This is a genomic window from Proteiniborus ethanoligenes, assembly GCF_900107485.1.
GTDB lineage: Bacteria > Bacillota > Clostridia > Tissierellales > Proteiniboraceae > Proteiniborus > Proteiniborus ethanoligenes.
Genome location: NZ_FNQE01000009.1, coordinates 1 through 57,671 on the forward strand (window position 1 = coordinate 1; position 57,671 = coordinate 57,671).

General features: G+C 31.1%; 56 protein-coding genes and 1 pseudogene (1 of these 57 running past the window's edge). 56 read left to right on the top strand and 1 reads right to left on the bottom strand.

Annotated features, from left to right (window positions below; translation table 11 throughout):
* A partial coding sequence (locus BLV37_RS04840) for a transposase (protein WP_091726831.1) occupies positions 1–284 on the bottom strand: 284 nt, incomplete at its 3' end.
* Positions 285–356: 72 nt separating this feature from the next.
* Between BLV37_RS04840 and BLV37_RS04845 the strand changes: the two are divergent.
* The 56 genes and pseudogenes from BLV37_RS04845 to BLV37_RS05120 form a co-directional block, all read left to right on the top strand.
* Positions 357–779, top strand: a pseudogene (locus tag BLV37_RS04845) (EscU/YscU/HrcU family type III secretion system export apparatus switch protein); the annotation flags it as partial.
* A 13-nt stretch (positions 780–792) separates the two neighbouring features.
* On the top strand, positions 793–2,829 hold the full coding sequence (gene flhA / locus BLV37_RS04850; protein ID WP_091728052.1) for a flagellar biosynthesis protein FlhA: 2,037 nt from the start codon (positions 793–795) through the stop codon (positions 2,827–2,829).
* On the top strand, positions 2,826–3,962 hold the full coding sequence (gene flhF, locus BLV37_RS04855) for a flagellar biosynthesis GTPase FlhF (RefSeq protein WP_091728054.1): 1,137 nt from the start codon (positions 2,826–2,828) through the stop codon (positions 3,960–3,962). Before flhA ends, flhF begins: the two co-directional genes overlap by 4 nt.
* Positions 3,955–4,860, top strand: coding sequence for a MinD/ParA family protein (locus tag BLV37_RS04860; RefSeq protein WP_091728056.1), 906 nt, complete (start codon positions 3,955–3,957; stop codon positions 4,858–4,860). The genes flhF and BLV37_RS04860 overlap by 8 nt, the downstream gene beginning before the upstream one ends.
* A 51-nt stretch (positions 4,861–4,911) precedes the next feature.
* Positions 4,912–5,574, top strand: a complete 663-nt coding sequence (locus BLV37_RS04865; RefSeq protein ID WP_091728058.1) for a flagellar brake protein — start codon at positions 4,912–4,914, stop codon at positions 5,572–5,574.
* Positions 5,575–6,624 carry a protein-glutamate methylesterase/protein-glutamine glutaminase gene (locus tag BLV37_RS04870; RefSeq protein ID WP_091728060.1) on the top strand — a complete coding sequence of 350 codons (1,050 nt, stop codon included), beginning with the start codon at positions 5,575–5,577 and terminating at the stop codon, positions 6,622–6,624.
* 3 nt (positions 6,625–6,627) lie between these two features.
* Complete coding sequence (locus BLV37_RS04875) at positions 6,628–8,649, top strand: chemotaxis protein CheA (RefSeq protein ID WP_091728062.1); 2,022 nt, start codon at positions 6,628–6,630, stop codon at positions 8,647–8,649.
* A 16-nt stretch (positions 8,650–8,665) separates the two neighbouring features.
* Positions 8,666–9,121, top strand: a complete 456-nt coding sequence (locus tag BLV37_RS04880) for a chemotaxis protein CheW (protein WP_091728064.1) — start codon at positions 8,666–8,668, stop codon at positions 9,119–9,121.
* A 12-nt stretch (positions 9,122–9,133) separates the two neighbouring features.
* Positions 9,134–9,742 carry a chemotaxis protein CheC gene (locus BLV37_RS04885; RefSeq protein ID WP_091728067.1) on the top strand — a complete coding sequence of 203 codons (609 nt, stop codon included), beginning with the start codon at positions 9,134–9,136 and terminating at the stop codon, positions 9,740–9,742.
* Entirely contained in the window at positions 9,742–10,227 is a 486-nt protein-coding gene (locus BLV37_RS04890) for a chemotaxis protein CheD (RefSeq protein WP_091728070.1), read from the top strand. Before BLV37_RS04885 ends, BLV37_RS04890 begins: the two co-directional genes overlap by 1 nt.
* A gap of 43 nt (positions 10,228–10,270) precedes the next feature.
* Positions 10,271–11,008 (top strand): FliA/WhiG family RNA polymerase sigma factor, encoded by a 738-nt coding sequence (locus BLV37_RS04895; RefSeq protein WP_091728293.1) that lies wholly within the window; start codon positions 10,271–10,273, stop codon positions 11,006–11,008.
* Between the two features lie 17 nt (positions 11,009–11,025).
* On the top strand, positions 11,026–12,831 hold the full coding sequence (locus BLV37_RS04900) for a FapA family protein (protein WP_091728073.1): 1,806 nt from the start codon (positions 11,026–11,028) through the stop codon (positions 12,829–12,831).
* Between the two features lie 17 nt (positions 12,832–12,848).
* Complete coding sequence (locus BLV37_RS04905; RefSeq protein WP_091728075.1) at positions 12,849–13,169, top strand: hypothetical protein; 321 nt, start codon at positions 12,849–12,851, stop codon at positions 13,167–13,169.
* 13 nt (positions 13,170–13,182) lie between these two features.
* Positions 13,183–13,647 (top strand): DUF6115 domain-containing protein, encoded by a 465-nt coding sequence (locus BLV37_RS04910; protein WP_091728078.1) that lies wholly within the window; start codon positions 13,183–13,185, stop codon positions 13,645–13,647.
* Positions 13,648–13,949: 302 nt separating this feature from the next.
* Positions 13,950–14,648, top strand: coding sequence for a 30S ribosomal protein S2 (rpsB, locus tag BLV37_RS04915; RefSeq protein ID WP_091728081.1), 699 nt, complete (start codon positions 13,950–13,952; stop codon positions 14,646–14,648).
* Positions 14,649–14,724: 76 nt separating this feature from the next.
* The gene (tsf, locus tag BLV37_RS04920) at positions 14,725–15,372 is read left to right on the top strand and encodes a translation elongation factor Ts (protein WP_091728083.1); all 648 of its coding nucleotides are present in this window, start codon (positions 14,725–14,727) and stop codon (positions 15,370–15,372) included.
* A 122-nt stretch (positions 15,373–15,494) separates the two neighbouring features.
* On the top strand, positions 15,495–16,211 hold the full coding sequence (gene pyrH, locus BLV37_RS04925; RefSeq protein ID WP_091728086.1) for a UMP kinase: 717 nt from the start codon (positions 15,495–15,497) through the stop codon (positions 16,209–16,211).
* Positions 16,212–16,213: 2 nt separating this feature from the next.
* Positions 16,214–16,771 (top strand): ribosome recycling factor, encoded by a 558-nt coding sequence (frr, locus tag BLV37_RS04930; protein ID WP_091728088.1) that lies wholly within the window; start codon positions 16,214–16,216, stop codon positions 16,769–16,771.
* 6 nt (positions 16,772–16,777) lie between these two features.
* Positions 16,778–16,972 (top strand): hypothetical protein, encoded by a 195-nt coding sequence (locus BLV37_RS04935; RefSeq protein ID WP_091728091.1) that lies wholly within the window; start codon positions 16,778–16,780, stop codon positions 16,970–16,972.
* 59 nt (positions 16,973–17,031) lie between these two features.
* Complete coding sequence (locus BLV37_RS04940; RefSeq protein ID WP_091728093.1) at positions 17,032–17,781, top strand: undecaprenyl pyrophosphate synthase; 750 nt, start codon at positions 17,032–17,034, stop codon at positions 17,779–17,781.
* A gap of 7 nt (positions 17,782–17,788) precedes the next feature.
* Positions 17,789–18,565 (top strand): phosphatidate cytidylyltransferase, encoded by a 777-nt coding sequence (locus BLV37_RS04945; RefSeq protein WP_091728095.1) that lies wholly within the window; start codon positions 17,789–17,791, stop codon positions 18,563–18,565.
* A gap of 60 nt (positions 18,566–18,625) precedes the next feature.
* Positions 18,626–19,774 carry a 1-deoxy-D-xylulose-5-phosphate reductoisomerase gene (locus BLV37_RS04950; protein ID WP_091728097.1) on the top strand — a complete coding sequence of 383 codons (1,149 nt, stop codon included), beginning with the start codon at positions 18,626–18,628 and terminating at the stop codon, positions 19,772–19,774.
* A 15-nt stretch (positions 19,775–19,789) separates the two neighbouring features.
* A complete protein-coding gene (gene rseP / locus BLV37_RS04955) occupies positions 19,790–20,803 on the top strand; it encodes an RIP metalloprotease RseP (protein ID WP_091728100.1) in 1,014 nt (337 codons plus the stop codon).
* Complete coding sequence (ispG, locus tag BLV37_RS04960; protein WP_280140110.1) at positions 20,787–21,854, top strand: flavodoxin-dependent (E)-4-hydroxy-3-methylbut-2-enyl-diphosphate synthase; 1,068 nt, start codon at positions 20,787–20,789, stop codon at positions 21,852–21,854. The genes rseP and ispG overlap by 17 nt, the downstream gene beginning before the upstream one ends.
* Before the next feature lie 19 nt (positions 21,855–21,873).
* On the top strand, positions 21,874–22,512 hold the full coding sequence (locus tag BLV37_RS04965; RefSeq protein WP_091728105.1) for a glycosyltransferase family 2 protein: 639 nt from the start codon (positions 21,874–21,876) through the stop codon (positions 22,510–22,512).
* Between the two features lie 4 nt (positions 22,513–22,516).
* Positions 22,517–23,182 (top strand): MgtC/SapB family protein, encoded by a 666-nt coding sequence (locus BLV37_RS04970; protein ID WP_091728108.1) that lies wholly within the window; start codon positions 22,517–22,519, stop codon positions 23,180–23,182.
* A 21-nt stretch (positions 23,183–23,203) separates the two neighbouring features.
* The gene (locus BLV37_RS04975) at positions 23,204–27,514 is read left to right on the top strand and encodes a PolC-type DNA polymerase III (protein ID WP_091728109.1); all 4,311 of its coding nucleotides are present in this window, start codon (positions 23,204–23,206) and stop codon (positions 27,512–27,514) included.
* Between the two features lie 153 nt (positions 27,515–27,667).
* The gene (rimP, locus tag BLV37_RS04980; RefSeq protein ID WP_091728112.1) at positions 27,668–28,132 is read left to right on the top strand and encodes a ribosome maturation factor RimP; all 465 of its coding nucleotides are present in this window, start codon (positions 27,668–27,670) and stop codon (positions 28,130–28,132) included.
* Positions 28,133–28,150: 18 nt separating this feature from the next.
* Positions 28,151–29,188 carry a transcription termination factor NusA gene (nusA, locus tag BLV37_RS04985; protein ID WP_091728115.1) on the top strand — a complete coding sequence of 346 codons (1,038 nt, stop codon included), beginning with the start codon at positions 28,151–28,153 and terminating at the stop codon, positions 29,186–29,188.
* Positions 29,189–29,211: 23 nt separating this feature from the next.
* Entirely contained in the window at positions 29,212–29,472 is a 261-nt protein-coding gene (gene rnpM / locus BLV37_RS04990; RefSeq protein ID WP_091728133.1) for an RNase P modulator RnpM, read from the top strand.
* Positions 29,473–29,787 (top strand): L7Ae/L30e/S12e/Gadd45 family ribosomal protein, encoded by a 315-nt coding sequence (locus BLV37_RS04995; protein WP_091728136.1) that lies wholly within the window; start codon positions 29,473–29,475, stop codon positions 29,785–29,787.
* 16 nt (positions 29,788–29,803) lie between these two features.
* Positions 29,804–31,897 (top strand): translation initiation factor IF-2, encoded by a 2,094-nt coding sequence (gene infB / locus BLV37_RS05000; RefSeq protein WP_176967878.1) that lies wholly within the window; start codon positions 29,804–29,806, stop codon positions 31,895–31,897.
* A 35-nt stretch (positions 31,898–31,932) separates the two neighbouring features.
* On the top strand, positions 31,933–32,307 hold the full coding sequence (gene rbfA, locus BLV37_RS05005) for a 30S ribosome-binding factor RbfA (RefSeq protein ID WP_091728139.1): 375 nt from the start codon (positions 31,933–31,935) through the stop codon (positions 32,305–32,307).
* Positions 32,300–33,274 (top strand): DHH family phosphoesterase, encoded by a 975-nt coding sequence (locus tag BLV37_RS05010; RefSeq protein ID WP_091728142.1) that lies wholly within the window; start codon positions 32,300–32,302, stop codon positions 33,272–33,274. Before rbfA ends, BLV37_RS05010 begins: the two co-directional genes overlap by 8 nt.
* A 7-nt stretch (positions 33,275–33,281) precedes the next feature.
* Positions 33,282–34,187, top strand: a complete 906-nt coding sequence (truB, locus tag BLV37_RS05015; RefSeq protein ID WP_091728145.1) for a tRNA pseudouridine(55) synthase TruB — start codon at positions 33,282–33,284, stop codon at positions 34,185–34,187.
* Positions 34,188–34,199: 12 nt separating this feature from the next.
* Positions 34,200–35,114 (top strand): bifunctional riboflavin kinase/FAD synthetase, encoded by a 915-nt coding sequence (locus BLV37_RS05020; RefSeq protein WP_091728149.1) that lies wholly within the window; start codon positions 34,200–34,202, stop codon positions 35,112–35,114.
* 122 nt (positions 35,115–35,236) lie between these two features.
* Entirely contained in the window at positions 35,237–35,506 is a 270-nt protein-coding gene (gene rpsO / locus BLV37_RS05025) for a 30S ribosomal protein S15 (protein WP_091728152.1), read from the top strand.
* Between the two features lie 110 nt (positions 35,507–35,616).
* A complete protein-coding gene (gene pnp, locus BLV37_RS05030; RefSeq protein WP_091728155.1) occupies positions 35,617–37,722 on the top strand; it encodes a polyribonucleotide nucleotidyltransferase in 2,106 nt (701 codons plus the stop codon).
* A 115-nt stretch (positions 37,723–37,837) separates the two neighbouring features.
* Positions 37,838–38,551 (top strand): polysaccharide deacetylase family protein, encoded by a 714-nt coding sequence (locus BLV37_RS05035; RefSeq protein WP_091728157.1) that lies wholly within the window; start codon positions 37,838–37,840, stop codon positions 38,549–38,551.
* Positions 38,552–38,627: 76 nt separating this feature from the next.
* The gene (locus BLV37_RS05040) at positions 38,628–39,899 is read left to right on the top strand and encodes a M16 family metallopeptidase (protein ID WP_091728160.1); all 1,272 of its coding nucleotides are present in this window, start codon (positions 38,628–38,630) and stop codon (positions 39,897–39,899) included.
* A gap of 112 nt (positions 39,900–40,011) precedes the next feature.
* Positions 40,012–40,287: a YlmC/YmxH family sporulation protein gene (locus BLV37_RS05045; protein ID WP_091728163.1), complete on the top strand. Its 276-nt coding sequence runs from the start codon at positions 40,012–40,014 to the stop codon at positions 40,285–40,287.
* Positions 40,288–40,369: 82 nt separating this feature from the next.
* Complete coding sequence (gene dapG, locus BLV37_RS05050) at positions 40,370–41,566, top strand: aspartate kinase (protein WP_091728165.1); 1,197 nt, start codon at positions 40,370–40,372, stop codon at positions 41,564–41,566.
* A 160-nt stretch (positions 41,567–41,726) separates the two neighbouring features.
* Positions 41,727–42,449: a ClpP family protease gene (locus BLV37_RS05055; RefSeq protein ID WP_425287119.1), complete on the top strand. Its 723-nt coding sequence runs from the start codon at positions 41,727–41,729 to the stop codon at positions 42,447–42,449.
* 98 nt (positions 42,450–42,547) lie between these two features.
* A complete protein-coding gene (locus BLV37_RS05060; RefSeq protein WP_091728170.1) occupies positions 42,548–43,372 on the top strand; it encodes an undecaprenyl-diphosphate phosphatase in 825 nt (274 codons plus the stop codon).
* Positions 43,373–43,442: 70 nt separating this feature from the next.
* A complete protein-coding gene (locus tag BLV37_RS05065) occupies positions 43,443–45,734 on the top strand; it encodes an FtsK/SpoIIIE family DNA translocase (RefSeq protein ID WP_091728173.1) in 2,292 nt (763 codons plus the stop codon).
* Between the two features lie 38 nt (positions 45,735–45,772).
* On the top strand, positions 45,773–46,819 hold the full coding sequence (mnmH, locus tag BLV37_RS05070) for a tRNA 2-selenouridine(34) synthase MnmH (protein ID WP_091728175.1): 1,047 nt from the start codon (positions 45,773–45,775) through the stop codon (positions 46,817–46,819).
* 53 nt (positions 46,820–46,872) lie between these two features.
* Positions 46,873–47,418: a CDP-diacylglycerol--glycerol-3-phosphate 3-phosphatidyltransferase gene (gene pgsA, locus BLV37_RS05075; protein WP_091728178.1), complete on the top strand. Its 546-nt coding sequence runs from the start codon at positions 46,873–46,875 to the stop codon at positions 47,416–47,418.
* Between the two features lie 35 nt (positions 47,419–47,453).
* Positions 47,454–48,686: a competence/damage-inducible protein A gene (locus BLV37_RS05080; RefSeq protein WP_091728191.1), complete on the top strand. Its 1,233-nt coding sequence runs from the start codon at positions 47,454–47,456 to the stop codon at positions 48,684–48,686.
* Between the two features lie 96 nt (positions 48,687–48,782).
* On the top strand, positions 48,783–49,817 hold the full coding sequence (gene recA / locus BLV37_RS05085) for a recombinase RecA (RefSeq protein ID WP_091728194.1): 1,035 nt from the start codon (positions 48,783–48,785) through the stop codon (positions 49,815–49,817).
* A gap of 276 nt (positions 49,818–50,093) precedes the next feature.
* Positions 50,094–51,626: a ribonuclease Y gene (gene rny / locus BLV37_RS05090; RefSeq protein ID WP_244270472.1), complete on the top strand. Its 1,533-nt coding sequence runs from the start codon at positions 50,094–50,096 to the stop codon at positions 51,624–51,626.
* A 143-nt stretch (positions 51,627–51,769) separates the two neighbouring features.
* Complete coding sequence (gene spoVS, locus BLV37_RS05095; RefSeq protein WP_050354976.1) at positions 51,770–52,030, top strand: stage V sporulation protein SpoVS; 261 nt, start codon at positions 51,770–51,772, stop codon at positions 52,028–52,030.
* A 113-nt stretch (positions 52,031–52,143) separates the two neighbouring features.
* On the top strand, positions 52,144–52,989 hold the full coding sequence (locus tag BLV37_RS05100; protein WP_091728197.1) for a PHP domain-containing protein: 846 nt from the start codon (positions 52,144–52,146) through the stop codon (positions 52,987–52,989).
* Complete coding sequence (locus tag BLV37_RS05105) at positions 52,982–53,359, top strand: PadR family transcriptional regulator (RefSeq protein ID WP_091728200.1); 378 nt, start codon at positions 52,982–52,984, stop codon at positions 53,357–53,359. The genes BLV37_RS05100 and BLV37_RS05105 overlap by 8 nt, the downstream gene beginning before the upstream one ends.
* 103 nt (positions 53,360–53,462) lie before the next feature.
* A complete protein-coding gene (locus BLV37_RS05110) occupies positions 53,463–54,647 on the top strand; it encodes a pyridoxal phosphate-dependent aminotransferase (protein ID WP_091728303.1) in 1,185 nt (394 codons plus the stop codon).
* Between the two features lie 269 nt (positions 54,648–54,916).
* Positions 54,917–56,452, top strand: coding sequence for a sodium/proline symporter (locus BLV37_RS05115; protein ID WP_091728305.1), 1,536 nt, complete (start codon positions 54,917–54,919; stop codon positions 56,450–56,452).
* A gap of 211 nt (positions 56,453–56,663) precedes the next feature.
* Positions 56,664–57,671, top strand: partial view of a sigma 54-interacting transcriptional regulator gene (locus BLV37_RS05120; RefSeq protein WP_091728202.1) — the 5' portion only. The gene runs 765 nt beyond the window's last position; 1,008 of the gene's 1,773 nt are visible here — the first part of the coding sequence; it begins with the start codon at positions 56,664–56,666; its stop codon lies beyond the right edge, outside the window.

Below are 57,671 nucleotides of genomic sequence, written 5' to 3' on the forward strand. Positions count from 1 at the left end.
GTTTTTTTTAGTAGGTCTTTAAGGATTGCTATTTCAAGATCCTTTTCGCCTAATAGCTTCTTTAGTTGCTCATTCTCCTTATCTAAGGAGGAATTAGTGCTATAATCTATATTAAGAGGATTATTCGTTTTGTTAGCTTCCTTTGATTCTCTAACCCATCTTGTAACCGTGCCTGGGACAATATCATGCTTTCTTGCTACTAAAGTTGCATTACCAACTTCCTCTACTTCTTTAACAATTTGACGTTTAAATTCTTCTGGATATCTTGTATTTTTGCTTCTCATTCTGGCAACCTCCTGTTGATTATATTTTACTATAATCGTGTGTGATTGTCCAAAACGGTTAGGGGGCTAAATAGGTGGGAATATGAGAAAAATTTAAAAATGTCTAAACAAGAAGTTAAAGAGGAGTATAAGCAAACAGAAGGTAATCCTCAGATTAAATCTAAAATAAGAGAAAAGCAAAGACAGATGGCTATGAGAAGAATGATGCAAGATGTGCCTAGGGCGGATGTCATTATTACAAACCCAACTCACTTTGCTATAGCCTTAAAATATGATAAAGAAATGTATGATGCACCATATGTACTTGCAAAAGGTGCAGACTTAGTAGCAGCAAAAATAAAGGAATTAGCTAAGGAGCATGAGATAGCAACAGTTGAAAATAAACCTCTTGCTCAAGCTTTATATAATACTGTAGAAATAGGTCAGACAATACCAGAGGAACTTTATCAAGCAGTAGCTGAAGTACTTGCGTATGTATACAGCCTAAAGTACTAGGAGGAGAACATTTATGAAACGCGGAGATGTTTCTGTAGCAATTGCAGTAATTGCAATAATATTGATAATAATAATTCCAATTCCTATGTGGAGTTTGGACATTCTATTAAGCTTTAATATATCTTTAGCTTTACTGATACTATTAATTTCCATGTATACAAAAGATGCACTCCAGTTTTCCATTTTCCCAACGTTATTATTGATAACAACTTTATATAGATTATCATTAAATATATCTACTACAAGATATATATTAAGCGAGGGCCAAGCGGGGGATGTTATAGAGGCTTTTGGAAACTTTGTAATACAAGGAAATGTTTTTGTTGGACTCATTATATTTCTTATTATAGTAGTTATTAATTTTTTAGTTATTACTAAAGGTGCAGAAAGAGTTGCTGAAGTTGCTGCTAGGTTTACATTAGATGCTATGCCTGGAAAACAGATGGCAATAGATGCGGATTTAAATTCAGGTCTTATTACAGAGCAAGATGCTAAAATTAGAAGAAAAGAAATTCAACAGCAAGCAGACTTTTATGGTGCTATGGACGGAGCCAGTAAGTTTGTTAAAGGAGATGCAATAGCTGGTATTGTTGTTACTTTAATAAATATTACTGGTGGACTGATTATAGGGGTTTTAGTTAATAAAATGCCTATGGGTGAAGCATTAGTTAGGTATACTCTATTAACAGTTGGTGATGGATTGGTAAGCCAAATTCCAGCATTATTAATATCTACTGCTACTGGTATAGTAGTAACAAGGGCTGCTTCAGAATCAAATCTAGGACAAGATGTATTGGCACAGTTATTTGGCAATAATCCAAAGCTAATGTATATAATTGGAGGAGTGTTATTATTTTTAGGAATAGTGACTCCTTTACCATGGCCTCCTTATGTAATTTTAGGTGTAACATTTATCTTTGTTGGATATTCTATGAACTCTAGCAAAAAGAAAAAAGAAACTGAAGAGATTGAAGTCTCTCAAACAGCTGAAATAGAGGAAATTAGAAAGCCTGAAAATGTAATGACCTTATTAAAAGTTGAAGATATAGAGCTTGAGTTTGGATATGGAATTATTCCATTAGCAGATATTAATCAAGGTGGAGATTTATTAGATAGAATTGTAATGATTAGAAGACAAATAGCTATAGAATTAGGAATGGTTGTTCCTATGGTTAGATTAAGGGATAATATTCAACTTAATCCTAATGAATATGTTATAAAAATAAAAGGTGTAGAAATCGCAAAAGGCGAGGTTTTATTTGATCATTTTCTAGCTATGGACCCTGGCACTGCTCAGGGTGATATTATTGGTATTGACACTATAGAGCCTGCTTTTGGGCTACCAGCAAAATGGGTAACAGACCATGAAAGAGAAAAAGCTGAAATTTTAGGATACACAGTAGTAGATCCACCCTCAATAATAGCAACACATTTAACTGAAATTATAAAGAGAAATGCAAGCGAGCTTTTAAGTAGACAAGATGTAAAAGCATTAGTTGATAACGTTAAAGAAGAACATCCTGCTTTAGTAGAGGAATTAGTGCCTAAGCTTCTTTCAATTGGAGAGATTCAAAAAGTGCTTATAAACCTATTAAGAGAGCAGGTATCTATTAGAGATATGGTAACTATCCTAGAAGCCTTAGCAGATTATGCAGCTATTACTAGAGATGCTGATATGCTAACAGAATATGTCCGTCAAAGGCTATCTAGATATATTACAAAAAAATATGTAGAAAGAAATAAACTTAAAGCAATAACTCTTGATAGTGAATTAGAACAACTAATTATGGAATCAATTAATCAAACTGAAACTGGTTCATATTTATCAATTTCACCAAATAAAGCCCAGAGTATTTTAAATAATATAATTGTAAATATTGAAAAAATGACTTCTATAGGATTACAACCAATTATTTTAACAGCTCCTATTGTACGAATTTATCTAAAAAAATTAACTGAACAAATAACAAAAGACTTAATAGTATTGTCTTATAATGAAATTGATTCCTCTGTGGAAGTTCAATCTATGGGGATGGTGACTATAGTATGAAAATAAAAAGATTTATAGGTAACACAACACAGGAGGCAATGTACAAGCTAAAAAAGGAACTAGGTCCAGAAGCAATAATACTACATACAAGAACAATTAAGCAGCCTGGCTTCCTTGGAATATTTAAAAAAAATTTAGTAGAAGTTGTAGCTGCGGTTGAGGAAAACAACAAAACATATACTCGCAATGCAGAAAGATTGGAAAACAGTTTCAATAATAGCATTAATAACAGTCGTATAGAAAACTCTATAAATATGAAAAATGATTTAGAGATAGAAATAAATAAAATAAAAAGTATGATGGAGTCTTTAGTAAATACTCTAGATATTGGGAAGTCACAACTACCAGATAAGCTATCTAAATATTTGAGACTACTTACTTCTAATGGGGTAAAAGAAGAAATTGCATTTGAAATATTAAATAAAATAAACGATCAAATTAATGTAAGTAATAAGGATAACAAAACAATATATGAAATAATAGCATATAACATAAAAGAATACTTAGGCGAACCTGCTCCAATTAATCATGATGGAAAGCAAAAGATTATTTTCTTCGTTGGACCAACAGGCGTTGGGAAGACAACTACATTAGCAAAAATAGCAGCATATTTTTCTTTGGAAAAAAACTATTCTATAGGCATGATAACATCGGATACATATAGAATAGCAGCAGTAGAGCAACTAAAAATTTATGCAGAAATTATGAAAATTCCTCTTAAAGTTGTATATGAAATAAAGGACTTTTATAAATCCTTGTCGAATTTCAGAGAAGAAGACTTAATACTTGTAGATACAGCCGGTCGAAACCATAAAAATACAGAACAAATGAATGAAATAAAGGAATTAATTGAATCCGTAAACAACAAAGAAGTGCATCTTGTTATAAATGCGGCTACAGATATGAAGACAATTAATGATATATTCGAAAAATACAGCTTTATTGATGATTATAAAGTTATTTTTACCAAGATTGATGAGGCTGATAATTTAGGAAATGTACTTAACGCAAAATATTATTTTAATAATAAAATATCTTATTTGACAAACGGACAAAATGTTCCAGATGACATAGAAGTACCTGATATGGAAAAACTAAGCAGAAAACTGATTGGGGAATTGAAAGATGTATGATCAAGCAGAAAGATTAAGACAAATATTAAAAACTAATGAGAATAGTAATAGGCAAACATCCACTAGAAAAATAACTGATAATACGAGAGTAATAGCTGTTTCAAGTGGTAAAGGAGGAGTAGGTAAAACAAATTTTACTATTAATCTTGCTATTTCACTTAGCAAGCTAGGATATACTGTGGCAGTAATTGATGCAGATATAGGACTTGCTAATATAGACGTATTATTAGGATTATTGCCTAAGGAGAATATAAGCAGTGTTTTAAATAAAAACAAGAATATACTTGAAATCATGACAGATGGACCAGACGGGGTTAAAATAATTGCTGGCGGCTCTGGATTATATGACATATTAAGCCTAAATGCAGAAAACCTTAATTATCTTATTAGCCAACTTAGCCAGCTAGAACAATTATTTGATTTTGTTTTAATAGATACTGGTGCAGGAATTTCAGAAGTTGTTATGAGCTTTGTATCTGCAGCAGATGAAGCAATATTAATAACTACTCCTGAGCCAACTTCATTAACTGACGTATATGCCTTAATAAAGGCTTTAAGAATTAGAGGTTCCAGTTGCAAGCTAAGACTAGTAGTTAATAGAGTAGAAAATCAAAGGGAGGCTATTGACGTATTTGAAAAACTATTCATAGCATCAAAAAAATTTTTAAATACAAGCATAGAAAATTTAGGGTATATAATGAATAGTAAGCTTGTAGTTGAGGCAGTAAAAAATCAAAATCCATTTATTAATCTCTATCCTAATTCCTCTATATCCAAAAATATTAATAGCATTGCAGTAAAGATTATAGGCAGTACAAATAATAATGAAAACAAAAATAGCTTTACAAATTTTTTAAATAAATTTAAAGACTTTTTTTCAAAAAACGATAGTGAATAATTTCAGTTTTACTTATCTTATTACTTCACTAGAAAGGAGGAACAATCCTCAGTGGTAATAGATTCATTACATATTAATGTAGGAGACAAAATACAGATATCTAGAATTGAAAATTCAAAGATAAACCATAGTAGCCAGGTGCTAGATATTTTAAATGAAAAAGAGTATGTAATAGCTGGTCCCATACGCAGAAGCACTATTGTTCATATAAGCATTAATTCCATAATAGAAATAACTTATTATAAAGAAAATAAAGGTAAATTTGTTTTTAAAGCCATTGTAACTGAAAAAATAGAAAAAGGAATATATAAATTAGTTATTAAGAGAATTGGAGATATTAAGAGAATTCAAGATCGCAATTATTTTAGACTAGAATTATCATTAAAGGTAGTTAAAAGATTTGAAACAAAAGAAAACGGTGTAAATACTATTTTAGTTGAAACATGCAAAACGAAGGATATTAGTGGTGGAGGAGTAAGACTATTTTCTAACTATAAACACGAACTTCATGATAAATTATTTCTTACCATTTACATAGATAATAAAGAATTAGACTTTCTTGGAGAAGTTGTAAGAGTTATTGATTCAAGTGGTAATGAATATAAATATGAAATTGGAGTTAAATTTGCAGACGTGATTAGCACAGAAAGAGAAATAATAATTAAATATATATTTGAACAACAGCGAGAACTTAGAAAAAAGGGATTGATTTAAATGACAATTAAAGTAATGGTAGTGGATGACTCAGCTTTTATGAGAAAAATAGTTTCAGATATATTAAAAGAGGATGAAGAAATTGAAATTATAGAAACTGCAAGAAATGGACAAGATGCCCTAGAAAAGCTAAAAAAAATTAATCCAGATGTTATTACATTAGATATTGAGATGCCAATTATGGATGGCATTACAACTTTAAAGGAAATAATAAACAAATACAATATTCCTGTAGTAATGCTTAGCAGTTTAACTGTTGAAGGCGCAGATGCAACCTTAAAAGCTTTAGAAATTGGGGCAGTAGATTTTATTCCCAAACCAACTAATATATTTGGTTTAAATAAAAAAGAAGAAAAAAACAAACTTATAGAAAAAGTTAAAGTTGCATCAAAAATTAGGAAAATTACTAAACCTTCTCTCAAAATTTTAGAACCTACTGTAGCAAATAGAGTCTTGCCTAGCAAAAGGGTAAGCGGAGAAGGGAGCATAATTGCTATAGGGACATCAACAGGCGGACCAAGAGCACTTCAATCTGTAATTCCACAATTGCCAGCTGATATAAATGCTAGCATTTTAGTTGTTCAGCATATGCCCGAAGGATTTACTAGATCCCTAGCAGCTAGATTAAACTCTATGTCTAATATCAATGTAAAAGAAGCAGAGAATAATGATGTTTTAAAGAAGGGGTATTGTTATATAGCTCCAGGTAACTATCATATGATAGTTCATGAGCATAATGGCGATATTATTATAAAATTAAATAAAAGCCTGCCTGTTTCTGGACATAGACCATCAGTAGATGTAATGATGGAATCTGTTGCAAGTATTAGCTCAATGAAGAAAATAGCTGTTATAATGACTGGAATGGGTTCAGACGGAGCGAATGGAATTAAGAAGATTTCTGAAAGCGGTGGTTACACTATAGCACAAGATGAAGAAAGTTGTGTGGTATATGGTATGCCAAAAGCAGCTGTTAATAGTGGCACTATTAACAAGATATTACCATTAAATGAAATCAGTAATGAACTAATAAATGTATTGGGGGTGTAGAATATGGATATGAATCAATATCTGGATATGTTTATCGAGGAATCAAAAGAGCATTTACAATTTATGAATGAGCATCTACTGAACTTGGAAAAAAATCCTGATGATAAAAATCTTATTAATGAGATTTTTAGAATAGCTCATACCTTAAAAGGAATGTCAGGAACAATGGGCTTTAGTAAAATTGCAAGCTTAACACATGAAATGGAGAATATTCTTGATTCAGTTAGAAGTGATAAAATCCATGTGTGCACAGAGCTAGTTGATTTATTATTTACATGCTTTGATATGCTTGACGAGTATATAACAAACATTATTAATTTTGGAGAAGAAGGAGATTTAGATAGTACAAATTTAATTCAGGAGCTAAACAACAAATTGAAAGGTGGAGCAGCTGCATTTTCAAACAGCATACGAAAAGAAGAAAAGGATCGTAATAATATTGATTTAGATGAATATGTAGTCAATACTATAAGAACTGCTAATACTAAAGGATTACATGCATACAACCTAATAATCAAATTAAGTAAAACCTGCTTACTTAAATCTGCCAGAGCTTTTATAATTTTTAACAACTTAGAATCCTTTTCAGAAATAATTCACTCAATCCCTCCAGCAGAAGATATTGAAGATGAAAAATTTGATTTGGAATTTTCACTAACTGTAGTTACTGAAAAGACTAAAGAATATTTGGAAAATGAAATGCTTATGATTTCTGAAATTGAAGAGGTGTATATAAGTGAGATAATTCTTGAAAGCACTGAAAGTGAGGGAGAAACTGCTGCTGCAATTGACTTAAGCATAGAAAACGAAGTAAAAGAAGAAAACCGTATAAGTACTACAAATAATGAGACAAATGTTCAAGATAGGAAAAAAACTACGAATATTATTGGGAAAACCGTCAGAGTTGATATTGACAGATTAGATAACCTAATGAACCTAGTAAGTGAGCTTATCATTATTAAAACTAGACTAGAAGATGGTGGAACTGTTGAAAAGGATAACATGAATGAAGCCATTGAATATTTAGAAAGAATTACAACAAGCCTTCATGATGCTGTAATGAAAGTACGAATGGTACCCATAGAAAGAGTTTTTAACAGATTCCCAAGAATGGTACGAGATCTAGCTAAAGAGCTTGGAAAAGAAGTAGATTTGGAAATGACTGGAGAGGAAACTGAGGTAGATAGAACCATAATTGATGAAATAGGTGATCCTCTTATTCATCTTATTAGAAACTCCCTTGATCATGGAATCGAAAGTCCAGATATAAGAAAAGGTATAGGTAAAAGTGAGGTAGGAAAGTTAAAACTTAGGGCTTATCCAGATGGAAACAATGTAGTTATTGAAATAGAAGATGATGGAGCTGGAATAAATATTGAAAAGGTCAAGAATAAAGCTGTAGAAAAAGGTTTAATAACTTTAGCTGAAGCTAAAGAATTAGCAGATGATGTGGCTGTCGATTTGCTATTTAAAGCTGGATTTAGTACAGCTGATTCGGTGTCAGACGTTTCGGGAAGGGGCGTAGGCTTAGATGTAGTTAAAAGTAAAATAGAATCTATTAATGGCATAGTTGAGGTAGAAACAAGTCCTCATAAAGGGAGTAAATTTAGTATTCGATTACCATTAACACTTGCTATAATCCAGGCACTACTTATCAATATTAAAGAAGAAATATATGCAATACCATTAAGTTCTATTAGAGAAATAACGCCAGTTCAAAGTAAAGATATCAGAAATGTTCAGAATCATGAAGTAGTTTTATTTAGAAATAAAACACTTCCAATAATAAGATTAAATAAGGTTCTAGGTATCCATGCTTCTGAAAGTGAAGAGGAAATTATAATGGTTGTAGTTAAAAAAGGTGAAAAAGAAGCAGGCTTAATTGTGGACAGGCTAATAGGACAACAAGAGATTGTTATTAAATCATTAGGTAGATATTTGCTAGGCATACCATATTTAGCTGGTGCGACTATATTAGGTAATGGTAAAATATCTTTAATTTTAGATATTAATTCTCTATTGTAAGGAGAGGAGGTATTATATGAGTAGCATAAGCGGTGAAACAAAATATGTTGTCTTTAAAATAGATAACGAATACTACGGAATAGATATTAATAATGTTAAATCAATCGAAAGAATACAAGACTTTACTAGAGTTCCTAATGCACCTCCTTATGTAAAAGGTGTTATCAACCTTAGAGGTGAGGTAGTTCCAGTAATAGATTTAAGAATGAGATTTGAATTAACTCCCAGAGAATTAGATTCAAACTCTAGAATAATAATCGTGTTTGTAAATGAAATACAAATAGGATTATTAGTAGACTCATCTTCGGAGGTTATTGAAATTAACGGGGAAGATGTAGATAGTCCACCAATTGTAAAAGAAAATATTTCTGAAGATTTTATCAATGGGATCGGAAAACAGAATGGTAACTTGATAATTCTAATAGATATCGAAAAAGTAATTGGACATAAGGAGATTGAACAGGTAAGTTAGGAGGGAAGGGAAATGGAAGTAAACAATTTAAATTCTACCTTCTTAGATATACTGAAAGAGTTAGGCAATATTGGTTCTGGTAATGCAGCAACAGCCCTAGCATCTATGATAGATAAAAAGGTTGACATGAAAGTACCACAGGTCAAAATATTAGAATTTAAAGAAGTAGGCGATATATTAGGAGACAGCGAAACACCAGTAGTTGGAATATATTTTGAAATGACAGATGATATAGAAGGAAATATAATGTTTGTATTAGACATAGAATCAGCAGTAAATTTAACGGATATGCTTTTTAGCAGAAGCAGTTCAAAGAGCGAATTAGATGAAATGGACATGTCTGCTTTATCTGAAGTTGGCAATATTTTATCTGCATCGTATATTAATTCACTGAGTACTCTAACAGGTCTTAACTTAAAAATATCTGTGCCTTCTATTTGCATTGATATGGCTGCTGCAATTCTTAGTGTCCCTGCAGTTCAGTTTGGACATTTTGGTGACCATGTTATACTCATTGAAACTCAATTTGAAGAGGGAGACAAACTAATAACTGGGGACTTCTTCTTAATACCAGAGATTGATTCTTTCCAAAAAATATTAAGCAGTTTAGGGGTAAATTAATGATGGAAATAGTTAAAGTTGGGATGGCAGATTATAAAGTATTAAAAACTTCAGGTATATTGACCACTTTAGGCCTTGGTTCTTGTGTAGGAATAGCACTATATGATAAATACAGCAAAGTAGCAGGATTAGCACATATTATGCTACCATCTAGCTTGGAAATCAAGAACAATAGTAATAAAGCTAAATTTGCTGATACTGCAATCGTAGAGCTAATTAAAGAAATGAAATTAATAGGTGCAAATGAGAACAAATTAGTCGCAAAATTAGCAGGTGGCTCTCAAATGTTCTCCTTCAATTCCAATACTGATATTTTAAGAATTGGAGAAAGAAATGTACTAGCTTCAAAAAAAGTATTACAAGAACTAAGTATACCAATATTATCAGAAGATACTGGGGGAAACTACGGTAGAACAATAGAGCTAAGCGTAACAGATGGGAACCTATTAGTAAAAACCGTAGGACATGGAACAAAAAATATATGATTATATTTGTTTTGAACACCTTTTTGGAGGTGATAAATTGACAATGGACGAGCTATGGCTTCTCTATAAAGACACAGGAGATATAAGCTATAAGCAAAAATTAATTGAACTATACATAGATTTGGTTAAGATTGTAGCTGGAAGAATGTTTAATTATTATGGTGGGAACGTTGACTATGATGATTTGCTAGGATTTGGAGTATTTGGACTCATAGATGCTATCGACAAATTTGATATTAGTAGAGATTTGAAGTTTGAAACCTATGCTCAAATAAGAATTAGAGGTTCAATGATTGATAACTTAAGAAAACTAGACTGGGTTCCAAGAGGATTAAGAAAAAAAGCAAAAGAAATGGAAAATACAATCAATGCACTAGAAAACAAGCTTGGAAGAAGAGCTACAACAATAGAAATATCAGAAGAACTAAAAATAGATAAAAAAGAAGTAGAAAACATACTATCAGAAATTTCAACTATTAACATTATTTCCTTAGAGGAAACCTTATTTACAAAAGGTGATATAGCAATTAATCCAAATATTACAGAAAATCCTGAACATGTTTTTGAATCAAAAGAATTAAAAAACATTTTGGCAGAGGGCATTGACAAGCTAAATGAAAAAGAAAAAATGGTAATATCTTTATATTATTTTGATGAATTGACTTATAAAGAAATAGCAAATATACTAGACCTTTCCGAGTCAAGAATATCACAGATACACAGCAAAGCAATTTTATTACTCAAAGGGTTTTTAAAACTCAAAGGGATAGAAAAAAATTAATTGCAGGATGTGATGATGTGTTCTACAATTATGTTGTTTTAGAAGGCAAAGATTTAAAATCACTGATAGAAGAAGGACTTAAAAAATTAGATAAAGAAGAAAATCAGGTAGAGGTTGAAATATTAGAAAAGGGTAAGTTCCTAATGGGAATACCTATTAAAGACTATAAAATAAAAATGACAATAAAAGAATCAGAAGTAGGAGAGATTGAAAAAACATTAGACTCAGTTAAGGATATATTTATTGAGCCAGAAACTTTTGACTTAAGTTTTCAGGAAGATGGAGTATATATTGTCCTTAACAACACAGAAAAAACAGACGCAAATATTGAAAAAATAATCAGTTTGTTAAAGAAAAAAGAGATTAAAGATTTAGATATTAATGCAGTTAAAGATGCATTTAATAATAAAATGGAAACTAGGATAGCCCCAAAACAAGAGAAACCTATGATTGATGCTGAACTTATATTAGATGTTTTAGAAGATAAGCTAAGTGCTTATATTACAATTGTTCCTCCAGATGGAGGACGAGACTTGAATATTAGTGATGCTTTAGAAATAATAAATAAAGAGATTAAGTACGGACTAGATGTTCTAAAAATAGAAAAATTAATTAAAGATAAAGTATATAACACTAGAACATTAATAGCAAAAGGTACTCTGCCTATACATGGCCAGGATGGTTACGTAAAGTATCTTTTTGAAGAAAAAAAAGAAATTGCACCTCAGATATTAGCAGACGGAAGTGCTGATTTTAGAAATTTAAACCTTATATATAATGTAAAGGCAGGAGATGTATTAGCAGAGCTAATTCCTGCAACTTCTGGAAAGCAAGGCACTTCTGTAATAGGGGAAATAATAAATAATAAAATTGGTAAAGAAGCAAACTTCAAGTATGGTAAGAATGTTTACTTATCAGAGGATGGTAATAAGTTAATTGCAGAATGTGATGGTCAAGTTCGCCTGGAAGAGGGCAAAATAACAGTTTATGAAGTATATGAAGTAAATGGAAATGTCGATAACTCAACAGGTAACATTAAATTTAACGGAACAGTCAGGGTTAAGGGAAGTGTTTTAACTGGATTCCAAATTATTGCAGATGGGGATGTTGAAGTTGAAGGGGTTGTAGAAGGAGCTGAAATCAAATGCAATGGCAATATTCTTCTTAAAAGAGGAATACAAGGATATAATAAAAGTAGGTTGATTTCGAAAGGATCCGTTACTGCAAGATATATCGAAAATAGTTATATAGAAGCTGACGGAGATATTACATCGGATGCAATAATGCATAGTGAAGTAACAAGTAAAGGAAACATAAGAGCTTCTGGAAAGAATGGATTAATCGTTGGAGGTATCTGCAGAGCATCACAAGAAATAGCAGCAAAAACAATAGGTTCAAGCATGGCAACATCAACTGTTCTAGAAGTAGGAGTAGATCCAAGGCTTAGAATTAAACAAGAAGAAACTAAAAATAAACTTAGTGAAGCGGAAAATAATATTGAAAAATTAGACAAAACAATTGTTTTATTAAGTAGATTAGCTAAGTCGGGAGAATTGACCCCAGAAAAAGAAGATATGCTAAGAAAAGCAATACAGACTCGTAATATACTGACGAGTCAATCAGATGATTTTAAAAAGGAAATTAATTTCATAGAAGCTCAAATTCAACGCTTGTCTAGGGGAAAAATAAAAGCAGAGAATGTTATTTATCCAGGAGTAAAAATAGTAATGGGAAATAGTACAATGTTTGTAAGAGATGAATTAAGCCGTTCTACTATATATAAAGAACATAATGAACTAAAAATTGGACCTTATGAAAGATAATATTGGGGTGATATTAATTGAGGCCAATTGATTTAAATAATCTTATTCCTAAAACACAGGAAATTTCAAAACTTCAGCAATTAGAGAATAATAAACACAAAAATTTTATGCATAATCAGTCTACAACTCAAAACAAAAAATTCGAAAATGAGTTAAAGAAAGTAAATACAACAAGTAAAACATATAAACCTAAGATTAATAAGGATGAAAAAGACAACAATAAAAATAAAAGTTTTAAGGAAAAAGATGGGCAGGAAGAAAAAGAAAAAGAACAAAATAAAAATTCCGAAGTTGTATCAGATGGGATAATTGGTTCAAAAGTTGATATAAAAATTTAACGAGGTGCGAAGGATGAACATTATTCTTCTTCTTTTGGGCTTGATACTAATAGTTGTGACTATTTGGATGATAAGCTTTAATAATAAAACTCAACAAAATTCTATGCAAAATAAGTCCATAGATTTTGAAATAAAATCAGAGGACTCGTTTTTTATTGATAATGAAATTGAATTTGAAGAAGTATTAAATAATATTAGTGAAAATGAAAATAAGAATTTTGACTTAATATCAGAAGAAAAGTCGTATATTAACCAGGAACCAATAGAATATAGTAAGGATATAAACAGAACAAGTAGTCAACTCACTACCTATGCTGAAGATATAAAGAAAGATATTCGGGACGACAACATTGAAAAGATTATTGGTTTGAACAAGTCAGGATTAAAAGCTGAAGAAATTGCTAAAATGTTAGGGAAGGGTATTAGAGAAGTTGAGATTATTATTAAATTATACAGCCTTAAAAATTATGAAAATTAATAAATTGTAGTTATTATGTATTGAAGAAATACTGAATAATTTAGTTGTCAATAGTATATAATTATGTTTAATGAAAAACATAGTCATATACTATTTTGGCTGTAAACTACTTTAAATATGGAGCTTTAAAGTTATAAATTTCATCTTATTTATATAAATAAAAAAACATTGCTAAAATTATTATAGTGTGTTATACTACATAAGGTGAAACTACACACACTCTTTGATCTTTAAGGTTGTGCCACTATGGTTCCTTATAGAGTTGATAGGAGTGGAGGAAAAAACAAAGGGAGGTGAATAGCATGTCAGTAATTAGCATGAAAAGCTTATTAGAAGCAGGAGTGCATTTTGGTCATCAAACTAGAAGATGGAACCCAAAAATGGCAGAGTATATTTTTACTGAAAGAAATGGAATCTATATTATAGACTTACAAAAAACTGTTGTAAAAGTAGAAGAAGCTTATGAATTTATTAAAGATGTAGCTGCTGATGGTGGTGAGATTCTTTTTGTTGGGACTAAAAAGCAAGCTCAGGAATCTATTGAAAGTGAAGCAAAAAGATGTGGCATGCATTTTGTAAGCCAAAGATGGCTTGGAGGTATGCTTACAAATTATAAAACTATAAGAAAAAGAATTGAAAGACTTCAACAACTAGAGAAAATGGAAGAAGACGGAACTTTTGACGTACTTCCTAAAAAAGAAGTAATTAAGTTGAAACATGAAGCAGAAAGACTTGAAAAGTTCCTTGGTGGAATAAAAAATATGCAGGGTGTACCAGATGCTTTATTCGTGGTTGACCCAAGAAAAGAAAGAATTGCAGTGAAAGAAGCTAGAATACTTGGAATACCTGTAGTAGGTATAGTGGATACAAACTGCGACCCTGAAGAAGTAGATTTTGTTATACCAGGTAACGATGATGCAATAAGAGCTGTTAAACTACTTACAGAAACTATTGCTAACGCTGTTTTAGAGGGTAAACAGGGTGAACAAATAGAACAATAATAGCAAAGGTAAGGGTTATAGGGGAAACATCCCCTTACTGCTCTTACCTTTTCATTTAAAAAAGGAGGCGTATATAATGGCTATATCAGCAGCTATGGTTAAGGATTTAAGAGAAAGAACAGGAGCTGGAATGCTAGATTGTAAGAAGGCTTTAGAAGAAACAAATGGTGATATAGATAAGGCGATTGATTTACTAAGAGAAAAAGGATTATCACAGGCAGCTAAAAAGGCAGGTAGAATTGCATCTGAAGGTATTGTAGAGTCATACATACACGGAGGCAGAATTGGTGTTTTAATAGAAGTAAATACGGAAACTGACTTTGTTGCTAAAAATGAAGAGTTTAAAACTTTTGTTAAAGACATGGCTATGCAAGTAGCAGCTTCAAATCCTAAGTATATTTCAGTAGAAGAAGTTCCACAGGAGGAAATAGAGAAGGAAAAAGAAATATTAAAGCATCAAGCATTAAATGAAGGAAAGCCAGAGCATATTGCTAATAAAATGGTTGAGGGTAGAATTGAAAAATATTACAAAGAAGTATGCTTATTAGAGCAACCATTTATTAAAGATACAGATGTAACAGTTAAACAATTATTAGCTGAAAAAATAGCTAAAATTGGTGAAAATATTAAAATTAGAAGATTTGTTAGATATCAAGTAGGCGAAGGCTTAGAAAAAAGAGAAGAAAACTTTGCTGAAGAGGTAGCAAGGCAAATTAATGGCTAAATAAATGGAGAACACATAGTGTTCTCCATTTAAATAGATAATAGCGATTTTATTATAATAAGTTTATAAACTATTGAAGGTTTTTTTGACATAATGTAGAATATTTATGCAAGGAGGTTTACATGATAGAGCCCAAGTATAAGAGAATTATTCTAAAACTTAGTGGTGAAGCCTTAGCAGGAGATAAAGGTTTTGGCATTGAAGAGAATACCATTGTCAGTATAGCTAAAGAAATAAAGAAGATACAAGAGATGAATGTTCAAGTTGCTGTAGTAGTAGGAGGAGGAAATTTCTGGAGAGGAAGAAGCTCAGAAGGCATGGATAGGGCCACCTCAGACTATATGGGTATGTTAGGAACTACCATAAATGCACTTGGGTTACAAGATGCTTTAGAGAAAATAGGTGTTGTAACCAGAGTACAAACAGCTATTGAAATGAGGCAAGTTGCTGAGCCGTATATAAGAAGAAGAGCCATAAGACATTTAGAAAAAGGTAGAGTTGTAATTTTCGCTGCAGGTTCAGGCAATCCATTTTTTTCCACAGATACTACGGCTGCTTTAAGGGCTGCTGAGATTGAGGCAGAAGTGATTTTATTAGCTAAAAAAGGTGTAGATGGAGTTTATGATTCAGACCCATGCAAAAATACAAATGCTAAAAAGTTTGAAAAGTTAAAGTATATTGATATTTTAAATTTAGGCCTAGGAATTATGGATTCAACAGCCACATCACTATGTATGGATAACAAAATACCATTAATTGTCTTTGGGATAGATAATCCTGAAAATATAGCAAAGATAATTTATGGTGAGAAAATAGGCACGCAAGTAAGGGAGGAATAATTATGTATCTAGATGTTCATAAGCAGGCTGAAGAAAAAATGAAAAAAACTATTAAGGCGTTTAAGGAAGATCTAAATAGCATAAGGGCAGGTAGAGCCAACCCAACTTTATTAGATAGAATTACTATTGATTATTATGGTACACAGACACCGTTAAACCAAATTTCAAATATTTCTGCACCTGAACCAAGATTGCTTGTAATACAGCCTTGGGATGCTAATGTAATATCACAAATTGAAAAATCAATTTTAAAATCAGATTTAGGACTAAATCCATCAAATGATGGAAAGCTAATTAGATTAGCAATACCGCAATTAACAGAAGAGAGAAGAAAAGAACTTATTAAGGTAGTTAAGAAAAATTCTGAAAATGCAAAAGTTGCTATAAGAAATGGTAGAAGAGAAGCAAATGAACAAATTAAAAAAATGCAAAAGGCTTCTGAACTAACTGAAGATGAGCAAAAACAAGCTGAAGAGCAAATGCAAAAAATTACTGATAAATATATTGAAGAAATCGATAGTATATTAGTACAAAAAGAGAAAGAATTATTGGAGGTATAGTAATACTTGAATAAGTTGGATGTTTTAGGTATGCCAATAAAAGAAGGACTAGTAATATTAGAGGAACTAAGTGATAAAGAAATATTGGTCAAAGAAGCATTAGCCAATAACAAAGATAAAGGAACTATACTTTCAGAGCCTAGAATAATTAGGTGTACTGAATCTACAAATAGTATTGTTGTTGTCGTTAGTTACTTTTAGCCCCCTTCTTATAAAAAGAAGGGGTTTTTAATGGCTGATAAGCTATATGGAGGTAGAATATGAGTATGAATTCAAAAAATATTAATTCTTTATATGATAGTATAGACAAAGATAGACTACCTAAACATGTTGCTATAATAATGGATGGCAATGGTAGATGGGCGAAAAATAGGTTCCTTCCTAGAACAGCGGGTCATAGAGAAGGTGTTGAAAGGGTCAAGGAAATTGTTGAGGTTTCAGGAAACCTAGGCATAGAATTTCTTACCCTATTTGCTTTTTCAACAGAAAACTGGACTAGACCTAAGGAAGAAATAAATGTATTAATGAAACTTTTGGTTGAATACCTTAGAAAAGAATTAAATACCTTACACGATAATAATGTAAAGATAAATATTCTAGGAAATTTAGAAAAATTACCTCAACTACCTAGAGAAGAAGTATATTATGCTATTAATAAGACAAGAAATAATAACAAGATGGTATTAAATATTGCTTTAAACTACGGGGGAAGATCTGAGATAATAAAAGCTATTCAATCTTTAATAAAGGATGTACAAGATGCCCATGTAGCAATAGAAGATATAGACGAGAACATATTTAGTAATTATCTTTTTACATCAAACCAGCCAGATCCAGATTTATTAATTAGACCTAGTGGCGAAAAACGGATAAGTAATTTTTTGTTATATCAAATTGCATATACAGAATTTGTATTTACTGATGTATATTGGCCTGAGTTTACTAAAGAAGAGTTTTATAAATCAATAATAGAGTTCCAAAGTAGAAAACGCAGATTTGGAGGAGTATAGGTGGATTATGAAAACTAGAATTATATCAGGAGTAATTGGTTTTTTAATTCTTTTTACAGTAGTTTTAATGGGAGGTCCTTTATTAATTGTTTCTGGATTATTAATTTCCCTTATTGGGCTATATGAGTTTAATAATGCAATGAATAAGATTAATGGGCTAAAACCTATTAAATGTATTAATTACATATTTACAATTATCCTATATATCTTAATAGTGATTGATAAACAAAATTTGTTTATGCTACTATTAGGTGCATATACTATATCACTATTATGTATTTTAGTTATTGATAATAAAACAAAAATAGGTGATATAGCCATAACTGCTTTAGGAGCATTGTACATACCATTTTTAATTTCTCATATAACTTTATTAAGTGGAAGTATCTATATATGGATTGTATTTATTACCGCATGGGGAACAGATACCTTTGCGTATTTTGTTGGTGTAACTATTGGGAAAAGAAAACTATGTCCAAATTTAAGCCCTAATAAAAGTATAGAAGGATCTATTGGAGGTATACTTGGTTCATTAAGTGTAACTCTATTGTTTTCATACTACTTTAAACTTGAAAGCATATTTATATTAGCTATCTTAAGTATTGTATGTTCAATATTAGCTCAATTTGGAGATTTAACTGCTTCTAGAATTAAGAGATTGGCTAATATAAAAGATTTTGGAAATATTATGCCTGGCCATGGTGGCATTTTAGATAGATTTGATAGCATACTTTTTACTGCTCCAATAGTATATTATTATATGGTTATTTTTGTGCTGGTATAATATTTATTTGATATTTAAATATATGTTACATAGAAACGTGACGAAACAAGGAGTGGTATTTTGAAGGAGATAAGCATATTAGGCTCAACTGGTTCAATAGGAACTCAAGCTTTAGATGTAATAAGAAAAACTAAGGAATATAAAGTTATAGCTTTGACTACAAATATAAATATAGATTTATTGGAAAAACAAGCTCTAGAGTTTAAACCTAAACTTGTTACTGTTATGGATCAAAAAAAATCTATTATTTTAAGGGATAGATTAAAAGGGTATAATATTAAAGTAGCATCAGGAGATGAAGGATTAATAGAAGCTGCTACTTTAGAAGATACTAAAGTTGTTATTAATTCAGTTGTAGGCATGATTGGTTTAATACCTACCTTAGAAGCTATAAAAGCTGGTAAAAAAATTGCTCTTGCAAACAAAGAAACTTTAGTCACTGCTGGTGAAATAGTTATGAGGGAAGCCTTAAAACATAAAACAGAAATATTACCAGTAGACAGTGAACATTCTGCTATTTTTCAATGCTTGAAAAGCGGTAATCAAAACGAAATTTCTAGACTAATACTAACAGCTTCAGGAGGACCATTTAGAGGCAAGAAAACAAATGATTTATTAAATATTAAAGTAGAAGATGCACTTAAGCATCCTAACTGGGAAATGGGAAGAAAAATAACCATAGATTCTGCAACTCTTATGAATAAAGGATTAGAGATAATAGAAGCAAAATGGTTATTTGATGTGGAAATAGATAAAATAGATGCAGTAGTACATCCTCAGAGCATTATTCATTCAATGGTAGAATTTGTTGATGGAAGCATTATAGCTCATATGGGAGTACCAGATATGAGAATACCAATTCAGTATGCATTGTCACATCCTATAAGAACAAAAAATGAAATTAATAAACTCGATTTTAATACCTTAAAAGAGCTTACATTTGAAAGGGCAGATATTGAAACCTTCCCATGTCTAGATTTAGCTTATAAAGCTATTAATGCTGGTGGTAGTATGCCGGCGGTATTGAATGCATCAAACGAAGTAGCTGTAGAATTATTCTTAAATAATAAAATTAGTTTTCTTAAAATACCTGAGATTATTAGCAATGTTATGGATTTGCATAGAAACATTTTAAATCCAACATTAGACGATATTTTAGAAAGCGATAATTGGGCAAGGGAAACAGCTATGCATAAAACATGTTTATAAGGGTGGTGTAAAAAATTGCAAACAGCATTAGCAACAATTTTTGTTTTTTTTATAGTAGTACTATTTCACGAGTTTGGGCATTTTATTGTTGCCAAATTATCTGGTATAAAAGTACACGAGTTTGCAATAGGAATGGGACCTAAATTATTTAAAATAAACAAAGGTGAAACAGATTATAGTTTAAGACTTTTACCTATTGGTGGGTACGTAAAAATGGAAGGAGAAGATGAATATTCAAATGATGCTAGAAGTTTTAGCAAAAAATCTATTAGAATAAGAATGGCAGTTATTGCTGCAGGTGCAATAATGAATTTTGTCTTAGCTATTATTGTGTTTAGTATTTACTCTTTCTATATTGGAGTACCTACTACTACAATAGATAACGTGACAGAAGGCTTACCTGCTTATGAAGCTGGGCTTAGAAAAGGAGATACTATCATTACTATTGACAATTATAAGGTTAATAATTGGGAAGATGTAAAAAGTGCTATTAACGCTTCAAATGGACTAGAAATAAGAGTAACTGTTCTAAGAAATGAAAAAGAGCAATTTTTTTCAATAAAACCTATAATTGAAAAAAAAGATAATAGGCTTATTATTGGTATTTATCCTGAAATGGAGAGATCTTTAATATTATCAATAAAAAACGGCTTTGAAAATGTTATTCTAGTTTTAGGATTAATGTTTCAATTTTTTGTTATGCTCTTTAAAGGAAAAGTAAGTAGCGGTGATATATCAGGCCCAATAGGGATTGTATATCTTGTAGGGGAAGCAGCTAAATCTGGAACCCTCTATGTATTATATGTAGCTGGATTTATAAGTATCAACCTTGGATTTTTTAACCTATTACCTATACCTGCATTAGATGGGAGTAGATTAGTATTTCTTCTAATTGAATTGGTAAGAGGGAAGCCAGTTAATCCAGAAAAAGAAGGGTTTGTACACTTTGTAGGCTTAGTATTACTAATGGCTTTAATGCTAGTGGTAGCATATAAGGATATAATAAAGTTTAATGTTTTTAGGTGGTGAAGCTATGAGAAGAGAGAGCAGAGAGTTATTATTGGGGAAAGTCGGGGTTGGTGGTTGCCATCCAATAACTGTTCAGTCTATGACTAATACAGATACAAGAGATATAGAAAAGACTGTTATTCAAATATTAGAGCTTGAAAGTCAAGGCTGTGATATAGTTCGTGTTGCTGTTCCAGACATGGAAGCTGCACAAGCAATTAAAAAAATAAAATCCAGAATTAATATTCCCCTTATAGCTGATATACACTTTGACTATAGACTTGCTATAGAAGCTGTGATAAATGGAGTAGATGGTCTTAGAATTAATCCAGGCAATATAGGTTCAAAAGATAAAGTAAGAGAGGTAGTATCTGCTTGTAAAGACAGACAAATACCAATAAGAATTGGAGTTAATTCAGGTTCAATTAAGCGAGAAGTCATTGAAAAATTTAATGGAATAAATGAAAATTCTATGGTTTTTAGTGCCTTAGAACATGTTAGGATATTAGAAGAGGTAAATTATAACAATATTAAAATTTCCTTAAAGGCAACGGATGTAGCTTTAACTGTAAATGCATATAAAAAAGCTGCAGAAGTAATAGACTATCCACTTCATATTGGAATTACTGAAGCTGGTACTCCATGGAGCGGAACTATTAAATCCTCAATAGGTATTGGTTCCCTATTGCTTATGGGAATAGGTGATACTATAAGAGTATCTCTTACGGGAAATCCTGTTGAAGAAGTCAAGGTAGGAAAGCAAATATTGAGAACTTTAGGATTACTTAAAGACAAAATAGAAATAATATCATGTCCAACTTGTGGCAGAACTCAAATTGATTTAATAAATATTGTAAAGCAAGTTGAGGAAAGAATAGGAAATATTTCAAAGCCTATTAAGGTTGCGATAATGGGTTGTGCAGTAAACGGACCTGGCGAAGCTAGGGAAGCAGATTTAGGCATAGCAGGCGGTGCTGGCTGTGGACTTATTTTTAAAAAAGGCCAGATTATAAAAAAAGTAGAAGAAGATAAATTGCTTGATGAGCTAGTTAATGAAATAAATAAACTATAGAGAAAATTAAGGTGATTTAATGCACTCTGTAACAGCTATTATACCAGCATTTAATGAGGAGAGAACCATTGGTGATGTAATAAAAGTACTACAAAGAGTTAATTTAATAGATAAAATCATTGTTGTAAGTGATGGTTCAGTTGATAGCACAGTAGATATTGCTAAAAAACACGAAGTAGAAATCGTAGAACTACGAGATAATATAGGCAAGGGTGGGGCATTAAGAAAAGGAGTAGATGCTTCACTTTCAGAGATTATGCTTTTTGTAGATGCAGATTTAATAGGGCTAAAGGAACAACATATAGTTGAATTATTACTTCCTATTCTTAAGGGAGAAGTAGATATGACAATAGGAGTATTTAAGAGCGGAAGATTCACGACGGATTTAGCTCAGAGGGTAGCCCCATATCTTTCAGGTCAAAGAGCAATTAAGAGATATATTATTGAAAATATTCCTAATATTGATATTACAAGATTTGGAGTCGAGATTGCTTTAACTAAATATGTAACAAATAACAACATAAAATACAAGGAAGTGTTTTTAGAAAATCTTACTCATGTAATGAAGGAGGAGAAACTTGGATTAATTAAAGGTTTTGCTTCAAGACTTAAAATGTACTGGGACATTGTAAAAATAATGACAACTAAAGAAAGGTGATAACATGCTATCTGTTCAGCAGATTGCGTTTAGATTGATACTTTCCGTAGCTTTATCAGGAATTATTGGAGTAGAGAGGGAAATTATTAAAAGACCTGCAGGTCTTAGAACTCACATTTTAGTATGTGTAGGCTCTACTCTTGTTATGCTTACCTCTATACATATATTTTACACTTTTAAACCATTAACCACATTACAGCCAGATAGATTAGGCGCGCAAGTTATTAGTGGAATAGGTTTTCTAGGTGCAGGCACAATCATTAGACAAGGGGATACTGTTAGAGGACTTACTACTGCTGCTAGTCTGTGGGCTGTAGCATGTATAGGTATTGCTATAGGAGCAGGTTTTTATATAGGTGCCGTAATTGCGGTATTACTGGTATTTATTACATTATCTTCATTTGCAATCATTGAGAAAGGTATTAAAAATAAAAGAAATTATTTAAATCTAAAAATTACTTCAATAAATAAACCTGGTCAGCTCGGTAAGGTATGTCGGATAGTTGGAGACTTAGGTGGCAATATCATGAATATTGAATTAGAGCATGAGGAAGACCAAATGGAAATAATAAATTTAATAATTATGCTCCCTAATATTTCTGTAAAAAAAGAATTAATAGATAAACTAAAGGATGAAGATGGGGTTATTGAAGTGTTAAATAGATCATAGTATAAGGGGGTAATACGTAGTATGACCTTACATAAGAATAAAACTCTTAAGGACTTTATTAGAGATATAGGTGTTAATAATGAAGATGAATTCTTGACCAACATAATTATAAAAAGGGTTTTAATAAACACTAAGAGCAGAACCTTAAATCTCTTTTTAAAGTCAAACAATATAGTACCAAATGAAATAATAAGTAAAATTAAACAAATCTTATTAGGAAAATTTGAAGGACTAGAAGATGTAATTTGTTCCATAGATTATAAAGACATTATTGATAATGATGAAAATTCTTTAATTAATACGTACATGGATAACATACTGGAATTAATTAAACAAGCCATACCTTCGAGCTTAGGGTGGCTAGATACAATTACTTGGAGCTTCAAGGACAAAGTATTAGATATTTCTGTTGGAAGCGAACTAGGCCTAGTAGCTTTACATAATAAAATTATGGACAAACAAATTGAAGGTTTAATAAAGAAAGAGCTCCATATAGACATTAGAGTTAAATTCAATTATATTGAAAGTAATCATTTATCTGAAGAAGAACATTATAAGATTAAAGAATTTGAAGAAAACAAAATGCTTGAGGATTTAAATTTAGAGCAAGAATCCAATGAAAAGACAATTAATACAAATAAAAATAAAACTACAAATAAAAAAGGAAACGGAAACATAATTTATGGTAATAAAATTGATAAGGATATAGTGAAAATTTCATCTATTAATATAGATTCTGGAAGTGTAACTATAGAGGGAGAAATATTCGATATAGAATGTAGGGAAATAAAGGGAGATAGAAAGATATATACCTTTAATATTACTGATTTATCTAGCTCTATTACTGTAAAAGTCTTTGCAAATAAAAAGGCTCAAGAAAGTTTAGAACCTAATTTGAAAGATAAATTATATGTAAGAGCTTCTGGAGATGTTATATATGATAATTATATAAAGCAAACAATACTTAATTTAAAGTCTTTAGAGCTAGCTGAAAAGAAAGAAAGATTCGATGACAGCCATGAAAAAAGAGTTGAGCTACATTGTCACTCAAAAATGAGTGCTATGGACGGAGTATCTAGCTTTATTGATATAGCAAAAAAGGCTTCAGAATGGGGACATAAAGCTTTAGCTATTACTGATCATGGTATTGTCCAAGCTTATCCTGAAGGTATGGATGCAGCAAAAAAATTTGGAATAAAGGTACTGTATGGAGTAGAGGGGTATTTAGTTAATGATACTAAGCCCATAGTAATCAATCATAAGTCTCAAAACTTAGATACTGAATTTACTGTTTTTGATATTGAAACTACTGGACTTTCAAGTAAAAATGATAAAATCACTGAAATTGGAGCAGTCAAAATATTTAATGGACAAATTATTGATACCTTTAGTCAGCTAGTAAATCCCAATGTAAAAATACCAGATAGAATAGTTGAGTTGACAGGTATAACTGATGAACTTGTAAGGGATAAACCTACCATTGACGAAGTCATGCCAAAATTTCTTGATTTTATAGGTGATAGCGTATTAGTAGCTCATAATGCTTCCTTTGACATTGGATTTATTAGAGAAAACTGTAATCTTTTAAGATTAAAATTTGATTATACTTACTTAGATACTTTACAGCTTTCACGGGAGTTATTTCCAGAGCTAAAAAGTCATAGATTAAACATCCTTGCTAAACACTTGCATATTAAGCTTGAAAATCATCATAGAGCTGTTGATGATTCGGAAGCAACGGCAAAAATATTTACCAATTTAATCCAAATGCTAAAAGAAAAAGAAGTTTCAAAATTAGAAGAAATAAATTATATATTTGAAGGAAATAAAAATATTAAATCTAATAATACCTTCCATATAATAATATTTGCAAAAAACCAAACTGGCCTTAGAAACTTATATAAAATAATATCAGAGTCTCATTTAGATTATTTTCATAGAACACCTAGAATACCAAAATCGTTATTAATCAAATATAGAAAAGACCTAGTAATAGGAACTGCTTGTGAAGCAGGAGAATTGTATAGGGCTATTTTGTCTAACAGCTCAAAAGATGAGATTGAAGAAATAGTAAAGTTTTATGATTTTCTAGAAATTCAACCTATTTCAAACAATATGTTTTTAGTAGATAACCAATCTGTAAGAGATGTGGAAGAGCTAAAATCCATAAATAAAAATATAGTTAAGTTAGGCGAAGTATTTGACAAACCTGTTGTGGCTACAGGAGATGTTCATTTTTTAGAACCGCATGAGGAAATATATAGACGAATACTTTTAACTGGTCAAGGTTTTTCTGATGCAGATAAACCATTGCCATTATACTTTAGAACGACAAATGAAATGTTAGAGGAATTCAATTATTTAGGAGAAGAAAAAGCTAAAGAAGTTGTTATATACAACACAAATCTAATATCAGACATGATAGAGGAAATAACTCCTATTCCTGATGGAACTTATCCTCCAATTATTGAAGGCTCAGAAGATGAGCTTAGAACTATGAATTATAAAAAGGCAAAAGAAATTTATGGGGACCCTTTACCAGAAATAGTACAGGCAAGGTTAGATAGGGAGCTAAACTCTATAATTTCAAATGGATATGCTGTAATGTACATTATAGCTCAAAAGCTAGTTTCTAAATCATTAAGTGATGGTTATCTTGTAGGCTCTAGAGGTTCAGTTGGGTCATCATTTGTAGCAACAATGAGTGATATAACAGAGGTAAATCCTTTGCCTCCACATTATGTGTGTACAAATTGTAAAAATAGTGAATTTATATTAGATGGCTCCATAAGCTCAGGAGTGGACCTTCCTGACAAGACTTGTCCAAAATGTGGGACTAAATATAAAAAGGATGGACAAGATATACCATTTGAAGTTTTTTTAGGTTTTGAAGGAGATAAGGAGCCTGATATTGACCTTAACTTTGCTGGAGAATATCAATCTATAGCTCATCAATATACAGAAGAATTGTTTGGAAAGGGATATGTTTTTAGGGCTGGTACAATAGGTACTATTGCAGAGAAAACAGCTTATGGTTTTGTAAAAAAATATTTTGAAGAGAAAAATATTCCTATTAATAATGCTGAAATTAATCGCTTAGTTAAGGGATGTACTGGTATCAAAAGGACATCAGGTCAGCATCCGGGAGGGATAATGGTTGTACCAAATTACAAAGAGATATATGATTTTACTCCTATCCAGTATCCAGCAGATGATAGTAAGTCTGGTGTAATCACTACCCATTTTGACTATAATTCCATTAGTGGTAGAATTCTTAAGCTTGACATACTTGGACATGATGTGCCCAGTATAATTAAAATGCTAGAGGATATAACTGGTGTTAACGCTCAGAGTATTTCTTTAGACGATGAAACTACTTTAAAACTATTTACTAGTACAGAACCTTTGGGTGTTACTAAAGAAGAAATTAATTCAGAAGTTGGCACTCTTGGAATCCCAGAATTTGGGACAAAATTCGTTCGTCAGATGCTCATAGATACACAGCCTACAACTTTTGGAGAACTCGTAAGAATAAGTGGACTATCACATGGTACAGATGTTTGGATAAATAATGCTCAAGATTTAGTTAGAAATGGTATTGCAAGGTTAAGTGAGGTTATATCTACCAGAGATGACATTATGCTATATTTAATATACAATGGTCTAGATAAGAAAAGATCTTTTAAGATAATGGAGGGAGTAAGAAAAGGTAGAGGCTTAACTAAAGAAGATGAAGATTATATGAGAGAAAACAATATTCCTGATTGGTACATTCAATCATGTAATACTATTAAATATATGTTTCCAAAAGCTCATGCTGTAGCTTATGTTATGATGTCTTTTAGAATAGCATATTTTAAAGTTCATTATCCAAAGGCTTTTTATGCTACTTATTTTACTACTAAGGCATTGGATTTTGATGCGGAACTTGTTTTAAAAGGTAAAGAAGTAGTAGAAAAAAAGATTGAAGAACTTGAAGACATGGGAAACAATAAAACTGCAAAAGAAAAAAACTTATTGACTGTATTAGAAGTAGTATTAGAAATGTATGCTAGAGGCTTTGAATTTGAAAGAGTTGATTTATATAAATCCGACAGTGATAAGTTTTTGATTGGAGAAAAGGGCTTAATTCCACCTCTTAAATCACTTCAAGGAGTTGGAGAGAATGCTGCAAGAAATATTGCGGAAGAAAGAGTGAAAAGAGACTTTTTATCATTAGAAGATTTATCTAGTAGATGCAAAGTTACGAAAACTGTTATAGAGGCATTAGAAGTTCATGGCTGTTTAAAGGGCATGCCTGAAAGTAACCAACTATCTTTATTTAATATTTGATTTTTGGAAAAAACTATGATAGACTTAGAGGTAAATAAACGTGTGCATCAAGAGTGGGTCTCCCCACTCTTACTTTATTATATTGCCTAGTTTAGAATAAACTAAGTTATTTTATGGCAAAATATGAATGTATATTTACTTGGAGGTGAAAAAATGAAAAAAAATGTTCTTGAAGACATGGTTACCAAAATGGTACTTCCAATATTAGATAATTATGAGTTTGAATTAGTTGATTTAGAATATACTAAAGAAGGTCCTCACTTTTACTTGAAGGTATTTATTGATAAACCAGGTGGAATAACTATAGATGATTGCCAAAAGGTTAGTGAACAATTAAGCGAATTACTTGATGAAAAAGATCCAATAGATGACAATTATTTTTTAGAGGTATCTTCTCCTGGACTAGATAGACCTTTAAAAAAGGATAAAGATTTAGAAAAAAGCATTGGTAAAGATATAGAAATAAGCTTATATAAACAAGTGGATGGAAAGAAAAAATACATAGGTAGACTTACAAAATTCGATGAAAAAAGTATACTTATAAGTGATGAAAAAGAAAATATTATAGAGATAGATAGAGAGATTATCTCTAAGATTAATTTAGCAATTAAATTTTAATGGGAGGTTAGAGGGGATATGAAAGCCGAATTTATTGAGGCTCTTGAAGAAATAGAAAAAGAGAAAGGTATTTGCAAAGAGATAATATTTGATGCATTAGAAGCGGCACTTATTTCTGGTTATAAAAAGAACTTTGGTTCTTCACAAAATGTTGAGGTCAAAATAGATAAATTAAGTGGAGAAGTAAGGGTCTATGCTAAGAAAAATATAGTTCCTACTGTAGAGGATGAACTATTGGAGATTAGCTTAGATGATGCAAAAGAGATAGATGCAAACTATAATATTGATGATATAGTCAATGTAGAGATTACACCTAAAAATTTTGGAAGAATTGCTGCTCAAACAGCTAAGCAAGTGGTAATGCAAAAAATAAAAGAAGCTGAGAGAGAAATAGTTTTTGATGAATTTACAAATAGAGAAAATGAAATTATTACTGGTCTAGTGCAAAGAGTAAGTAAAAACAATGTTTTTGTAAACCTTGGTAAGACAGAAGGCATATTGGCACCAAGTGAACAAATTCAAGGGGAAGTATACAACCAAGGTGATAGAATAAAAGCATATATTTTAGAAGTTAAAAAGACTACCAAAGGTCCACAAATATTATTATCAAGAACTCATCCTGGTCTTGTTAAAAGACTATTTGAGCTAGAAGTTCCTGAAATACAAGAAGGAATTGTGGACATTTATAGTATAGCTAGAGAAGCAGGTTCTAGAACTAAAATAGCTGTTTATTCAAATGATGAAAATGTTGATCCTGTTGGTGCCTGTGTCGGATTTAAAGGTGCTAGGGTAAAAGCTATAGTAGATGAACTTAAGGGAGAAAAAATAGACATAATAAATTGGAGTAAAGACATGGGAGAATTTCTTTCAAACAGCTTAAGCCCAGCTAAGGTAATAAAAGTAGATGTAGATGAAAAGGGAAAATCAGCATTAGTAGTTGTGCCGGATTATCAATTATCGTTAGCAATAGGTAAAGAAGGTCAAAACGCTAGGCTAGCTGCAAAATTAACTGGTTGGAAGATAGACATAAAAAGCGAAAGCCAGATAGACAATTAATTTCTGCAAGGAGTGCGATAAAAATGAAGGTAAAAAAAATACCTCTTAGAAAATGCATAGGTTGTTCAGAGGGAAAACCTAAACGTGAGCTTATAAGGATAGTAAAAAATAAAGATGGTCATATCTTTGTTGACTTAACTGGAAAAGCAAACGGAAGAGGAGCCTACATTTGTAAAAACGTTGAATGTTTAGAAAAGGCACAAAAAACTAAAAGGCTTAATAAGGCTTTAGAGGTTGAAATTCCTGACAAGGTATATGAAGACTTGTTGAAGGAGATTAGATAGATGAAAAAGCTTTTATCAATGCTCGGCATAGGACGAAAGGCTGGGCTAATAGTATCAGGTGAGATGGGTTGTATTCATTCGTTAAAAGATGATAGTTCTAAGTTATTAATCATAGCTTTAGATGCTTCAGATAATACTAAAAACAAGTTTAAAGCTTTATGCAATAATAAAAATATTACTTACGTTGAAATAGGTTCAAAAGCAGAGCTTGGTTTAGCTATTGGGAAAGGAATTACATCGGTTATATCCATAAACGATGAAGCATTTTCAAAAGCTTTATATAAAATAATTGATGAGATTATCACCTGTAAATAATATGGGGGTGTATAGTTTGACTAAAGTAAGAGTATATGAGTTAGCTAAAGAGTTAGGAATATCAAATAAAGAATTAGTAAATAAATTAAACGAACTAGATATTAAGGTAGGAAATCATATGAGTTCAATAGAGGCAGAGGAAGCAGAATTGGTTAAAGAATTTATTTCAAGTGAGGAAGAAGAGAAAGACAATTTACATGAGGAATCTTCTGATATAAATAAGAAAAAGAAAAGTAGTAATACTAAGCCTAAAAAAGCTAACGATGCTGATAAAAAAGCGAATACTAGTAAAAAAAATTATCAACCTGAAAAAAAATCAGGTGAGGAGAGCAATGTTAATATTAATGTTAATATTATTGAAGTAGGAAATAAGATTCAAGTTAAAGATTTAGCCGAAAAAATTAATATTTCACCTAATAAATTGATTTCTAAGTTGATTAATTTTGGAGTAATGGCAGGAATTAACCAAGAAATTGATTTTGATACTGCAAGTATAATTGCTTCAGAATTTAATTATGAGTTAAGGTTAGACAAAAAAACAGACGAGGAAGAAAGTAAGGACAAATCATATGATAGTTTAGACTTTGAAGATCCAGAAGAAAGCTTACAATTAAGGCCACCTGTAGTTACTGTCATGGGCCACGTAGATCATGGTAAAACTTCTCTTTTAGATGCTATAAGAGAAACTAATGTTACACAGAAAGAGGCAGGAGGCATTACTCAGCATATTGGAGCTTCAGCTGTAACAATTAATAACAAAAAGGTTGTTTTATTAGACACACCTGGCCATGAGGCCTTTACTTCCATGAGAGCTAGAGGGGCACAAATAACAGATATTGCAATAGTTGTGGTTGCAGCTGATGATGGTGTAATGCCTCAAACTATTGAAGCCATTAACCATGCTAAAGCTGCAAATATTCCAATAATAGTGGCTATTAATAAAGTTGACAAGTCTGAAGCCAATCCAGATAGGGTAAAGCAAGAGCTAACAGAACACGGTCTTGTGCCAGAGGACTGGGGCGGAGATACAATTTTTGTACCTGTATCAGCTCTTAAGAGAATGGGAATTGATGAATTATTGGAAATGATTCTTTTAGTTGCAGAAATGCAAGAACTAAAAGCCAATCCAAATAGAAAAGCAATGGGAACAATAATAGAAGCTAAGTTAGATAAAGGCAGAGGACCAGTAGCCACTGTCCTAGTTCAGAAGGGTAGTCTTTCCATAGGAGATGCTGTAGTAGCTGGAGCAGCATATGGTAGGGTAAGAGCTATGCTTGATGATAGAGGAAAGAGAGTAAAAAAAGTGGGCCCTTCAACTCCAGTAGAAATATTGGGATTGTCTGAAGTTCCAGAGGCAGGAGAGCATTTATATGTAGTTGAAGATGATAAAAAAGCAAGAGAAGTAGCTACGCGTAGAAAAGAAGTAATTAGAAATGAGCAATTAAAAGTAAACCAGAAAGTTTCTCTAGAGGATTTATTTGAAAGAATAAAACAAGGAGAAGTTAAAGACTTAAACATAATTATTAAAGCTGATGTAAAAGGTTCTATTGAGGCAGTTAAACAGTCTTTAGAAAAATTAAGCACTGATGAAGTTAAGGTAAATCCAATTCATGGAGGAGTAGGTGCAATAACTGAAAGTGACATAATGCTTGCATCTGCATCAAATGCTATAGTTATTGGATTTAATGTAAGACCTACAAATACTGCAATGGAAATTGCAAACAAAGAAAATGTTGATGTTAGAACATATAGAGTTATTTATACTGCAATTGAAGATATTGAAGCTGCTATAAAGGGTATGCTAACCCCTGAATATAAAGAAGTAGTTCTTGGAAGAGCAGAGATTAGAGCTACTTTTAAAGTCCCAAATGTAGGTGTTGTTGCTGGAGTATATGTACAGCAAGGAAAAATATTAAGAAATGCAAAGATTAGACTTCTAAGAGACAATATTGTAATACATGAAGGCTCTATTTCCTCTCTTAAGAGATTTAAGGATGATGTAAGAGAATTATTGAGTGGATATGAAGGCGGATTAGGCATTGATGGATACAATGATGTAAAAGAAAGTGATGTAATAGAAGCATATACCTTTGAAGAAATACAAAAATAGTATTATAATGCAAAGGGAAAAGGATTGGTGATTTTATGAGCTTAAAAAGAATAGGTAGAATTTCTGAAGAAATAAAAAGAATAGTTAGTAATGTAATAATGACTGAGCTAAAAGATCCTAGAATTTCCTCTATGACAAGCGTTACCTTAGTAGAAGTAACAAGAGACTTAAGATATGCAAAAATATATATCAGCGTACTAGGCAACGAAAGTGAAATTAGTGACACTATTAAAGGTCTTGAAAGCAGCAAAGGATTTATAAGAAAAGAAATAGGTAAAAATCTTAATTTAAGATATACACCTGAACCCATGTTTTATTTAGATAAATCTATAGAACACGGGTTTCAAATATCTAAGATTTTAAACGAGATAAAAAGTGATGAGAAGAAGGGGAAAGATGGGGATGAATAATTACAGTGAATTGCTTCTAAAAGCCATCTCTGTAATTGAGAATTATGATAATATATGCATCACTTCTCATGTGAATCCAGACGGAGACAGTATAGGTTCTGTTTTGGCTTTAGGGTTAGTGATTAAAAAAAAGTTCAATAAGCATATTACAATGCTTGTACCCGATAAAGTGCCTAACAACTTAACGTTTTTACCTGGAATTGATTTAATTGAAACAGATTTAATTGGACAAAAAGTGGATTTGTTTATTGCTTTAGATTGCGGGGATGAAAACAGACTTGGGGTTGAAAAGAGCCTACTTGAATCTGTAAGCGTGGTAATCAATATTGATCATCATATAACAAATACTGATTTTGGTCATATAAATATTGTCAATCCAAAGGCTAGCTCAACTGGGGAAATAGTTTATGACCTAATTAATCATATGAATGTGGAATTAGATAAAGATATAGCAACATGTATCTATACTGCAATCTCTAGTGATACAGGGAGCTTTAAATACGACAACACTACATCTAAAACTCATATGATAGCTTCTAAGCTGCTTGATGCTCGTATAGATACTAACATTATCAATACTAATCTTTACCAATCTAGAAGTATAGAAAAAACGAATTTGCTAGTAGCTAGCCTTAATACATTAGAGTTTTTCAATAATAAAAAGATTGGCTTGGCAATGATTACAAAAAAAATGCTAGAAGAATCTAATGCTACATCTGAAGAAACAGACTTTGTTGTAAACTTCATAAGAGATATTGACATTGTAGAAGTAGCGTGTATTTTAAAAGAAATAGATAATAATACAATAAAGATAAGCTTTAGGTCAAAAAAGCATGTAGATGTATCTCAAATTGCAAAATCATTTAATGGTGGAGGACATGCAAAAGCATCAGGCTGCACAATATATATGAATATCGAAGAGGGAAAGCAGCTAGTTTTAGAAGAAATAGTGAAGGCATTTAGGTGATGATAATATGAATGGGATTATTAATGTTTTAAAGCCGCCTGGAATGACATCTCATGATGTAGTAAATTTTATTAGAAAGACAATTAATATTAAAAGAGTAGGGCACACCGGCACCTTAGATCCTAATGCCGCTGGTGTGCTACCTATTTGTATAGGTAAGGCTACAAGGGTCGTTCAATATTTTGATGATTTTAATAAGGTGTATAGAGCAGAGCTAACACTTGGATATGAAACGGACACTCAGGATAAATATGGAGAGGTTATTAATAAATTAGAGACTTATAACGTAACCTATCAGGATATTGAAAGGGTATTTAACAAGTTTAAAGGGAAAATTAAACAAATACCTCCTATGTATTCTGCAATAAAATACAATGGTAAAAAGCTATATGAACTGGCACGAGAAGGGAAAACCATTGAAAGGCAGCCAAGAGAAATAATTATACATGATTTAAAAATATTGAAAAACTATGATAACAAAAGAATAATGTTTGATGCTAATTGTTCTAAGGGTACATATATTAGGACTTTATGCAATGACCTAGGCAGAGAGATAGGAGCTTTAGGTTGCATGACATTTTTGTTAAGAAAAGAAGTTGGAGACTTTAAGATTGAGGACTCATATACTCTTGAAGAAATAAAAGAGTATGCAAATGCTCAAAGGCTAGCAGACATTGTTTTGCCTATAGATAGTGCCCTTAAGCATTATAGCCACATTGAAGTAGATAAAGGCTATTTTCAAATATTGAAAAATGGTGGAAAAATAAAGCTTGATAACAACCATATTAAAAGCTTTAGCAATAATAATAAAAAATCAACTAGAGTATATTGCAATGAAAAATTTATAGGAATAGGCTTAATTGAAAAAGATAATATATATACAATATTAAAAATGGACAAAGTTTTTTTGTAAAGGTGATAAATAATGAAAATTGAATCATTTAAATTTAGCGAGGAGTATGCAAATACAGCGGTTGCACTTGGAAACTTCGATGGTTTACATTTAGGCCACCAATATTTAATTGAGGAAATGAAAAAAAGTGCTAGGGAAAAAAACCTTACTACTTCTGTTTTTACATTTAACAATGACACATTAGTTAAGTTTAAAACTAATAAATCTAACAATATATTGACAAGCAATGACCAAAAAATTTCATTACTTGAAGATATGGGAGTAGAAATATTGTATATAGTTGATTTTACTGAAAGCCTAATGCATATGACACCCTATGAGTTCGTAAAGAATATTATTGTTGAAGAATTAAGGGCCAAGCTTGTAGTAATAGGTTTTGACTATAGATTTGGATATAAAGCCCAAGGAGATGGAGAATTTTTAAAAAAAGCTGGAGAAGAATTTGGTTTTGAAGTTCATATCATCCAGCCAATAACTAAAGATAATAATATAATCAGTAGCTCCTATATTAGAGAATTAATCAATGAAGGACTAATTCGAGAAGCAAATACGTTACTAGGAAGACCCTTTACCATTAGTGGAACTGTTATTAAGGGGAAGGGACGTGGTAAAGGCTTAGGCTTTGCCACAGCTAATCTAAAGCTAAGTACAGATTATCAAATACCTAGACTCGGTGTTTATAAAACACACACCCATGTCAATGGCAAAAAATATTTAAGTGTGACTAATGTAGGCAATAATCCAACATTTAATGATGCAGGATTTAGTTTTGAGACCCATATAATAGATTTCAATGAAGATATATATGGTAAAAAGATAGAGGTCTTATTTGATGATTTTATTAGAGATGAAATAAAATTTTCAAACAAAGATGAGTTAATAAATCAAGTGATGGATGATATAAAAAAAACAATAGAGAGCAATTAAATATTTACAACTTATTTAGTATATGGTACAATTAGGTTTGATGATACCTTATGCTATGTTTATTGTAGCCTCGACGATATACTTGGCTTAAGGTGTAGCCTAAAATTAAGGAGGAATAAATAATGAATTTAAGTAAAGAAGAAAAAACAAGAATTATTGAAGAGTATAGAACACATGAAGGTGATACAGGTTCACCTGAGGTTCAAATTGCTATTTTAACACACAGAATTAACAAACTAAATGAACATTTAAAGGCTCATAAAAAGGACCATCATTCAAGAAGAGGATTACTTAAAATGGTAGGTCAAAGAAGAGGTCTTCAAAACTATTTAGAAAAAACAGACATTGAAAGATATCGTAACCTAATACAAAGATTAGGATTGAGACGTTAATAAGAGCGGGGGAATACCCGCTCTATTGCTTTATAAGTCATAATAATTATTTTTATTCGAGGCAATAATAATTAGTATGTAATAATAGTACATAATAAAGGAGGTAGAACATGGAAAGAACTTTTGAAAGCATATTAGGTGGTAGAAAATTATCAGTTACCACTGGAAAAATTGCTGAACAAGCAGGAGGAGCATGTTTAGTTAGATACGGAGATACAGTTGTACTAGCAACAGCTACTGCTTCAAAGGAGCCAAGAGAAGGAATTGATTTTTTCCCATTAAGTGTGGATTATGAAGAGCGTCTTTATGCTGCTGGAAAAATACCTGGTGGATTTATAAAGAGAGAAGGAAAACCTAGCGAAAAAGCTATCCTCACGTCAAGACTTATTGACAGACCAATAAGACCATTATTTCCTGATGATTATAGGAATGACGTACAGGTAATAGCAACAGTGCTATCTGTTGATCCTGATTGCACTCCAGATATTGTTTCGATGATAGGAGCATCTATTGCTCTAACAATATCAGATATTCCTTTTAATGGCCCTACAGGCTCAGTATCTGTTGGTTTAATAGATAATAAATTTATTATTAATCCAACCTGTGAGCAGCGAAATAAATCTATATTAAGCTTAGTGGTATCAGGAACCGAAGAAGCAGTTATGATGGTTGAAGCAGGTGCTAACGAAATAGATGAGGCAGTTATGTTAGATGCTATAATAACTGGACATGAGGAAATCAAGCAAATATGTAAATTCATAAACCAGATACAAGAAGAGGTAGGAAAAGAAAAGAAAGATTATAAGGTTTTTCAGGTAGACAAAGAAATAGATGTAGAGGTTAGAGAATATACTAAAGAAAAAATGTCTGATGCTATTAAAACAGTTGATAAGCAGGAAAGACAAGAAAATATGGATAAGGTAAAAGCTGAAGCCGTTGAGTATTTCTTAGAGAAGTATCCTGAGAACATCAAAGATATTGAGGAAATACTTTACAATATTATTAAAGAAGAAGTAAGAAGACTAATCATAGAAGAAGGAATTAGGCCAGATAACAGAAAAGTTGATGAGATAAGAAAAATTACTAGTGAAGTAGGATTACTACCAAGAACCCATGGCTCTGGATTGTTTACTAGAGGACAGACTCAAGTTTTAACAGTTGCAACCTTGGGTGCAGCAGGAGATGCTCAGGTAATTGATGGTCTTGGAGAAGAAGAAGAAAAAAGATATATGCATCATTACAATTTCCCTCCATATAGTGTTGGAGAAACAAGATTTTTAAGAGGACCTGGTAGAAGAGAAATTGGACATGGTGCTTTAGCTGAGAGAGCATTAGAGCCTGTAATTCCTAGTATAGAAGAATTCCCTTATACAATAAGACTAGTATCAGAAGTAGTGAGCTCAAATGGCTCTACATCACAGGCAAGTGTTTGTGGTAGTACCTTAGCATTATTAGATGCAGGAGTTCCTATTAGTTCTCCAGTAGCGGGTATAGCAATGGGATTAATGAAATCAGAAGAAAAAGTAGCTATATTAACTGATATCCAAGGTATGGAAGACTTTTTAGGAGACATGGATTTTAAAGTTGCAGGAACAGAAAAAGGCATAACAGCAATACAAATGGATATAAAAATAGCAGGAATAGATAGAGATATATTAAAAGAAGCATTGGAAAAAGCAAAACAAGGCAGACTGCATATACTTAACAAAATGAATGAAGTTATTTCTCAGCCAAGAAAAGAGTTATCTCCATATGCACCTAGAATACTAACCATGACAGTAAATCCAGACAAAATTAGAGACATTATAGGACCGGGCGGAAAAGTAATTAACAAGATAATTGACGAAACAGGAGTTAAAATTGATATCGAAGATGATGGAAAAGTAATAATTGCAGCAGAAAATATTGAGTCTGGTAGAAAAGCTCTTGAAATGATAGAGAAAATAGTAGAAGAAATAGAGGTTGGCAAAATATATCTAGGTAAAGTAACTAGAATAATGGCTTTTGGTGCTTTTGTAGAGGTGCTAAATGGGAAAGAAGGCTTAGTTCATATATCGAATATAGCTAGAGAAAGAGTAAATAAAGTAGAGGATGTTTTATCTGTAGGAGATGAAATATTAGTAAAAGTAACTGAAATAGACAATCAGGGTAGAGTAAATCTTTCAAGAAAAGATGCACTACCAAAGGAAGAACCAAAAGAAAATGAAAAAAGATAAGGACATGAGCCAAAAGGTTTATGTCTTTTTTCTTATAATCAAGAAGCTTTTCTTATTATATTTTTAAAATCAAGGAATACTTATATAGTAAACATTATTTTAAGGGGGCAGTACTGTGAAACTAATCTATATAAGATATAATACTATATTTATGGTCTTGATAGTAACTTTACTGATAATTGTTAGTATATTGTTTGCTGTTAATTATTCAAGAAAAACTAATGAAACTTTTTTCAATGATGATATTTACTACAAAGGAACAAAAGAAGAAAAAATTATGGCTTTTGCCTGCAACGTAGACTGGGGAAATGAATGTATTCCTCATATGCTTCAAATATTTGATAACTATGAAATTAAAATTACTTTTTTCCCAACTGGAAGATGGGCAGAAAAAAACCCAGAATTGCTAAAAAAAATATTTGAGAAAGGCCATGAAATCGGAAATCATGGGTACTTTCATAAAGATTATAATTTATTGAACTATGAGGACAATAGGAAAGAAATAGAAAAGGCTGATATTATAATAACTGAAATAATAGGAACAAAAGCTAAATATTTTGCACCTCCATCAGGAGCATATAACAATGACACTATTAAGGCTGCAAAGGATTTAGGATATAAAATAATTATGTGGAGTATAGACACAATTGATTGGAGAAAGGATAGCACAAAAGACAAAATAATAAATAGAGTAGTAAGTAAGCACCATAATTCTGCCATTGTTTTAATGCATCCAAAAGAAGAAACAGTTAAAGCTTTACCTATAATTATTCATAATCTAAAGGAAAAAGGCTATAGAATAGGAACCATTAGTGATATAATGAATTAGTGAATTAAATTATTGAAAATAATAGATTTATGGCCTATAATAATATATTAATTAATAATGTGCTTAGGAGGAAAACATGTATAATAAAGTAACTTTAGATAATGGGCTTAGGGTTGTAACTGAGCATATACCACATGTAAAATCAGTATCCATAGGAATATGGGTAGAAGCAGGCTCAAGAAAAGAAAATTTATACAATAATGGAGTATCACATTTTATTGAACATATGCTATTTAAAGGAACTAAAAATAGAAGTGCAAAGGATATAGCTGAAGCAATTGATAATATAGGGGGACAAATAAATGCCTTTACTAGCAAAGAATGTACATGTTACTATGCAAGGGTACTAGACAATCATATAGACATTGCCATTGATGTATTAGCTGATATGTTTTTTAATTCTTTATTTGATGAAGAAGAAATTATTAAAGAAAAGTCTGTTATATATGAAGAGATTAAAATGTACGAGGATTCACCTGAGGATTTAGTACATGACCTATTGTCTAAAACTATTTTTGACGGTAACACCCTATCATTGCCTATATTAGGAAGTGAAGAATCTCTCAACAAGATGACTAGAAATAATTTAATAAATTATTATGAACAATTTTATTCTCCTTCAAATACTGTTATATCTATTGCAGGTAATTTTAATTTTAATGAAACAATAGGATTAATAAAAAAGTATTTTAATAATTGGAGCACTAAGCAGAATCTAATTGAAAAATATAGAAAACCAGAATTATTTCATGATATCTCCAATAAGAAAAAAGATATTGAGCAGCTTCACTTTTGTATTGGTACAGAAGGAGTTGCACAAGGAAAAGATGAATTATATGCATTATTGGTATTAAATAATATCTTTGGAGGAAGTATGAGTTCTAGGCTTTTTCAGGATATTAGAGAAGATAGAGGTCTAGTTTATTCTATATATTCATATCCATCCTCTTATAAGGATACAGGAATACTAACTATTTATGCTGCTTTGAATCCAGATTATTTTCTAGAAGTTGTAGATATAATTATTAAAAATATTAATAAAATTCAAAAAGAATACTTATCAGATGAAGAAATATATAAATCAAAAGAACAGTTAAAAGGGAATTATATACTAGGACTTGAAAGTACATCGAGTCGTATGACCTCAATAGGAAAGTCAGAGCTTTTATTGGGCAAGATAACATCACCACAGGAAATACTGACTAAAATTGACAAAGTTAAAGCAGAAGATATAAAACATATCATAAATAAAGTATTTGATAAAAACAAATACAACATCGCTTATGTTGGTAATTATTTGGATGAAAAGGAAATTAATTTAGAGTTGAAAAAGTTACTATTTAATTAGTAGCTTTTTTTATTACAAAACAAATCATAATTGACCTTATCATAATTGATAAATCATAATATAATATTCCTCCTCATAATATATACTAAGCTATTTATAAGGAGGGATTATAATGCGATTAAGTGAATTAGGCGGTAAAGAGATAGTTAATTTGAATGATGGAGGTAGATTAGGGATAGTTGCTGATTCTGATTTAATTATTGATGATAAAAGCGGCAAAATATTAGCGTTATTAGTACCAGATAGAAGAAGTCAATTTAGAATTTTTAGTCTAAATGACAAAGGAGGAATAGAAATTCCTTGGTCATCTATAAGAAAAATAGGAAATGATATGATCATAATTGAACTAGATGAGGAGGCTAGAAGTAAAAGGATATTTACTGTATAAAATCACAATATACTTTTAAAAACATATAATAAACTATAGATTAACATAATGCATCTAACCCGTTTACATTAGAGGTGAGAATATGAGTATTATTGTGCAAAAATTTGGGGGAACGTTAGTTGCAAGTGAGAAAAGCAGAAGAGAAGTAATAAATAGAATAATAGAAAAAGCAAACAATAAACATAAGTTAGTAGTAGTAGTTTCAGCAATGGGAAGAAATGGTGATCCTTATTCAACAGATTCACTTATAAATTTAATAGATGAGGAATATTGTAAAAAAAGAGAACTAGATTTGTTAATGTCCTGCGGAGAAATTATTTCAGCTACTATAATTTCTAGCATATTAAGTGCAAATGGTTATAACAACATAGTTTTAACTGGCGCTCAAGCAGGCATTTTAACAGATAATAATTTTGGTAATGCTAATGTTATAAGCGTTATTCCTCAAAAATTATTAGATGCAATTGATAAGAATAATATTGTCATTGTTACTGGTTTTCAAGGAGCCACTAAAGATGGTGATATAACAACTCTAGGAAGAGGAGGCAGTGATACAAGCGCATTAATAATAGGAGAAGCTATTAGATGTGAGTATGTGGAGATATATACTGATGTAGAAGGTATAATGACAGCAGATCCTAAAATAGTTCCTAATGCTCAATTAATTGATAACATGTGTTATTCAGAAGTGTATCAATTAGCTGAAGAAGGTGCTAAAGTTATTCATCCAAAAGCAGTTGAAGTAGCAAAGAGGTCCAATCTAAAAGTGATAATCAAAAATACTTCCATCAACTGCAAAGGAACTATTATCGGATTTTGTAATAAAAGTGATGAAGAAAGTAGCGTAAAAGAAAGATTAATAACAGCAATTACTTACAAAAGAAACAGGGCACAGATTACTGTTGAACTAGATAATAATGAAGAATATTTACAAAAATTATTGAACATAATTGCAGAAAACAATATCAGTATTGACTTAATAAACATTTTACCTGAAAAAAAAGTATTTACAATAGACGAAAAACATTCTATGCCTATGGAAAGAATTCTCAAAGAAGGTAACTACAAATATAAAGTGATTAATAATTGCTGTAAAATAAGTATCATAGGTCATAAAATTAATGGACTTCCTGGAGTAATGGCAAAAATAATAAACGCCCTTTTAAGTGTTAATGTATCAATTTTACAATCCTCTGATTCTAATACAACTATTTGGTGTCTTGTTAAAGATGAAGACACAGAGAAATCAATATATGCATTGCATAATGAATTTTATTGAACAAGCAGACTAATTAGCCTGTTTGTTTTTTGTAATAAGCATATAATTTTTATATTAGTATACACTATATTAATAGAATACTCTTGAAAAACGATTTAAATTACTAAATTATTCTACTGTCCAAAGGAGGAATATAATGGATAAATACGATTCGGGTTTTATGTTTTTAGATAAAGATGAACAATATGAGGAAAGTAATGATAATTCCCCTAATGAAAATTCAGATAATGATAGTATTGAAAATTTAAAAACTCTAGGGATACCAAATTTGCCAGTAACCCCCCAAGATATACAGTTCATTTCAATCATTGGAGAAGTTGAAGGTCATGTAATATCTCCTCCACATAAGAAAGCCACAAAATATGAACATATAATGCCGCTACTAGTAGCAGCTGAACAAAATCCAGAAGTACAGGGTGTATTTATAATACTAAACACTATTGGAGGAGATGTGGAGGCTGGTTTAGCACTGGCAGAAATGATTAATAGCTTAAGTAAACCTAAGGTTTCCCTTGTACTAGGTGGTGGACATAGTATTGGAGTGCCATTAGCTACCTCTAGTGATTATTCTTTTATAACACCAACAGCTACAATGACAATTCATCCTATTCGGATGAATGGATTAGTTATTGGAGTACCTCAAACATTTAGATACTTTGAAAAAATGCAGCAGAGAATAATAAAATTTATATTAAGAACTTCAAATATAGATAAAGAAACACTTTTAAAGCTAATGTATGATACAGATGAAATAGCCAATGATGTAGGAACTATACTTATTGGAGAAGAAGCAGTTAATTATGGATTAATAAACGAAGTAGGTGGTTTCAGTAAAGCATTAAAAAGGCTTAAAGAGCTTATTAATAAAGATAGTGATAGCTAATTTAAATAGAATATTTATATATATTATGTTATAATTACATCATAAAAGTGTTAATGATCATCATTAGCACTTTAATTTTATGCAGGAGGATATTAGACATGACAATTTTTCAGGCAATAATCTTAGGGATATTTCAAGGGATAGCAGAATTTTTACCAATAAGTAGTTCAGGACATTTAGTCTTACTCCAGAGTCTGTTTAAAATACAGGAGGGGAATTTATTTTTTGCTGAAATGCTTCATCTTGGAACATTAATATCAATTTTTATAGTGTATTTTAATGATATCATAATAATTATTAAAGAATTTTTTATACTTACATATGATTTGTTTAGATATAGAAAATTACGTATAGATAATGAGTATAAAAGACTAGGTTTAATGATAATAGTTGGGAGTATCCCTACAGGAATAATAGGGATATTGTTTAGCGATTTTTTCGAAAAACTATATTCATCTGTAACAATAGTAGGTTTAGCTCTTATTGTTACTGGTATTTTATTATGGGCTGCTGAAAAGCTACCTCCTAGAAATAAAAAAGCAAATGATATGAAGATATATGACGCACTAATAATAGGACTATTCCAAGGCTTCGCTATTACACCAGGAATATCTAGGTCTGGTTCTACAATAGTTGGAGGGCTTTTTAGAGGATTTAATAAAAAATTAGCAACTAAATTTTCATTTTTATTAGCCTTACCAGCTACCTTTGGGGCTGGATTATTAGGAATAAAGGATGCATTATCTGAATCCTCAGCTATCGCTATAGATTTACCATTGATTGTAGGAGTAACAATATCTGCAATTACAGGTGTTTTTGCAATCAATATCTTGATAAAGGTATTAGAAAAAGGCAAACTTCATTATTTTTCATATTATGTTTGGATAATTGGTTCTATTATAATATTTAAACAGTTTTTTTAATTGAACAACATGAATAATCTTAAAGGATTTTAAATTCCTCTGTAGAAATAAACTAACTAGGGGTGATTATATGGCTAAAGCTAAAATTAGAAAAAAAACAAGTAATAGTGATAGAGGAAAAAGAAATGTTAAAATAGAGATTATTGGGATAATAATTATTTCTATAGGGCTTCTGTCTTTAATAAGTATGTATAGCAAATCCACTGGTTTTTTTGGAGCTGCCATTAGAAAAACCCTAATAACCCTATTTGGTTTAGGGAGTTATTTTTTTCCGATTATTATAGTTTTAATAGGTTTGCTTTTTATATTAAATAAAAAAGCCTATTTTAAAAGATTCCTTACTGTAATTATATCCTATATTAGTTTGCTAACTATTATAGATATAAATTTTTTAACATTTGTTGATGGATTATCTTTTTTAGATAGGGTTAAGCTATCAATTGATGCAAGTGATTCTGCTATTCTCTCAGGTAAATTAGCTACTGGAGGCGGAGTCATAGGCTCTTCCTTGTCTTATGTATTTTTAAGCTTATTTGGAAGTATTGGGTCATATATTGTAATTGTAACAATAATTATTATATCTTTTTTAGTATTTGCCAATATTAGTATATTAAAATTGGCTAAAGTCACAATAGGCAAGATTCTAATAACTTCAAAGCAAAAATCGGATAGAGTAAAAGAATCTACTCGTATTGAAAACAAAGAAAAAGAGACCGTAGACCATCTGAAATATGCAGACAATATTACTATTGATAATTTAGTTGTGAAAAGTGAAGAGGCTGTAAATACAACTTCCTCTAGTGATAATGATAGTAAGATTAGAGTTTTAGATTATACTAAAAACAATACTGATAGTAAACTTTTAATAGAAAAAAAAGAAGATAGCCTAATTGATAAAGAAGAACAAAGCATTGAAATAAGCAACACTTCAGAGGAAGTAAACTATGACAATTATCAAATACCCAGTATAGAACTGTTGAAAGATATAAAAACTAACAATAAAGGCACTGAAAAAAAGGAAGTTTTATTAAATGCTAATAAACTGATAGACACATTAAGTAACTTTGGAATTGAAGCGAAGGTATTGCAAGTAAGCATAGGACCAAGTATTACTAGATATGAAATACAGCCTGCACCAGGGGTTAAAGTAAGTAGAATAGTTAGCTTAACTAATGATATAGCCTTAAGTCTTGCCTCTTCAGATATAAGAATGGAGGCTCCTATACCAGGTAAATCTGCGATAGGAATAGAAGTTCCTAATAAGCATAAAGCAGGAGTAAGTCTTAAAGAAATATTGCAGTCGAAAGAATATAACAACGTAGATACATTAATTCCTATGGCTTTAGGGAAGGATATTGCAGGAAAGCCTATTGTGGCTAATATTGGAAAGATGCCACACTTACTTATTGCAGGGGCTACAGGCTCCGGTAAAAGTGTCTGTATAAATACTTTGATTGCTAGTATTCTTTTCAAAGCTAAGCCAGATGAGGTTAAACTATTGCTTATAGATCCTAAAGTTGTTGAACTCAGTATATATAATGGTATACCACATTTATTGATTCCAGTCGTTACTGACCCTAAAAAAGCTGCTTTTTCACTAAATTGGGCAGTACAAGAAATGACAAAGCGATATAATTTATTTGCAAAAAATAATGTTAGGGATCTGGAATCTTATAACAATAAAGCTATTAACAACTCAGAAATGGAAAAATTGCCTCAACTAGTTATAATTATAGATGAGCTTGCAGATTTAATGATGGTATCTGCATCAGAAGTTGAAGATTATATTTGTAGACTTGCCCAAATGGCTAGGGCGGCAGGGATACATTTAATTGTTGCCACTCAGAGACCATCAGTAGATATTATTACAGGAACAATTAAAGCTAATATACCTTCAAGAATATCTTTTGCTGTATCATCTCAAGCAGACTCAAGAACTATTCTAGATATGGGAGGTGCTGAAAAACTACTAGGTAAAGGAGACATGCTATTCTATCCAGTAGGAGAGTCAAAGCCAGTAAGAATACAAGGTGCTTATATCAGTGAAGAAGAAATTAATGAACTTGTTGAATATCTAAAGAGTCAATACAGTCCAAATTATGAAGAAAAAATTGTAGGAGAAATAAACAACAATTTTAAAGTTGCGACAGATGAATCTGACAAGCTTCTTCCGGAGGCAATAGAAATTGTAGTAGATGAAGGTCAGGCTTCAATTTCACTACTACAGCGTAGATTAAAAATAGGATATGCAAGGGCAGCTCGTATTATAGATGAAATGGAAATAAGAGGAGTTGTTGGAGGATATGAAGGAAGTAAGCCTAGAAAGGTTTTAGTTACAAAAGAGGAACTAGAGATGGATTAATCTACTAAAGACAATTTAATTTATTAGAAGGTGGAATAATGATACAAGAAATAGATATTGATGAAGCGTTACATAGAAATGATTTAGTTTTTGTAGATGTGAGAAGTGAAAGTGAGTTTGAAGAGGATACGATTATAGGATCGTATAATATTCCTGTTTTAAACGATGAAGAGCGCAAGCATGTTGGATATGTTTATACTCAAATTAATAAAGAAGAAGCAAAAAGAATTGGCTTAGAATATGCTTCTCGTAAGCTAGTAACATTTTATGATAAAGCAGATGAGATAAGAAAAAGCAATAAAAATATTGCATTATTTTGCTTTAGAGGAGGTATGAGAAGTAATTCGATAGCTAGAGTGTTAGAAATTATGGGAATTAAAGTGTATTTAATTAAAGGAGGCTACAAAAGCTATAGAAAGTATGTTGTAAAACAACTCTATAATTATAAGGGGAAGTTCAAATATATAGTTTTACATGGCTATACTGGTACAGGGAAAACAAAAATATTAAGTTTATTAGAGAAGCAGGGAAAGTCAATTTTAAATTTAGAGGAACTTGCTCATAATAGCGGTTCTGTATTTGGGAATATTGCTTTTGAAGGCCAATCATATTCTCAAAAAAAATTTGAATCTTTACTTTTGAAAAAATTCCAAGAATTTGTAGGAAACTATGTTTTCATAGAAAGCGAAAGCAAAAAAGTAGGAAGAGCCGTAATCCCCAATTTTCTTATGGAAGATATGGAGGAAGGGTATCACATTTTAATAGATACCTGCTTAGAAAATAGAGTAAAAAACATTATGGATGATTATATCTCCATATCTTCCTTTAGTAAAGATATAGAGATAGAAAAAGCAATTATGAGGTTAACTCAGAAGTTGGGAATTAAAAAGGTTAATGTACTAATTGAAGAGTTAAACAATAAAAACTATTCTCTAGTTATAAGAGAACTTATGATTAGTTATTATGATCCTCTGTACAGATACTCTATTGAGAAAATTGATAAATATGATGATGTTATAGAGTACAGCCATATTGAAAATGCATTAGAACAATTAAATGAATTTGTTAGTAAATTGAACCTATGAAAAGTATAATTTAACATTTAATAATCAATAAAATAGTTTAGGAGATGTTTGGAATGAATCTAGCTAATAAACTGACAATAATAAGAATATTTCTAGTTCCTGTTTTCATGTTTTTTCTTTTTTTAGATATTTCAAATGCAGATTATATTGCTGCAGGCATTTTTATAATAGCAGCATTAACAGATACTTTAGATGGATATATCGCGAGGAGTAGGAACCAAATCACTAGCTTTGGGAAATTTATGGATCCATTAGCTGATAAGCTTTTAGTGTCAGCAGCATTAATTTCTCTTGTTGAAATGGGTAAACTATCTGCTTGGGTCGTAGTTGTTATTATTGCTAGAGAATTTGCAATTACTGGACTAAGAGTAATAGCAGCTTCAGAAGGTATTACGATTGCAGCTAGCTGGTGGGGAAAAATTAAGACTATTACTCAAATTGTAGCAATTATTTCTCTGCTCATTAATAACTTCCCATTTAATAAAATAGGCTTACCTTTTGACAAAGTTGCCGTAGTTTTAGCAGTTTTGTTTACAATTATTTCTGGCGCAGACTACATATATAAAAATAAAAAAGTATTTCTATCCAGCAATAAGTAATTAAAATAGTTAACAGTAAATTACGAGGTGATTACATGAAAGCTGAAATCATTAGTGTTGGAACAGAACTACTTTTAGGTAATATTCTAAATACAAACGCTAAATTTTTATCTGAAAAATTAGCAGAAATGGGAATTGATGTCTATTATCAAACTACAGTTGGAGACAATGAAAATAGGATATTAGAAACTACTATAAATGCTTTAAAAAGAGCAGATATATTAATTTTTTCTGGAGGACTTGGACCGACAGAGGATGATTGTACAAAAGAAGCAGTATGTAGAGCCATTAATAAAAAAATGTATTTAGATGAAAAGATTTTAAAGAGCATTAATGATTTTTTTATTGATAGAATAATGCCAGAATCCAACAAAAAGCAAGCCTATGTACCTGAAGGCAGCAGAATATTAAATAACGATTTTGGTACAGCACCTGGTTTTTATATTGAAGAAGACAAAAAAATATTAGTTTTACTTCCTGGTCCACCAGTAGAACTAATCCCAATGTTTAACAATTATGCAATTCCAATGCTAAAATTACAATCAAATCTTATTATAAAATCAAGAATAATAAGAACTATAGGTGTTGGTGAATCATTATTAGAAGAAAAAATAGCAGATTTAATCCATGAGCAGACTAATCCTACTTTGGCCACTTATGCTGGAAGGGGACAAGTAGATATTAGATTAACTGCAAAAGCCAGCAGTATTGAGGCTGCAAATGAGCTTTTAAACACTATGCAAATAGAGCTAGATAAAAGGATAAAAGAATACATATATAGTTATAATAATGAAACTATTGAAGAAGTTATATTTAAAATGCTAAATGAAAGAAAACTTAAAATAGGTTTCTGTGAATCTTGTACAGCAGGACTTATTACTTCAAGAATAGCAAGCATCCCTGGAGCATCTAGAGTTTTGGAAAGATCATATATAACTTATAGTAACTTGTCAAAAATAGAAGAAGCAAATGTAAGCCAAGAGACTCTTAATAATTATGGGGCTGTAAGTGAAGAAACTGCAGTTGAAATGGCTAAAGGATTATTAAATAACAGCCCAATTGATATTAGTGTTTCTGTCACAGGAATAGCTGGCCCTTCTGGTGAAACTAAGGATAAGACTGTAGGATTAGCATATATATGTTTAGCAACTAAAGAAAGGCATATAGTTATTAAAAATAATTTTAATGGAAGCAGGGAAACAAACAGACAGAGATTTGCAAATTCTGCTTTTAACCTTATAAGGAAATATTTATTAGAGTTAATTTAATGTTTGACTAATATTTAATACTATTATATAATCTAAATAGAACATTTGTTCGAATAATGATAAGGGTGGTGAACCCAGTTTTTCTGGGAATACTTTATGATCGAAAAAAAGAAAGCTTTAGAAATGGCTATAAGTCAGATTGAAAAACAATTTGGAAAAGGTTCTATAATGAAACTAGGAGAAGATTCTAAGCTCAATGTTGAAGCAATATCTACGGGTTCTCTTGATTTAGATATTGCAATAGGAATCGGAGGATTACCGAAGGGAAGAATCATAGAAATCTATGGTCCAGAGTCTTCAGGTAAAACTACTGTTGCATTACATGCTATTGCAGAGACACAAAAAATAGGCGGAACAGCCGCTTTTATTGATGCTGAACATGCATTAGATCCAAGCTATGCGAAAAACCTTGGAGTCAATATTGAAGATTTAATAGTATCACAGCCGGATACTGGAGAACAAGCCTTGGAAATAGCCGAAGCCTTAGTCAGAAGTGGAGCGGTAGATATTGTTGTAATTGACTCTGTGGCTGCATTAGTACCTAAAGCAGAGATAGAGGGAGAAATGGGGGATAGCCACATAGGCTTACAGGCACGTTTAATGTCTCAAGCTTTAAGGAAGCTAGCGGGAGCAATTAAGAAGTCTAATACTATAGCTATATTTATTAATCAGTTGAGAGAAAAAGTAGGTGTTATGTTTGGAAACCCAGAGACCACTACTGGTGGTAGAGCGTTAAAATTCTATGCATCTGTTAGATTAGAAGTTAGAAGAACGGAATCCTTAAAGCAAGGAGAAGATATTATAGGTAATAGAACTAGGGTAAAGGTAGTTAAAAATAAAGTCGCACCTCCTTTTAAACAAGCAGAATTTGATATTATGTATGGTACAGGCATATCAAAGGAAGGAAATATTCTAGATGTAGGTGTAACAGCTGAAATCATAAATAAATCTGGTTCTTGGTATAGCTACGGCTCTAACAGACTAGGGCAAGGTAGGGAAAATGCAAAAGAATTTTTACGTGAAAATATTGACATAACTAATGAAATAGAAGAAAAAATAAGAGAAAAATATAACCTTCAAAATGTAGCGGCAGTTAAACCCACTAATGATTCTAGTGAAAACGATGAATAATAAATATTATATTGTGTAAATGGCGCATGTTGCGCCATTTATTTATTTACTTGACATATAAAATAAAAAGTAATACAATAAAATCGTATAGCAATATGCTTATATTAGCATTACAAATATGTTTTACAAACCAATATGTAGGATCTCTTAAACCGAGATTACTCGGTTTATATTTTTATATTCTACTTATTTTGTAAGAATGTAAGTGTTATGAAAAGAGAAGCTTGAAACTTGAAAACTTAATAGTAAAGGAGGTGCTTTATCATTTTACCAATAGTGATTCCAGGAGTTGTTGGAGTTAGCGGTTTAGCAATTGGAGTTTTATTAGGTATATATATAAGAAAGACAATTGCCGAAGCAAAAATAAAAAATGCCGAAGAAGAAGCTTCTAGAATAGTCGAAGAAGGCAAAAAACAATCGGAAACTTTAAAAAAGGAGTTGCTTCTCGAAGCTAAAGAAGAAATTCATAAAACTAGAAATGATTTAGAGAGAGAAATAAGAGAACGAAGAATGGAAATCCAAAAGCAAGAAAGAAGACTGATTCACAAAGAAGAATCTATAGATAGGAAAAGTGAGTCATTAGAAAAAAAGGAAGAATCATTAGCAAAGAAATTAAAGGATTTAGAACAAAAAGAGCTAGTAATTGACGAACTATATGTTAAGCAAATAGAAGAGCTAGAAAGGATTTCCGGCCTTACATCTGAAGATGCAAGAGAGTTTCTATTGAATGATATAAGAAAAGAAATAACACACGATGCAGCAATAATGATAAAGGAAATAGAAAACAAAGCGAAAGAGGAAGGCGAAAAGAAAGCAAGAGAAATTATTGCCTATGCTATCCAAAAATGTGCAGCTGATCACGTAGCAGAAACTACAGTAACAGTAGTTTCATTGCCAAATGATGAAATGAAGGGTAGAATTATAGGTAGAGAAGGAAGAAACATTAGAACATTAGAAACATTAACTGGTATTGACTTAATTATTGATGATACTCCTGAAGCAGTTATTTTATCTGGATTCGACCCAATTAGAAGAGAAGTAGCAAGAGTTGCTCTAGAAAAACTAATTATCGATGGTCGTATACATCCTGCTAGAATAGAAGAAATGGTTGAAAAAGCAAAGAAAGAAGTAGACAACCATATTAGAGAACAAGGAGAACAAGCTACTTTTGAAACGGGAGTACACGGACTTCATATAGAAGTTATTAAGCTATTAGGTCGATTAAATTACAGAACTAGCTACGGCCAAAACGTACTTAAACACTCTATTGAAGTATCTCACTTAGCTGGGCTAATGGCAGCTGAACTAGGTGCTGATATAAAAGTAGCTAAAAGAGCAGGTCTTTTACATGATTTAGGAAAAGCTGTTGACCACGAAGTAGAAGGACCACATGTTGCCATTGGGGCAGATATATTGAGAAAATATCGAGAATCTAAAGAAGTAATACATGCTATGGAAGCACATCATGGGGATGTGGAAGCAGAAACTATAGAGGCTGTTTTGGTACAGGCTGCAGATGCAATATCCGCTGCTAGACCAGGAGCTAGAAGAGAAACATTAGAAGCTTATATTAAACGATTAGAAAAGCTTGAAGAAATAGCAAATACTTTTGAAGGTATCGAAAAATCATTTGCTATACAAGCTGGAAGAGAAATTAGAATAATGGTTAAACCTGAAATCATAAATGACGATCAAATTATTCATACGGCTAGGGAAATAGTAAAAAGAATTGAAAATGAGTTAGAATACCCTGGTCAAATTAAAGTAAACGTAATAAGAGAAACAAGAGCTATTGAATATGCAAAATAGAGAAGACTATGTCTTCTCTTTTTTAATATCCCAAAATTAAAATATTTTGAAAATATTTAGTAAATAAAAGAGGATTTTTTTGTTATTTGTAGAATATTATAATCATATTGCAATAAATATTATAATTTAAGGGGGCTATTTTAATGGATGTATTAAAGGTATCAGCAAAATCAAATCCAAATTCCGTTGCTGGAGCATTAGCTGGAGTATTAAGAGAAAAAGGCGCTGCTGAAATTCAAGCTATAGGTGCAGGTGCTCTAAACCAAGCAGTGAAAGCAGTAGCTATTGCTAGAGGATTTGTTGCTCCTAGTGGTGTTGATCTAATTTGCATACCAGCGTTTACTGACATTGAGATTGATGGGGAAGAAAGAACAGCTATTAAGTTAATTGTTGAACCAAGGTAATAAAAAAAACCTGCATTAAAATGTGCAGGTTTTTTTATTTTAATAATAATTAGGGTAAAATAATAATAAAAACGTATACAATTACTAATAAGATTAAAAAGGGTGAGTTAATAATGAAAGCTGATCTACATGTCCATACAATAGCCTCTGATGGAATATTAACTCCTTTTGAAATTGTAGAGTGGGCTTATAAAAAGAATATTAAGGCAATAGGAATTACTGATCACGATACAATAGAAGGAATATCAACTGCTATTGAAAGCGCAAAACAATATAATATTATTATAGTACCAGGTATAGAGATTAGTTGTATTTTCGGAAATGAAGAAATACATATATTAGGTTATTTTATTGATTATGAAAGTAAAGAAATTATAGAAAAAACAAAAGTTTTAAGGGAATCCAGATTATTTAGAGGCGAAAAAATAGTCAAAAAGCTTAATGCATTAGGACTTAAATTATCTATTGCTGATATACATGAAATCGCTGGGAAAGGCGTCATTGGAAGGCCTCATATAGCCAGAGCAATGATTAAAAAAAACTATGTTAGCTCTATAGAAGAAGCTTTTGAAAAATATATTGGAAGGTCTAAACCAGCTTTTGTTGAAAGATATAGACTTTCAATAGAAGAAGGTGTTAATTTAATACATAGTGCTGGTGGTGCAGCAATTATTGCACATCCAGGTCTCATAGAAAATCAAAAAGCAATAGAAGAAGCCATAAGACTTAATATTGACGGTATTGAAGCAATACACTCTAAACATTCAATAGAAGAAGTTGTGAAATACAGTGATATAGCTCATAAGGATAAACTTATAATAACAGGTGGCTCTGATTTTCATGACAAATTTATTGATAGTATCCCAGTACTTGGTGACTATTATGTAGATTTTAATCAAGTTAAGCTTTTATATGATAGAGCACAATATTATAAAGGAGGGGAGAATAAGATTGAGTGAATATAAGAATGAGAGAAACAGACAATTTCCATCGAAATTAAGTACTACATCCTTTGTTAAACTGTATATCTTGCACTTGCTAAGGGAAAAACACTACTATGGTAATGAAATCATTGAAACAATTAAATCTAGGCTTAAAAACAGATGGGAACCTAGTCCAGGTATGATATATCCTCTATTAAGAGAGTTAGAAGAGAATAATTATATAGAAGGATGGTGGCAGGAGCCAGATAAAAGGTCAATTAGATACTATAAAATAACTGATAGCGGATTTGAACATTATAAAAAAATAAAATTGTTATATAAACCCTTTTTTGAAGATTCACTTACAATAATTCAAAACACTTTATCTGATATATATAAAAAATAATATTATTTATTATCAAATTCTAAAAAGGAATTTCAAAATTTACATAGAATTGTATTTATATGGTTTTTTATACTCAATATAATGGAGGATGATTATTGTGAATTTGAATCTTTCTAAAAAGGCTTTAATGATATACCCTTCTGTAACTCTTGAAATTACTGCAAAAGCTAAAGAAATGAAAGAAATGGGGATAAATGTAATAGGATTTGGGGCAGGAGAACCAGATTTTAATACTCCAGAAAACATTCAAAATGCTGGTATAGAAGCTATACAGTCAGGAAATACAAAATATACAGCTACATCTGGTATTCCTGAGTTGAAAAAAGCTATATGTCAAAAACTTAAAAGCGAAAATAATTTAGATTACAAAACAAACAACATTATTATATCAAACGGAGCAAAACAATCAATTTTCAATGCATTATTTGCTATTCTTAATCCAGGGGATGAAGTAATAATGCCTATACCCTATTGGGTAAGCTATCCTGAATTTATTAGGCTATGTGATGGTATACCTATACCTATAGAAACAAAGGAAGAGAATGGCTTTAAAATTAGTGTTAGAGATTTAGATTATGTATTAACTCCAAAAACAAAGGCATTAATACTTAACAGTCCTAGTAACCCTACTGGTACAGTATACAATGAGGATGAGCTTAAGGAAATAGCTAATTGGGCAGTTAAAAACAATATATTTGTTATTTCAGATGAGATATATGAAAAACTAGTATATGATGGTCACAAACATATAAGTATAGCCTCATTTAGTGAAGAGATTAAGAAACTAACAATAGTAATTAATGGGATGTCAAAGGCTTATGCGATGACAGGTTGGAGAATTGGCTATGCTGCTTGCGATGAAGAGATAGTAAAGGTTATGACTAATATACAAAGTCATACAACCTCAAATCCTTGTTCCATTTCCCAATATGCTAGTGTTGAAGGCTTAATCGGTGATCAATTTATAATTGAAGAAATGAAAAAACATTTTATTGCAAGAAGAGACTACATGGTAGAAAAAATCAATTCTATTAATGGTCTCTCATGTAAAAAGCCTGTAGGTGCTTTTTATGTAATGGCTAATATATCAAAATTAAAAGGATTAAATATCAAAGGAAGAACAATTAACACATCCTTAGATTTTGCAAATCTACTTCTTGAAGAAGGTAAGGTTGCTGTCATACCAGGCTCTGCATTTGGTGCAGATGACTTTGTTAGATTATCCTATGCAACTTCAATGAAGAATATTGAGGAAGGTTTAAAGAGGATTGAAGAAATTTTAAAATAAATATAGGCATAATAAAAGATATGAGATTATTTACTCATATCTTTTATTTTTGAAGTAAGCTCTATGAAGATTTTATTTTCAAAATATATTCTAAATAAGGTTTTATACTAATAACTCAATAAAGTATCGTTAAAAATATATCTAACATTGATAATAGCATGTTTACTATGTTAATATGTTTGAAAGTAATAAATATTCCATAATATAAATGAAAATAGAAAGGAGGATTTTAATTGAGTAGCGAAGGAAAAACACAAATTTTTATTGCAATGCTTTTATATATGTCAGTTATTATTGGTATTGGAGTATATTATGCAAAGCAAGCTAGTGAAAGTAGCGAAAACTATCTTATTGGTGGCAGGTCATTAGGACCATGGGTTGTTGCAATGGGAGCTGAAGCTTCTGATATGAGTGGATGGCTATTGATGGGACTACCTGGAGTTGCATATTGGTTTGGATTAAGCGATGCAATGTGGACAGCAATAGGCCTTGGCATAGGGACATATTTAAATTGGTTGTTTGTAGCTAAAAGGCTTCGTAGATACTCAACTATTGCAGGAGATTCCATAACAATTCCTGATTTTATTAGTAACAGATTTAAAGAAGAAAAAAAAGTTTTGTCCACAATAGCAGCAATTTTTATTTTAATATTCTTTACTGTTTATGCAGCAAGTTGTTTCGTCACAGTAGGTAAACTATTTAGTACCTTGTTTGGTATAAAATATATTTACATGATGATAGCAGGAGCCTTATTTGTAGTTCTATATACTTTTATAGGCGGCTTTCTGGCAGAAAGTGCATCTGATTTTATGCAAGGAGTTATAATGATTTTTGCATTAGTGGCTGTGCTAGTAACTGGTATTACTATTGCAGGAGGTATCCCAGCTATTGTTGAAAACATAAAGGGAATACCAGGATTTTTTGACTTCTTTGGAATCGCACAACCTAAGCTTATTGATGGTGTCCAACAAATTGGAGAAACCGGTAAGCCTTTATTTGGTGAAGCTGGAACCTATGGACTTTTAACTATAATATCTACCCTATCTTGGGGCTTAGGATATTTTGGTATGCCACAGGTATTATTAAAATTTATGGCTATTAGAAATTCAAACGAGCTTACTTTATCAAGAAGAATCGCAACTGTATGGGTTGTCATTTCTCTTACTGCAGCTGTATCAATAGGTCTTATAGGTAGAACATTATTTCCTAATGCTCTTCTAACACAAAGCTTATCTGAAAACGTGTTTATTTTAATGTCTACTGAGTTTTTTGCACCTTTATTTGCGGGAGTTATTATGGCAGGTATACTAGCAGCTACTATTAGCTCATCAGATTCATATTTACTTATTGCTGCCTCAGCTTTTTCAAAAAGTATTTATCAAGGTATTATGAAAAGAAATGCTACTGATAAAACAGTCTTAAATGTAACTAGAATCACTTTAATTTCAATAGCTGTTATTTCAATATTCATTGCTTTAGATGAAAATAGCATTATTTTTACCCTAGTTTCTTTTGCTTGGGCAGGTTTTGGTTCAACTTTTGGACCTACTATGTTATTTTCGCTGTTCTGGAAAAAGACTACAAGAGCCGGCGCCCTTGCAGGCATGTTATCTGGCGGTATTATGGTCTTTATTTGGAAGCTGATTATTAAACCAATGGGAGGAATATTTGGTATTTACGAATTGCTACCAGCTTTTTTAATATCCTGTATTGTTATTGTAATTGTTTCAACTATATCTGAAAAACCACCTCAAGATGTATTAGATGAATTTGAGCGTGTTATAACATATGAAACAATAAATTAAAATCTACACTTGGTTTTATTATATAATTTATACCAACAAAAACGTAAAGTAATAGCTTAATAGAAAACATAGTAGAGGTATAGGATATGAACTAGACCTCTATTTATATTGGATGCGAAGATTTTGTATTTTGCACATATTTATACATAATAGTTTTAAACTACTTTAAAAAAGTATTAGGCTTTGATATTATATAGCTAGGGGTGAGTTTATGCAGCTTATCAACGCTATTTTAGACAATATGCAGGTAAAAGATATTATGAAAAACAAAATATTAAAAGTGAGTAAAACAGATAGTCCTAATGATATTATTAAAAGAATGAAAGAATCTGAAGTGGATTGTGTTGTTATAACAGACAATGATGAAAGAAAAAACAATACTGAATTTCTGATTGATTTTATAGATTTAATTAATATTATACATGAAAATATATCTCTAGATAAATTTTTAGAAAATAATAAATTTACTGAGCTTGAAACTATAAAAACAGATGATACTGTAGGCAAAGTAATTAGCTTGTTTATAAAAGGCTACAATAAGATTATTCCTGTATATGATGATAACAATATTAGAGGGATAATTTGTCCAAAAGATATGATAATTTTTTATAACAACCTACTTAACAAAACACAAGGCTTGTTTGTCAATATATTAGATAATATACATGATGCAATATGTGTGGTTAATAAAGATTTAAATGTATTGGTATGGAATAAAAGCGCTGAAAATCTATACAAAATAGAAAAAGAAAATATATTTAATAGAAATATAAAAGAGATATTTCCAAGTGCTTTATTACCTAGAGTATTAGAAGAAGGCAATACTTACGAGAATATTTTTAATAGTCCTAGAGAAGGTTGCTACAACATAATTAGTGCTAAACCATTACTAGATAATGATGAAATTATAGGAGGGGTAAGCTGTGATAAGGATATCTCTGAATTAATAAGAATATCTGAACTACTGAACAAAACACAGTTAAACCTACAGGTCCTTGAAGATCAAGTTTCAAATTTAAATGAAAGTAGATTTGCCTTTTCTAAAATTATAGGTAATGACAAGAAATTTAGAGAGATTATTGAGTTTAGTAAGAATATTTCAAAGTCTACAATTAATGTGCTTATAACAGGTGAAAGTGGTACTGGTAAAGAAGTGTTTGCAAGAGCTATACATATGGAGAGTGGTCGTAAAGGATACTTTGTTCCAATAAATTGTAGT

Bases quoted from the DNA above. Each gene is read 5' to 3' on its own strand.
- flhA (WP_091728052.1), top strand. From the start codon at position 793: ATGAAACGCGGAGATGTTTCTGTAGCAATTGCAGTAATTGCAATAATA.
- flhF (WP_091728054.1), top strand. From the start codon at position 2,826: ATGAAAATAAAAAGATTTATAGGTAACACAACACAGGAGGCAATGTAC.
- BLV37_RS04860 (WP_091728056.1), top strand. From the start codon at position 3,955: ATGTATGATCAAGCAGAAAGATTAAGACAAATATTAAAAACTAATGAG.
- BLV37_RS04870 (WP_091728060.1), top strand. From the start codon at position 5,575: ATGACAATTAAAGTAATGGTAGTGGATGACTCAGCTTTTATGAGAAAA.
- BLV37_RS04875 (WP_091728062.1), top strand. From the start codon at position 6,628: ATGGATATGAATCAATATCTGGATATGTTTATCGAGGAATCAAAAGAG.
- BLV37_RS04880 (WP_091728064.1), top strand. From the start codon at position 8,666: ATGAGTAGCATAAGCGGTGAAACAAAATATGTTGTCTTTAAAATAGAT.
- BLV37_RS04885 (WP_091728067.1), top strand. From the start codon at position 9,134: ATGGAAGTAAACAATTTAAATTCTACCTTCTTAGATATACTGAAAGAG.
- BLV37_RS04890 (WP_091728070.1), top strand. From the start codon at position 9,742: ATGATGGAAATAGTTAAAGTTGGGATGGCAGATTATAAAGTATTAAAA.
- BLV37_RS04895 (WP_091728293.1), top strand. From the start codon at position 10,271: ATGGACGAGCTATGGCTTCTCTATAAAGACACAGGAGATATAAGCTAT.
- BLV37_RS04910 (WP_091728078.1), top strand. From the start codon at position 13,183: ATGAACATTATTCTTCTTCTTTTGGGCTTGATACTAATAGTTGTGACT.
- rpsB (WP_091728081.1), top strand. From the start codon at position 13,950: ATGTCAGTAATTAGCATGAAAAGCTTATTAGAAGCAGGAGTGCATTTT.
- tsf (WP_091728083.1), top strand. From the start codon at position 14,725: ATGGCTATATCAGCAGCTATGGTTAAGGATTTAAGAGAAAGAACAGGA.
- pyrH (WP_091728086.1), top strand. From the start codon at position 15,495: ATGATAGAGCCCAAGTATAAGAGAATTATTCTAAAACTTAGTGGTGAA.
- frr (WP_091728088.1), top strand. From the start codon at position 16,214: ATGTATCTAGATGTTCATAAGCAGGCTGAAGAAAAAATGAAAAAAACT.
- BLV37_RS04940 (WP_091728093.1), top strand. From the start codon at position 17,032: ATGAGTATGAATTCAAAAAATATTAATTCTTTATATGATAGTATAGAC.
- BLV37_RS04945 (WP_091728095.1), top strand. From the start codon at position 17,789: ATGAAAACTAGAATTATATCAGGAGTAATTGGTTTTTTAATTCTTTTT.
- ispG (WP_280140110.1), top strand. From the start codon at position 20,787: ATGTTTTTAGGTGGTGAAGCTATGAGAAGAGAGAGCAGAGAGTTATTA.
- BLV37_RS04965 (WP_091728105.1), top strand. From the start codon at position 21,874: ATGCACTCTGTAACAGCTATTATACCAGCATTTAATGAGGAGAGAACC.
- BLV37_RS04970 (WP_091728108.1), top strand. From the start codon at position 22,517: ATGCTATCTGTTCAGCAGATTGCGTTTAGATTGATACTTTCCGTAGCT.
- BLV37_RS04975 (WP_091728109.1), top strand. From the start codon at position 23,204: ATGACCTTACATAAGAATAAAACTCTTAAGGACTTTATTAGAGATATA.
- rimP (WP_091728112.1), top strand. From the start codon at position 27,668: ATGAAAAAAAATGTTCTTGAAGACATGGTTACCAAAATGGTACTTCCA.
- nusA (WP_091728115.1), top strand. From the start codon at position 28,151: ATGAAAGCCGAATTTATTGAGGCTCTTGAAGAAATAGAAAAAGAGAAA.
- rnpM (WP_091728133.1), top strand. From the start codon at position 29,212: ATGAAGGTAAAAAAAATACCTCTTAGAAAATGCATAGGTTGTTCAGAG.
- BLV37_RS04995 (WP_091728136.1), top strand. From the start codon at position 29,473: ATGAAAAAGCTTTTATCAATGCTCGGCATAGGACGAAAGGCTGGGCTA.
- rbfA (WP_091728139.1), top strand. From the start codon at position 31,933: ATGAGCTTAAAAAGAATAGGTAGAATTTCTGAAGAAATAAAAAGAATA.
- BLV37_RS05010 (WP_091728142.1), top strand. From the start codon at position 32,300: ATGAATAATTACAGTGAATTGCTTCTAAAAGCCATCTCTGTAATTGAG.
- truB (WP_091728145.1), top strand. From the start codon at position 33,282: ATGAATGGGATTATTAATGTTTTAAAGCCGCCTGGAATGACATCTCAT.
- BLV37_RS05020 (WP_091728149.1), top strand. From the start codon at position 34,200: ATGAAAATTGAATCATTTAAATTTAGCGAGGAGTATGCAAATACAGCG.
- rpsO (WP_091728152.1), top strand. From the start codon at position 35,237: ATGAATTTAAGTAAAGAAGAAAAAACAAGAATTATTGAAGAGTATAGA.
- pnp (WP_091728155.1), top strand. From the start codon at position 35,617: ATGGAAAGAACTTTTGAAAGCATATTAGGTGGTAGAAAATTATCAGTT.
- BLV37_RS05040 (WP_091728160.1), top strand. From the start codon at position 38,628: ATGTATAATAAAGTAACTTTAGATAATGGGCTTAGGGTTGTAACTGAG.
- BLV37_RS05045 (WP_091728163.1), top strand. From the start codon at position 40,012: ATGCGATTAAGTGAATTAGGCGGTAAAGAGATAGTTAATTTGAATGAT.
- dapG (WP_091728165.1), top strand. From the start codon at position 40,370: ATGAGTATTATTGTGCAAAAATTTGGGGGAACGTTAGTTGCAAGTGAG.
- BLV37_RS05055 (WP_425287119.1), top strand. From the start codon at position 41,727: ATGTTTTTAGATAAAGATGAACAATATGAGGAAAGTAATGATAATTCC.
- BLV37_RS05060 (WP_091728170.1), top strand. From the start codon at position 42,548: ATGACAATTTTTCAGGCAATAATCTTAGGGATATTTCAAGGGATAGCA.
- BLV37_RS05065 (WP_091728173.1), top strand. From the start codon at position 43,443: ATGGCTAAAGCTAAAATTAGAAAAAAAACAAGTAATAGTGATAGAGGA.
- mnmH (WP_091728175.1), top strand. From the start codon at position 45,773: ATGATACAAGAAATAGATATTGATGAAGCGTTACATAGAAATGATTTA.
- pgsA (WP_091728178.1), top strand. From the start codon at position 46,873: ATGAATCTAGCTAATAAACTGACAATAATAAGAATATTTCTAGTTCCT.
- BLV37_RS05080 (WP_091728191.1), top strand. From the start codon at position 47,454: ATGAAAGCTGAAATCATTAGTGTTGGAACAGAACTACTTTTAGGTAAT.
- recA (WP_091728194.1), top strand. From the start codon at position 48,783: ATGATCGAAAAAAAGAAAGCTTTAGAAATGGCTATAAGTCAGATTGAA.
- spoVS (WP_050354976.1), top strand. From the start codon at position 51,770: ATGGATGTATTAAAGGTATCAGCAAAATCAAATCCAAATTCCGTTGCT.
- BLV37_RS05100 (WP_091728197.1), top strand. From the start codon at position 52,144: ATGAAAGCTGATCTACATGTCCATACAATAGCCTCTGATGGAATATTA.
- BLV37_RS05115 (WP_091728305.1), top strand. From the start codon at position 54,917: ATGCTTTTATATATGTCAGTTATTATTGGTATTGGAGTATATTATGCA.